This is a genomic window from Streptomyces aurantiogriseus, from assembly GCF_014649375.1.
Lineage (GTDB): Bacteria > Actinomycetota > Actinomycetes > Streptomycetales > Streptomycetaceae > Streptomyces > Streptomyces aurantiogriseus.
Genome location: NZ_BMSX01000009.1, coordinates 230,098 through 287,768 on the forward strand (window position 1 = coordinate 230,098; position 57,671 = coordinate 287,768).

The 57,671-nt window shown below is 71.7% G+C and carries 47 protein-coding genes, 1 tRNA gene and 1 riboswitch; of the genes, 27 read left to right on the top strand and 21 right to left on the bottom strand.

Features of this window, described 5'->3' with window-relative positions:
* Positions 1–125: 125 nt before the first annotated feature.
* Both IE263_RS20770 and IE263_RS20775 read left to right on the top strand, forming a co-directional pair.
* Positions 126–920, top strand: a complete 795-nt coding sequence (locus IE263_RS20770; protein ID WP_189938748.1) for an SDR family oxidoreductase — start codon at positions 126–128, stop codon at positions 918–920.
* Positions 917–1,822 carry an SDR family oxidoreductase gene (locus tag IE263_RS20775; RefSeq protein WP_189938751.1) on the top strand — a complete coding sequence of 302 codons (906 nt, stop codon included), beginning with the start codon at positions 917–919 and terminating at the stop codon, positions 1,820–1,822. Before IE263_RS20770 ends, IE263_RS20775 begins: the two co-directional genes overlap by 4 nt.
* Before the next feature lie 27 nt (positions 1,823–1,849).
* Here IE263_RS20775 and IE263_RS20780 read toward each other — a convergent pair whose 3' ends face one another.
* A complete protein-coding gene (locus IE263_RS20780; protein WP_189938753.1) occupies positions 1,850–2,320 on the bottom strand; it encodes a MarR family winged helix-turn-helix transcriptional regulator in 471 nt (156 codons plus the stop codon).
* A gap of 168 nt (positions 2,321–2,488) precedes the next feature.
* Here IE263_RS20780 and IE263_RS20785 point away from each other — a divergent pair, with 168 nt between their 5' ends.
* Positions 2,489–3,937 (top strand): MFS transporter, encoded by a 1,449-nt coding sequence (locus IE263_RS20785; RefSeq protein ID WP_189938755.1) that lies wholly within the window; start codon positions 2,489–2,491, stop codon positions 3,935–3,937.
* Positions 3,938–4,011: 74 nt separating this feature from the next.
* Here IE263_RS20785 and IE263_RS20790 read toward each other — a convergent pair whose 3' ends face one another.
* Positions 4,012–4,908, bottom strand: coding sequence for a hypothetical protein (locus tag IE263_RS20790; RefSeq protein ID WP_189938757.1), 897 nt, complete (start codon positions 4,906–4,908; stop codon positions 4,012–4,014).
* A gap of 102 nt (positions 4,909–5,010) precedes the next feature.
* Between IE263_RS20790 and IE263_RS20795 the strand changes: the two genes are divergently transcribed.
* The 5 genes from IE263_RS20795 (at position 5,011) to IE263_RS20815 (ending at position 11,675) form a co-directional block, all read left to right on the top strand.
* Positions 5,011–5,352, top strand: a complete 342-nt coding sequence (locus IE263_RS20795; RefSeq protein WP_189938759.1) for a chorismate mutase — start codon at positions 5,011–5,013, stop codon at positions 5,350–5,352.
* A 163-nt stretch (positions 5,353–5,515) separates the two neighbouring features.
* Complete coding sequence (locus tag IE263_RS20800) at positions 5,516–6,061, top strand: response regulator (protein WP_189938761.1); 546 nt, start codon at positions 5,516–5,518, stop codon at positions 6,059–6,061.
* Between the two features lie 100 nt (positions 6,062–6,161).
* On the top strand, positions 6,162–8,681 hold the full coding sequence (pepN, locus tag IE263_RS20805) for an aminopeptidase N (RefSeq protein WP_189938763.1): 2,520 nt from the start codon (positions 6,162–6,164) through the stop codon (positions 8,679–8,681).
* A gap of 220 nt (positions 8,682–8,901) precedes the next feature.
* Positions 8,902–10,260: a pyridoxal phosphate-dependent decarboxylase family protein gene (locus tag IE263_RS20810; protein ID WP_189938765.1), complete on the top strand. Its 1,359-nt coding sequence runs from the start codon at positions 8,902–8,904 to the stop codon at positions 10,258–10,260.
* Entirely contained in the window at positions 10,257–11,675 is a 1,419-nt protein-coding gene (locus IE263_RS20815) for a lysine N(6)-hydroxylase/L-ornithine N(5)-oxygenase family protein (RefSeq protein ID WP_189938767.1), read from the top strand. Before IE263_RS20810 ends, IE263_RS20815 begins: the two co-directional genes overlap by 4 nt.
* Positions 11,676–11,779: 104 nt before the next feature.
* Here the strand turns inward: IE263_RS20815 and IE263_RS20820 are convergent, their stop codons facing one another.
* A complete protein-coding gene (locus IE263_RS20820) occupies positions 11,780–13,585 on the bottom strand; it encodes a bifunctional metallophosphatase/5'-nucleotidase (RefSeq protein ID WP_189938769.1) in 1,806 nt (601 codons plus the stop codon).
* Positions 13,586–13,745: 160 nt separating this feature from the next.
* On the opposite strand from IE263_RS20820, the gene IE263_RS20825 reads away from it, so the two are divergent.
* Both IE263_RS20825 and pyk read left to right on the top strand, forming a co-directional pair.
* Positions 13,746–14,444 (top strand): SIMPL domain-containing protein, encoded by a 699-nt coding sequence (locus IE263_RS20825; protein WP_189938771.1) that lies wholly within the window; start codon positions 13,746–13,748, stop codon positions 14,442–14,444.
* Between the two features lie 156 nt (positions 14,445–14,600).
* Positions 14,601–16,031, top strand: coding sequence for a pyruvate kinase (pyk, locus tag IE263_RS20830; RefSeq protein WP_189938773.1), 1,431 nt, complete (start codon positions 14,601–14,603; stop codon positions 16,029–16,031).
* A 108-nt stretch (positions 16,032–16,139) separates the two neighbouring features.
* Here pyk and IE263_RS20835 read toward each other — a convergent pair.
* Positions 16,140–16,214, bottom strand: a tRNA-Leu gene (locus IE263_RS20835).
* Between the two features lie 99 nt (positions 16,215–16,313).
* On the opposite strand from IE263_RS20835, the gene IE263_RS20840 reads away from it, so the two are divergent.
* Positions 16,314–16,967 carry an ANTAR domain-containing response regulator gene (locus IE263_RS20840; RefSeq protein ID WP_189938775.1) on the top strand — a complete coding sequence of 218 codons (654 nt, stop codon included), beginning with the start codon at positions 16,314–16,316 and terminating at the stop codon, positions 16,965–16,967.
* Between the two features lie 87 nt (positions 16,968–17,054).
* On the opposite strand, the gene IE263_RS20845 is transcribed toward IE263_RS20840, so the two are convergent.
* The 11 genes from IE263_RS20845 to IE263_RS20895 all read right to left on the bottom strand — a co-directional run bounded on the left by IE263_RS20845 (position 17,055) and on the right by IE263_RS20895 (position 29,433).
* The gene (locus IE263_RS20845; RefSeq protein WP_189938777.1) at positions 17,055–17,771 is read right to left on the bottom strand and encodes an ABC transporter ATP-binding protein; all 717 of its coding nucleotides are present in this window, start codon (positions 17,769–17,771) and stop codon (positions 17,055–17,057) included.
* Positions 17,768–18,664: an ABC transporter ATP-binding protein gene (locus tag IE263_RS20850; protein WP_189938778.1), complete on the bottom strand. Its 897-nt coding sequence runs from the start codon at positions 18,662–18,664 to the stop codon at positions 17,768–17,770. The genes IE263_RS20845 and IE263_RS20850 overlap by 4 nt, the downstream gene beginning before the upstream one ends.
* Positions 18,665–18,669: 5 nt before the next feature.
* Positions 18,670–20,493 (bottom strand): branched-chain amino acid ABC transporter permease, encoded by a 1,824-nt coding sequence (locus IE263_RS20855; protein ID WP_189938780.1) that lies wholly within the window; start codon positions 20,491–20,493, stop codon positions 18,670–18,672.
* A 5-nt stretch (positions 20,494–20,498) separates the two neighbouring features.
* Positions 20,499–21,431 carry a branched-chain amino acid ABC transporter permease gene (locus tag IE263_RS20860; protein WP_189938782.1) on the bottom strand — a complete coding sequence of 311 codons (933 nt, stop codon included), beginning with the start codon at positions 21,429–21,431 and terminating at the stop codon, positions 20,499–20,501.
* A 115-nt stretch (positions 21,432–21,546) separates the two neighbouring features.
* Complete coding sequence (locus IE263_RS20865) at positions 21,547–22,776, bottom strand: branched-chain amino acid ABC transporter substrate-binding protein (protein WP_189938784.1); 1,230 nt, start codon at positions 22,774–22,776, stop codon at positions 21,547–21,549.
* A gap of 290 nt (positions 22,777–23,066) precedes the next feature.
* The gene (locus IE263_RS20870) at positions 23,067–23,693 is read right to left on the bottom strand and encodes a Tat pathway signal sequence domain protein (protein WP_189938786.1); all 627 of its coding nucleotides are present in this window, start codon (positions 23,691–23,693) and stop codon (positions 23,067–23,069) included.
* The gene (locus tag IE263_RS20875; RefSeq protein WP_229911080.1) at positions 23,690–24,094 is read right to left on the bottom strand and encodes a hypothetical protein; all 405 of its coding nucleotides are present in this window, start codon (positions 24,092–24,094) and stop codon (positions 23,690–23,692) included. Before IE263_RS20875 ends, IE263_RS20870 begins: the two co-directional genes overlap by 4 nt.
* A gap of 61 nt (positions 24,095–24,155) precedes the next feature.
* Positions 24,156–24,644 carry a hotdog fold thioesterase gene (locus IE263_RS20880; protein WP_189938788.1) on the bottom strand — a complete coding sequence of 163 codons (489 nt, stop codon included), beginning with the start codon at positions 24,642–24,644 and terminating at the stop codon, positions 24,156–24,158.
* Positions 24,645–24,701: 57 nt separating this feature from the next.
* On the bottom strand, positions 24,702–27,005 hold the full coding sequence (locus IE263_RS20885) for an FdhF/YdeP family oxidoreductase (RefSeq protein WP_189938790.1): 2,304 nt from the start codon (positions 27,003–27,005) through the stop codon (positions 24,702–24,704).
* Between the two features lie 500 nt (positions 27,006–27,505).
* Positions 27,506–28,624 (bottom strand): alpha/beta hydrolase, encoded by a 1,119-nt coding sequence (locus IE263_RS20890; RefSeq protein WP_189938791.1) that lies wholly within the window; start codon positions 28,622–28,624, stop codon positions 27,506–27,508.
* Between the two features lie 107 nt (positions 28,625–28,731).
* Positions 28,732–29,433, bottom strand: a complete 702-nt coding sequence (locus IE263_RS20895; protein ID WP_189938794.1) for a class II aldolase/adducin family protein — start codon at positions 29,431–29,433, stop codon at positions 28,732–28,734.
* A 236-nt stretch (positions 29,434–29,669) separates the two neighbouring features.
* Between IE263_RS20895 and IE263_RS20900 the strand changes: the two genes are divergently transcribed.
* The 10 genes from IE263_RS20900 to cobI all read left to right on the top strand — a co-directional run bounded on the left by IE263_RS20900 (position 29,670) and on the right by cobI (position 43,466).
* Positions 29,670–30,419: a lysozyme gene (locus tag IE263_RS20900; RefSeq protein ID WP_189938796.1), complete on the top strand. Its 750-nt coding sequence runs from the start codon at positions 29,670–29,672 to the stop codon at positions 30,417–30,419.
* Between the two features lie 142 nt (positions 30,420–30,561).
* Positions 30,562–31,797 carry an inorganic phosphate transporter gene (locus tag IE263_RS20905; protein WP_189938798.1) on the top strand — a complete coding sequence of 412 codons (1,236 nt, stop codon included), beginning with the start codon at positions 30,562–30,564 and terminating at the stop codon, positions 31,795–31,797.
* A 34-nt stretch (positions 31,798–31,831) separates the two neighbouring features.
* On the top strand, positions 31,832–32,053 hold the full coding sequence (locus IE263_RS20910) for a hypothetical protein (protein ID WP_189938800.1): 222 nt from the start codon (positions 31,832–31,834) through the stop codon (positions 32,051–32,053).
* Between the two features lie 132 nt (positions 32,054–32,185).
* Positions 32,186–32,325, top strand: a riboswitch (cobalamin riboswitch).
* A gap of 101 nt (positions 32,326–32,426) precedes the next feature.
* Positions 32,427–33,374: a cobalamin biosynthesis protein gene (locus IE263_RS20915; protein WP_189938802.1), complete on the top strand. Its 948-nt coding sequence runs from the start codon at positions 32,427–32,429 to the stop codon at positions 33,372–33,374.
* Entirely contained in the window at positions 33,371–34,903 is a 1,533-nt protein-coding gene (locus tag IE263_RS20920; protein WP_189938803.1) for a cobyric acid synthase, read from the top strand. Before IE263_RS20915 ends, IE263_RS20920 begins: the two co-directional genes overlap by 4 nt.
* Positions 34,900–38,556 carry a cobaltochelatase subunit CobN gene (cobN, locus tag IE263_RS20925; RefSeq protein WP_189938805.1) on the top strand — a complete coding sequence of 1,219 codons (3,657 nt, stop codon included), beginning with the start codon at positions 34,900–34,902 and terminating at the stop codon, positions 38,554–38,556. The genes IE263_RS20920 and cobN overlap by 4 nt, the downstream gene beginning before the upstream one ends.
* On the top strand, positions 38,553–40,550 hold the full coding sequence (locus IE263_RS20930) for a putative cobaltochelatase (protein WP_189938807.1): 1,998 nt from the start codon (positions 38,553–38,555) through the stop codon (positions 40,548–40,550). Before cobN ends, IE263_RS20930 begins: the two co-directional genes overlap by 4 nt.
* A complete protein-coding gene (gene cobO / locus IE263_RS20935) occupies positions 40,550–41,158 on the top strand; it encodes a cob(I)yrinic acid a,c-diamide adenosyltransferase (protein ID WP_189938809.1) in 609 nt (202 codons plus the stop codon). Before IE263_RS20930 ends, cobO begins: the two co-directional genes overlap by 1 nt.
* Positions 41,158–42,720 carry a cobyrinic acid a,c-diamide synthase CobB gene (locus tag IE263_RS20940; protein ID WP_189938811.1) on the top strand — a complete coding sequence of 521 codons (1,563 nt, stop codon included), beginning with the start codon at positions 41,158–41,160 and terminating at the stop codon, positions 42,718–42,720. Before cobO ends, IE263_RS20940 begins: the two co-directional genes overlap by 1 nt.
* Complete coding sequence (cobI, locus tag IE263_RS20945; protein WP_189938813.1) at positions 42,717–43,466, top strand: precorrin-2 C(20)-methyltransferase; 750 nt, start codon at positions 42,717–42,719, stop codon at positions 43,464–43,466. The genes IE263_RS20940 and cobI overlap by 4 nt, the downstream gene beginning before the upstream one ends.
* A gap of 11 nt (positions 43,467–43,477) precedes the next feature.
* On the opposite strand, the gene IE263_RS48675 is transcribed toward cobI, so the two are convergent.
* Entirely contained in the window at positions 43,478–44,401 is a 924-nt protein-coding gene (locus tag IE263_RS48675) for a ZIP family metal transporter (protein ID WP_373312030.1), read from the bottom strand.
* A gap of 35 nt (positions 44,402–44,436) precedes the next feature.
* Here IE263_RS48675 and cobM point away from each other — a divergent pair, with 35 nt between their 5' ends.
* From cobM to cobC, 6 genes are read left to right on the top strand one after another with little or no spacing between them, the layout of a single operon-like run.
* On the top strand, positions 44,437–45,255 hold the full coding sequence (gene cobM / locus IE263_RS20960; protein WP_189938815.1) for a precorrin-4 C(11)-methyltransferase: 819 nt from the start codon (positions 44,437–44,439) through the stop codon (positions 45,253–45,255).
* Between the two features lie 5 nt (positions 45,256–45,260).
* Positions 45,261–46,505, top strand: a complete 1,245-nt coding sequence (cbiE, locus tag IE263_RS20965; protein WP_189938982.1) for a precorrin-6y C5,15-methyltransferase (decarboxylating) subunit CbiE — start codon at positions 45,261–45,263, stop codon at positions 46,503–46,505.
* Positions 46,502–48,235 (top strand): precorrin-3B C(17)-methyltransferase, encoded by a 1,734-nt coding sequence (gene cobJ, locus IE263_RS20970; RefSeq protein WP_189938817.1) that lies wholly within the window; start codon positions 46,502–46,504, stop codon positions 48,233–48,235. Before cbiE ends, cobJ begins: the two co-directional genes overlap by 4 nt.
* Positions 48,232–48,834 (top strand): precorrin-8X methylmutase, encoded by a 603-nt coding sequence (locus IE263_RS20975; protein ID WP_189938819.1) that lies wholly within the window; start codon positions 48,232–48,234, stop codon positions 48,832–48,834. The genes cobJ and IE263_RS20975 overlap by 4 nt, the downstream gene beginning before the upstream one ends.
* The gene (locus IE263_RS20980) at positions 48,831–49,763 is read left to right on the top strand and encodes a sirohydrochlorin chelatase (protein WP_189938821.1); all 933 of its coding nucleotides are present in this window, start codon (positions 48,831–48,833) and stop codon (positions 49,761–49,763) included. Before IE263_RS20975 ends, IE263_RS20980 begins: the two co-directional genes overlap by 4 nt.
* Positions 49,753–50,814: an Rv2231c family histidinol phosphate aminotransferase CobC gene (cobC, locus tag IE263_RS20985; RefSeq protein ID WP_189938822.1), complete on the top strand. Its 1,062-nt coding sequence runs from the start codon at positions 49,753–49,755 to the stop codon at positions 50,812–50,814. The genes IE263_RS20980 and cobC overlap by 11 nt, the downstream gene beginning before the upstream one ends.
* A gap of 107 nt (positions 50,815–50,921) precedes the next feature.
* Here cobC and IE263_RS20990 read toward each other — a convergent pair whose 3' ends face one another.
* The 5 genes from IE263_RS20990 to IE263_RS21010 all read right to left on the bottom strand — a co-directional run bounded on the left by IE263_RS20990 (position 50,922) and on the right by IE263_RS21010 (position 57,555).
* Positions 50,922–52,835: a DUF2264 domain-containing protein gene (locus IE263_RS20990; RefSeq protein ID WP_189938824.1), complete on the bottom strand. Its 1,914-nt coding sequence runs from the start codon at positions 52,833–52,835 to the stop codon at positions 50,922–50,924.
* Positions 52,836–52,995: 160 nt separating this feature from the next.
* Positions 52,996–54,045, bottom strand: a complete 1,050-nt coding sequence (locus tag IE263_RS20995; protein ID WP_189938985.1) for a LacI family DNA-binding transcriptional regulator — start codon at positions 54,043–54,045, stop codon at positions 52,996–52,998.
* Between the two features lie 43 nt (positions 54,046–54,088).
* Positions 54,089–55,738 (bottom strand): type 2 periplasmic-binding domain-containing protein, encoded by a 1,650-nt coding sequence (locus tag IE263_RS21000; protein WP_189938832.1) that lies wholly within the window; start codon positions 55,736–55,738, stop codon positions 54,089–54,091.
* A 66-nt stretch (positions 55,739–55,804) separates the two neighbouring features.
* Positions 55,805–56,665: a carbohydrate ABC transporter permease gene (locus tag IE263_RS21005; protein ID WP_189938986.1), complete on the bottom strand. Its 861-nt coding sequence runs from the start codon at positions 56,663–56,665 to the stop codon at positions 55,805–55,807.
* Between the two features lie 35 nt (positions 56,666–56,700).
* Positions 56,701–57,555: an ABC transporter permease gene (locus IE263_RS21010; protein ID WP_189938834.1), complete on the bottom strand. Its 855-nt coding sequence runs from the start codon at positions 57,553–57,555 to the stop codon at positions 56,701–56,703.
* Positions 57,556–57,671 lie beyond the last annotated feature (116 nt).

Below are 57,671 nucleotides of genomic sequence, written 5' to 3' on the forward strand. Positions count from 1 at the left end.
CAGCTACCTTTCCACCAAACATTTGTTAGGTGTGAGGCTTTGAAGCTAGCAGTCGCCGCAGACGAGCGGGAGGCCCTGTGGAAAACCCGGAAGCCGCTCCTGTGGAAAACCGGGAGGCCGCTCCTGTGGAAAGCCGGGGAGCCGCTCCCGGGGGCAACGCGCCGCGCGGCCGGACGGTCGTCGTCACCGGCGGCACCCGAGGCGTCGGCGCCGGCATCGCGCAGGCCTTCGCCGAGGCCGGCGCCGAGGTCGTGATCTGCGCCCGCCGCCCACCCGAAGTCCCCTTGCCGAAGACGGAGTTCATGCCGCTGGACGTACGGGACGCCGACGCCGTACGGCACTTCTTCGCCGCTCTGCCCCGGCTGGACGTCCTCGTCAACAACGCGGGAGGGGCCCCCTACCGCCCCCTCGCCCAGGCCGGGGCCGAACGGCACCTCCGTGTCCTCGAACTGAACCTCCTCGCCCCGCTCACCGCGTCCCTCGCCGCCTACGAGCACCTCAAGCGGGCGAAGGGCTCGATCGTGATGATCGGCAGCGTCAGCGGCAGCCGCCCCTCGCCCGGCACGGCGGCGTACGGAGCGGCCAAGGCGGGGCTGGAGAACCTCGCCCGCTCGATGGCCGTGGAATGGGCGCCGGACGTCCGCGTCAACACCCTCGTCGTCGGCATGGTCCGCACCGAGCAGTCCCACCTCCACTACGGCGACGAGGACGGGATCGCCGCCGTCGCCCGGACCGTCCCGCTCGGCCGCCTGGCCGACCCGGCGGACGTCGGCGCCGCGGCCGTCTTCCTCGCCTCGGACGCCGCCGCCTACATCAGCGGGGCGAGCCTCCATGTCCACGGCGGCGGGGAGCGGCCCGCGTTCCTGGACGCGTCGAACGCGGCAACCGTCGTCAACCGTCAACAGGGAGAAGCGAGATGAGCGGAATCTGCGCGGGCCGGGTCGTTGTCGTCACCGGCGCCGGCCGGGGCCTCGGCCGCGCCCACGCCCTCGCGTTCGCCGCCGAGGGCGCCCGCGTCGTCGTCAACGACCTCGGTGTCGGTCTGGACGGCACCCCGCACCCCGACAGCCCGGCCGCCCGGGTCGCCGCCGAGATCCGCGAGGCGGGCGGCGAGGCCGTCGTACACGCCGCCGACATCGCCACGAGCGAGGGCGCCGCATCCCTCGTCACGACCGCCCTGGAGACGTACGGCCGCCTCGACACCCTCGTCAACAACGCCGGTTTCCTGCGCGACCGCATGCTGGTCAACCTCGACGAGGACGACTGGGACGCCGTCGTACGCGTCCATCTCAAGGGTCACTTCCTCCCCCTGAGGCATGCGGCGGCGCACTGGCGCGCCGAGGCCAAGGCCGGCCGCACGCCCACCGCCCGGATCGTCAACACCAGCAGCGGAGCAGGTCTGTTGGGCTCGGTCGGGCAGGGCAACTACAGCGCCTCGAAGGCCGGGATCGTCGCCCTCACGCTGGTCGCGGCCGCCGAACTCGCCCGCTACGGCGTCCAGGTCAACGCCATCGCCCCCGCCGCCCGCACCCGTATGACCGAACGCACCTTCGCCGACACCATGGCCGCACCCGACACCGGCTTCGACGCGATGGCCCCGGAGAACGTCTCCCCGCTGGTCGTCTGGCTCGGCTCCGCCGCGAGCGAGGGTGTCACGGGCCGCGTCTTCGAGGCGGAGGGCGGCCGGATCACCGTCATGGAGGGCTGGCGCCCGGGGCCCACGGTCGACAGGGGAGCACGGTGGAGCCCGGCGGAGGCGGGGGAGACGGTGACGAAGCTGCTGGCGGAGGCGACGGTTCCGGGGGCGGTCTACGGGGCGTGAGGGTCCCACTGTCCCAGCGGGCCGCGGTCAGTCGGTCAGGCGTGCCGTCGCCTTCCGCTGCTGCTCGGTCATCACCGCGAGGAACCGGTTCACGGTCTCCAGCTCGTCCGTCGTGAACTGCGCGCAGACCTCGACGATGTCCCGGGTCCAGTCCTCGAAGAACCCGGCGAGTTCGGCGAGCTTCGCCTCGTTCGGCTCGACGAGTACACGGCGCTTGTCCGTGGGGTGCTTGACCCGGCGCACGAAACCCTTGGCCTCCAGCCGGTCGACCAGGCCGGTGACGGAGGCCGGGGCCAGGCCCGTCAGCTCCGCCAGGTCCTTCGCGGTGAGCGGGCCCTGCCGCTGGAGGTAGTCGAGGGTCTTCCCCTCCGTGGCGTTCAGGCCCTGCTTCGCGGCGATCGCCGAATGGAACATCACCGTGACGGCACTGTTCTGCCGCCCCACGGTCATGAGGCGCTCGAGCGCGGCGGCCCGTCGGGCGTCGTCGGTCTCTGCCATGTCCGCAGACTAGCAAATATTTCGTTCGGTCGAACTAAAGACTTGCGCCCGCGCGGTCGTCGATGCAACTCTTTCGTTAGGTCGAACGAAATAAATCCGGAGTGGCCCGCACGCCCGGGCAGCCCCACCCCGGCAGCCCTCCACGCCGCAGCCGAACGGGAGACACCCATGTCCACGTCCACCACCGTCACGACCTCGCCGCCCACCGCGGCCGACCCCCATCCGCGCCGCTGGGCCGCCGCCGTCGTCATGATGATCGCGGCGCTCATGGACCTGCTGGACACGACGATCGTGAACGTCGCGATCCCCTCCATCGGCCACGACCTGCACGCCTCCGCGAGCGACCTCCAGTGGACGGTCTCCGCCTACCTGCTCGGTTTCGCGGCCGCCCTGATCGTCTCCGGACACCTCGGCGACCGCCTCGGCCGGCGCACCCTCTTCCTCGTCGGCACCGCGGGCTTCGGTCTGACCAGCCTGGCGTGCGGCATCGCGCAGTCGCCCGGACAGCTGATCGCCGCACGCGCCGCGCAGGGCGTACTGGCAGCGGTGCTGATCCCCCAGGTGATCGGCTCCTTCCGCACCCTCTTCCAGGGCAAGGAGCGCGGCGCGGCCTTCGGGATGTACGGGGCCGTCGCCGGGTTCGCCTCGGCGATCGGGCTGCTGCTCGGCGGGGTGCTCACCGACGCCGACCTGTTCGGCTGGGGCTGGCGCTCGGTGTTCCTGGTGAACGTGCCGGTGGCGCTGGTGACGTTCGTGGCCGGGGCCCTGCTGGTGCCCGCCACGAAGGCACGGTCGGCCGGCCGGCCCGACGCCCTCGGCAGCCTCGTCCTGGCCGCCGGCCTGGTGGCGATCGTGCTGCCGCTGGTCCAGGGCCGGGAGAACGGCTGGCCCGGATGGGGCTGGGTCTGCCTGGCCGCCGGCGTCCTCGCGGTCACCGGTCTCGGCGTGTTCGAGGCACGGCGCCGACGCGCCGGCACGGTACCGCTGCTGCCGGCCCGCGCCTTCCGGCTGCCGGCGTTCTCCGTGGGCGTCCTGGTCCAGCTCCTCTTCTCCGTCGGCATGCAGGGCTTCTTCCTGGTCTTCGCCGTCTGGCTGCAGGCGGGCCAGGGCTACACACCGATGCAGGCCGGCGTGCTGACCGTCGCCTTCTCCGTCGGCGGCTTCCTCACCGCCCCGGCCGCCGACGCACTCGCCGTACGCCACGGCCGGCACGTGCTCGGCGCGGGAGCGCTGCTGATGGCGGGCGGCTTCGCCTGGGTGTGGTCGGCGGTCGCCGACGCGTCCGCCACCCACACCGGGGCGTGGCCGCTGGTGCCCGGCCTGGCGGTGGCCGGCGCCGGCCTCGGCTTCCTCGTCGTACCGCTGGTGAACGTGGTCCTCTCCGCCGTACCCGCCGACCTCGCCGGCGGAGCGTCCGGGATCTTCTCCACCGCCCAGCAGTTCGGCGGCGCCCTCGGGGCGGCGATCGTCGGCACGGTGTTCTTCGGCCACGCCGACGAGGGCCTGACCGAGGCGCTGGACACGGCGATGCCCTGGGTGACGGGCGGATTCCTGCTGTGCGCGGCACTGTGCGCGCTGCTGCCGCGCAGGGCGACCGCCGGTCACTCCGGGGACTGACGACGACGCCGTCGAGGCCGATGAGGGGGCTCCCGGCGCGGGGAGCCCCCTCATCGCCGTACCGCGACCCCGTCCTACGTGTCGCACTCCAGCACCGTCCGGCACAACGCGCACCGCGCCCTCACCCGCCCCCGCACCGGCACCCTGATCCGCTGATGACAGGTCGGACAGGGAAACGTCACCCGCAACGGCCCCCGGGCGTCCGGGACGAAGGCGTACGAGGCGTCCGGGACGGCGGCGAGGGGGCGGTGGTCCTGGGCGTGCCGGCGGTCGCGCGCATAGCGCCGCCGGCCCGCCCAGCCCGCCGACGTCAGCGGCGGCTGCTGCTCGTCCAGCCGCGCCCGCTCCCTGCCCTTCACATACGCCGTGTACGCCTGCGGACTGGTGAACCACACCGACGGATCCTCACCGAAGACCACCGCCCGCTTGGCCAGCACGTACCCGAACTCCTCCGGGGTCAGATACCCCAGCTTCTGTGACGAGTCCGCGTCCTCCCGGAAGGCGTCGAGCAGCAGCCACCCCGCTCCCAGATAGGTCGTGGCCGTGTCCGTCAGGATCTCGTTGGCGCGCGTGCCGGGAAACGACAGGTCCAGCCGGTGCAGGAAGACATGCATGATCTCGTGCGCCAGGGCGGCACCGATGTCCCGCCGGTGCGTACGGAACCGGTCGTTCAGCTCGACGAAGTACTCGGGCCCCGCCGCCAGTTCGACGTTCGCCGCGTGCTCCATCTCCCGGAAACCGACGACCACCCGCGCGTCCGGCAGCCGGAAGTGCCGCACCAGCTCACGCGCCACCCGCTGCGCCCCCAGATGCAGGTCATCGGTGTCGCAGAACGCCACATCGACCGGCGCCACACTGGTCGGGAACTGATGCACGGTGTCGTACGACAACCGCTTGTACAGCGCCGTGACGGCGGCCCGCACCGTCTCCAGATGCGGGTAGCCGTGCTCGACCGGTCCGCCGTTGCCCACGCCCGACCCCCAAGACGCCGTGAACCCGTTTTCCCACTGTACGAGGGCCCCCGACGCTCCCGCACCCGTCCTCGCACCGGCGACACACTAGGGTGAACGCCCATGACCACCAGCACCAACGGAACCGGTGACGTCGACCCCGCCGTCCATGAGGAACTGGCACGGCTGCGCGACAGCATCGACAACATCGACGCGGCCGTCGTCCACATGCTCGCCGAGCGCTTCAAGGCCACGCAGCAGGTCGGCCACCTCAAGGCCCGCCACCAGCTGCCCGCCGCCGACCCGGCCCGCGAGGCCCGCCAGATCGCCCGACTGCGCGCCCTCGCCGAGAGCGCAAAGCTGGACCCGGCCTTCGCTGAAAAGTTCCTCAATTTCATCATCGCCGAGGTGATCCGCCACCACGAGCGCATCGCCGAGGACGCCCTGCACGGCACCCGGGCCTGACCTCGACGGACACCACCGCGCACGGCCGACGGCAGCCCCGCCGACGCCCGGGCGGGCCGCGCCCCGCACCCCCGTCGGCGGGCACTGCGCGTCAGTCACCGGGCACGGCCCGTCAGGGTTCGGACGTAAGCTGGTGGCCCCATCGCGGGAGGGACATCGGGTCATGCCACCGGATGCGAAGATCCTCATCGTCGACGACCACCAGGACACGCTGTACGCGCTGGAAAGCGCCCTGGCCCCGCTGGGCTACCTGCTCGCCCGCGCCACCAGTGGCGACGAGGCCCTCAAGCAGGTACTGCGCGGCCAGGTCGGCCTGCTCCTGCTCGACGTCCGCATGCCCGGCGTCAGCGGACTCGAGGTCGTCCGCTACCTGCGGCGCCTGGAGCAGACCCAGCACATCCCCGTCATCCTGCTCACCGGCTTCGGCCCCGACCACGACCTCACCTCCGCCGCCTTCCACCTCGGCGTCGCCGACCTCGTCATGAAACCCGTCGACCCCTGGGCCCTGCGCACCAAGGTCCGCTACCTCTACGACGCCCACCAGCGCCACCTCGCCCTCGAACACGAGGTGCGCACCCTGCGCGCGCTCGTCAAGGACCACGGCGACACCGGAACCGAGGACACCACTCTGCCTCCGCCCGCCCGCGTCCCCGTCCAACGCGACACCGGCGCCCGCACCTCGGGTCCCACGGCGCCGACGGCCCCGTAGCACAAGCGCCCATCCCCGTACCTCCGGCGTGAGACGGGACAAACGACGCGTACCGCTCCGCCCCTGTGCCCTAACGGCCCCATCAGGCAGCATGGCCTGCATGTCCGTACTGACGCGCGACGAAGCGCAGACCCGTGCCCAGCTCCTCGACGTCCACCGCTACACCATCGAGCTCGACCTGACCACCGGCGACGAGACCTTCGAGTCCCTGACCGTCATCCGGTTCGCCGCGCGCACGGACGCGGACACCTTCGTCGAGCTCAAGCCGGCCGAGCTGCGCTCCGTCACCCTCGACGGCAAGCTCCTCGACCCGGAAAGCCTGGACGACAACCGCCTGCCCCTGAAGAACCTCACCGCGGGCGACCACGAGCTGCGCGTCCACGCGGCCATGCGCTACTCCCGCACCGGCGAGGGCATGCACCGCTTCACCGACCCCTCCGACGGCGAGACCTACGTCTACACCCAGCTGTTCATGGACGACGTCCAGCGCGTCTTCGCCGCCTTCGACCAGCCCGACCTCAAGGCCGTCTTCGACCTCACCGTCACGGCTCCCGAAGGCTGGACCGTCCTCGCCAACGGCGTCACCGAACACCTCGGCGAGGGCCGCTGGCAGGCCGCCCCCACCCCGCTGATCTCCACCTACCTCGTCGCCGTCGCCGCCGGCCCCTGGCACTCCGTCCGTACCGAACACCGCGGCCTGCCCTTCGGCATCCACTGCCGCCGCTCGCTCGGCCCCCACCTGGACGCGGACGCCGACGAGATCCTCGAGATCACCCGCCAGTGCTACGACCGCTACCACGAGAAGTTCGAGGAGCCCTACCCCTTCGACTCCTACGACCAGGCGTTCGTCCCCGAGTTCAACGCCGGCGCCATGGAGAACCCCGGACTGGTCACCTTCCGCGACGAGTTCGTCTACCGCTCCGCCGTCACCGACACCGAACGCCAGACCCGCGCCATGGTCATCGCCCACGAGATGGCCCACATGTGGTTCGGTGACCTCGTCACCCTCAAGTGGTGGGACGACATCTGGCTCAACGAGTCCTTCGCCGAGTACATGGGCTACCAGACCCTCACCGAAGCCACGCGCTTCACCGAGACCTGGGTGGACTTCGGCGTCGCCCGCAAGGCCTGGGGCTACGACGCCGACCAGCGCCCCTCCACCCACCCCGTCGCCCCCGAAGCCGTCGACGACACGGCCTCCGCCCTGCTCAACTTCGACGGCATCTCCTACGCCAAGGGCGCCTCCGCACTACGGCAGTTGGTGACCTGGCTCGGCGAGAAGGACTTCCTCGCCGGCATCAACACCCACTTCTCCCGCCACAAGTTCGCCAACGCCACCCTCGCCGACTTCATCGACTCCCTCGCCGGCGCCACCGAACGCGACGTCCACGCCTGGGCCGACGCCTGGCTGCGCACCACCGGCGTCGACACCCTCACCCCCACCGTCACCACCGACGCCGGCGCCTGCACCCTCACCGTCGAACGCACCGGCAGCCGCCCGCACCGCATCGCCGTCGGCCTCTACGACCGGGACCTCACCGACGAGGGCCGCCTCACCCTGCGCGAACGCCTCGACCTCGACGTCCCGCACACCGCACCGCAGCCCATCGGCAAGCCCCCCGCCCTGATCCTCCTCAACGACGGCGACCTCACCTACGCCAAGGTCCGCTTCGACACCGGATCCTTCGACACCGTCCGCACCGGCCTGTCCCGCCTGCCCGACCCGCTCACCCGGGCCGTCGTCTGGAACGCCCTGCGCGACGCCGTCCGTGACGGCGGCAGCACCCATCGGGGGACGACCCCCGAACCCCCGCTGTCCCCCACCACCTATCTGGAGACCGCGCGCGCCCACCTCCCGCACGAGACCGACCTGGCCATCGTCCAAGGTGTCCTCACCTTCGCCTCCGCCCAGGTCGCCGACCGCTACGTCACCCCCGAGGAACGCCCCGCCGCCCTCACCACCCTCTCCTCCCTGTGCCGCGACCTCATCCGCCGCACCGAGGACGGCGACCACCCCGGCCTGCGCCTGATCGCCGTACGCCACTTCATCGACGTCGCCGCCCACCCCGACACCATCGCCGCCTGGCTCGCCGACGGCACCGTCCCCGGCGGCCCCGAAATCGACCCCGACCTGCGCTGGCGCATCCTCGCCCGCCTCGCCGTCCTCGGTGCCACCGACGAGAGCGCCATCGCCGCCGAACTCGACCGCGACCCCTCCGCCACCGGCCAGGAAGGCGCCGCCCGCTGCCGCGCCGCCCTGCCCGACCCGGAGGCCAAGCGCACCGCCTGGGCCGCCCTGTTCGACACCGACGACCTCTCCAACTACCTCTTCACCGCCACCGCCCAGGGCTTCTGGCAACCCGAACAGGCCGACCTCGTCCGCGAGTACGTGCCCCGCTTCTACAAGGACGCGGTCACCCTCGCCGCCCGCCGAGGCCCCGCCATCGCCGAGGCCGCCGGCCGCTGGGCCTTCCCCGCCCACGCCGTCGACGCCGAGAACCTCGGCCTCGGAGAGGCCTGCCTGCGCGACGGCGAACCGATCCCGGCACTGCGACGCAAGCTCGTGGATCAACTCGACGATCTGGCACGGGCGTTGCGGGTTCAGGGGGCGGAGGCGTAGAGCAGGCTCGGCCGCCGAACGCCGGACGGGTCGATCCAGCCCGTCCGGCAACACCCCGTCGGGGGGAGTTCGCGGACAAGCCCGAAGCCGGGTGCTGAGGGCGGCAGCCAGCAGCAACGCCCACACCCGCCCTCCTACTTTCGGGTCCAAATCCCCCGCTGCCAGGGCAGCTCGCCGCATCCGACGACACACTGGGACTCCCCGCCCCCGGAGGAGCCCCATGAGCCTTCCGCCCCTCGCGTCGGGCCCCGAAGGCCCCGACGCGCTGAGGCCGTTGCTGGACGTGGTCCTCGACGCTCTGCGCACCGGCACCGAGGCCCGCGGCGGCCCCCTCCCCGCGGGCGGCCCGGCCGCGGTCGCCGCTCGCGTACGCGACGCCGTGGGCGACGTCCTCCCCGACGAGGGCGACCCCACCGCCCTGCACACCCTCGTCCGTGCCCTCGCCGAAGGCGCCGCCGACCCCGCACACCCCCTGTGCGCCGCCCACCTGCACTGCCCGCCCCTCGCCGTCGCCACCGCCGCCGACCTCGCCGCGTCCGCCCTCAACCCCTCCCTCGACTCCTGGGACCAGGCCCCCGCCGCCTCCGCACTGGAAGCGCTGGTCACCCGCGCCCTCGCCCGCGAGGCCGGCATGGCCGACGCCCTCGTCACCACCGGCGGCACCGAGTCCAACCACCTCGCCCTTCTCCTCGCCCGCGAGCGGCACGGCACCGGCCTCCGCCTCGTCCTCGGAGCCAACGCCCACCACTCCCTGCCCCGCGCCGCCTGGCTGCTCGGCCTGCCCGACCCCGTCGTCGTCCCCACCCCCGCCGGCACCCTCGACCCGGTCGCACTGGCCCAGGCCCTCACCCACCTCCCCGGCCCCCTGCTGGTCGCGGCGACCGCGGGCACCACCGACGCCGGCCTCATCGACCCCCTCCCCGCCATCGCCGCCCTGTGCGCCGCCCACGGCGCCCGTCTCCACATCGACGCCGCCTACGGAGGCGGCCTCCTCTTCAGCGACCGCCACCGCGACAGGCTCACCGGCCTCGACGCCGCCCACACGGTCACCCTCGACCTGCACAAACTCGGCTGGCAGCCCGTCGCCGCCGGCCTCCTCGCCGTCCGCGACCCCCACGAGCTCGGCGCCCTCCACGAACGCGCCGACTACCTCAACGCCGACGACGACACCGACGCAGGCCTCCCCGACCTCCTCGGCCGCTCCCTGCGCACCACCCGCCGCCCCGACATCCTCAAGATCGCCGTCACCCTCAGAACCCTCGGCCGCACCGGCCTTGCCACCCTCGTCGACCAAGTCTGCGCCCACGCCCACGAGTTCGCCGCGACCATCCGGGACCACCCCGCCTTCGACCTCTATGACACCCCCACCCTCAGCACCGTCCTCTTCCGCCCCAAGGACGCCTCCGACGACGCCGTGGCCGCGATCCGCCGCCACCTGCTCACCGACGGCCGCGCCGTCCTCGGCCGCGCCCACCTCGACGGCCGCCTCTGGTTCAAAACCACGCTCCTCAACCCCCACACCCGACCCGACGACCTGGCCGCCCTCCTGAAACTGGTGGAAGGAAACACCCCCGCATGACCACGCCCCCACCCGCGGAACCCGCCACCCCCCGCGACCTCGTCGGCATCGGCATCGGCCCCTGCAACCTCTCCCTCGCCGCCCTCGCCCACCCCCTCGCCGAACTCGACGCCGTCTTCTACGACCGACGCCCCGCCTTCCACTGGCACCCCGGCCTCCTCATCGACGGCGCCCGCGTCCAGGTCCCCTTCCTCGCCGACCTCGTCACCCTCGCCGACCCCACCAGCGACTGGACCTTCCTCAACCACCTCAAGACCCGCGACCGCCTCTACCCCTTCTACTTCGCCGAACGCTTCCACATCCACCGCGCCGAATACGACGCCTACTGCCGCTGGGTCGCCGAAAGCCTCCCCGGCCTCCGCTTCCGCCACCGGGTCGACGCCGTCCGCTGGAACCCCGAACACGCCGTCTTCGAAGTCGACTTCACCCAGCTCGACACCGACGGAGAACCCCACGTCCTCGGCCGCACCCACACCAGGAACGTCGTCCTCGGCATCGGCACCGAACCCCACGTCCCCGCCCCCCTGCGCCCCCTGGCCAACGCACCCGGCGTCCCCGTCGTCCACGCCTCCGACTACCTCGACCACCGCGCCACCCTCCTCGCCGCCGACCACATCACCGTCGTCGGATCAGGACAGTCCGGCGCCGAAGTCTTCCTCGACCTCCTCCGAGCCCGCCCCGCCGGCCGCGAACGCCTCCACTGGATCGGCCGCACCGAGGCCTTCGCCCCCATGGAGTACTCCAAGCTCGGCCTCGAACACTTCACCCCCGACTACACCCGCTACTTCCACGCCCTCCCCGAACCCGTGCGGGACCGCCTCAACACCGCCCAATGGCAACTCCACAAGGGCATCGACGCCGCCACCCTCGCCGCCATCCACGACGAGCTCTACCGCCGCACCCTCCACGGCGGCTGGCCCGACGCCGTCCTCACCCCCGGCGTCCGCGTCCGCACCGCCGGCCGCATCGCCACCAGCAAGATCGAACTCCACCTCGAACACCTCCAGCAGAACACCCGCACCCGCCTCACCACCGACGCCGTCGTCCTCGCCACCGGCCACCGCGAACGCCCCCTCGACCGCCTCCTCGCCGGCCTCGCCCCCCACCTCCGCCGCGACAACGCCCAACGCCCCCGCGTCGACGACCACTTCCGCCTCGTCCTCGACCCCGCCATCACCGCCACCGGCAGCAACATCTACGTCCAGAACGCCGAACGCCACACCCACGGCGTCGGCGCCCCCGACCTCGGCCTCGCCGCCTGGCGCAGCGCCACCATCCTCAACACCCTGACCGGCAAGGACACCTACCGCCTCCCCCACCGCACCGCCTTCACCACCTTCGGCCTCGAACCCCGGCCCCGCATCCCCCCGGCCCGAAAACCACAGACCCTCACCCCCCTCGTCGAAGGCCGTTAGAAACAGGCAGGAACAGGCAAGAACCGGCAGTAACCGGCAGGAACCGGCGGAAAGACGAAGGGGCGGCGGAAGATCCTCTCCCGCCGCCCCTCACGCACACGTCCCTAGAAGACAGGCGTACCGTTCCGCGTCAGCTTCCAGTCCACCGTCGCGAACTCAGCCGGGTCGATCGACCCCTTCGCCTTCACCCAGGCGATCATCGTGTTGCGGATCTCGTCCGAGTTCGACCACAGCAGCTTCGCCGCGGCGACGTACGGGAAGTTGCCGCCGCCGTTCGCCCGGTAGTTGTTCACCGCGAACACGAACTGCTGGTCGTCCGCGAGCGGAGCCCCCTCGAACCGTACGTTCGCGATCCTCGACCCGGCCGGCCGGGCGATGTCGATCTCGTACGTCAGACCGCTGACCACGTCGTAGTTGTAGTCCGGCGTGCCGTTCGCGTTCGTCAGCTTCGCCGGGTCGATCGCCGCGTCCGCCGCCGTCTGCACGAAGTAGTTCGCCGAGTACTCCAGGTACGCCTTGATCTGAGCACCCGTCATCAGACGGGCCTCCAGCGTGTTCTCGAAGACGTACAGACCCGCCACGTCCCGGATGGTGACCTCTCCCGCCGGGATGACCGCGCTGCGCGAGAAGGCCGCGGCCTGCGACAGCACCGGCAGCGCCGCGTACTCCGTGCCCGCCAGCGCCTGCTTCACCGTGTCCGCCTGGATGTGGTTGATCAGGTCGATGATCGGTACATCCTTGTACGGCGCCTCCACCGAGGTCATCTCGGCGGCGTTCGTGCCGATGACCTGGTTGACGTACGCCACGACCTTCTCGTGCTCATCACCGAGCAGCTTCACGATCTTCGGGTCCTCCTCCACGGTGTTGGAGTTGAGGACCTGCGCACCCACCTTCTCGACCGTCCAGCGGCCCTTGTCCCACACCAGCTCGAAGTCGAACAGGGTCAGCCGCTGCCCCCACTTCAGCGGCTCGGAGAGCACCACCTGCTTGCCCGTCTCCTTGTTGGTGACGAAGTACTCCGGGATCTCCGTGTGCGCGTGACCCACCAGGATCGCGTCGATGCCCGGCACCTGCTCGGCCACCAGCCCGGCCGCGTTCTCGATGTACGGCAGCTGGTCACCGTACGACGACGTACCCGACGAACCGCTGTGGGCCGACACGATGACGACGTCCGCGCCCATCGACCGCAGCTTCGGCACCCACTTCGCGGCCTGCTCCTCCAGGCCCGGGAACGTCATCTTCCCCTGCACGTTCGCCTTGTCCCAGATCGCGATGCCCGGATTGGTCAGCCCCAGCACCGCCACCTTCACATCACGGCCGAACGGCGTACGCAGCCGGTGCATGCTGAACGGCGGGAAGGCCGGCCGCAGCGTCTTCGCGTCCAGCGCGTTGGCGCCCAGCAGCGGGAAGCAGCACTGCTCCTCGAACTTGCGCAGCACCGGAATGCCGTAGTTGAACTCGTGGTTGCCGAGCGCCGCCGCGTCATAGCCGATCGCGTTCATGGCCTGCGCCATCGGGTGCACCGGACCGCCCTTGGCGGTGATCGGGTCCACCTTGGCGTAGTAGTACGACAGCTGCGTGCCCTGGATCGTGTCGCCCGCGTCGATCAGCAGGGTGTTGCGGCGGCCCTTCTCCTCGCGGATCTGGTTCACCAGGGTGGAGATCTTCGCCAGACCGACGTCGTTGTGCGCCTTGTCGTCGAACTCCTTGTCCGTGAAGTAGTCCCAGTTGAAGACGTTGCCGTGCAGGTCGGTCGTGCCCATCACGGTGAACGCGTACCGCTTCGCCGGCTTCGCGGGCTTCTTCGCGTCCGCCGCCTGCGCCGCCGGAGCCGCAGCCGTGCCCGCGATGGCCACCCCCGCCCCGGTCACGGCGGACTTCTTCAGGAACTTCCGGCGGTTCAACGGCATGTCTTGCTCCTCGGGAACGGTCAACGACGCGCGTAGATAACGCGCGTAGATTCTGCCCCGGACATGTCGTACGACAACAGGCCTCTGAGGTTTCGATCTGATGACCTCACCTGTGCGACTCCCGGCCCATAACCAGGTAAGGCCTGCCAGAGTGGGGCGTATGACCACCCCGACCGCAGGCCCTTACGGCACCCCCGACGCCCCCCTCCTCGCCGTCCGCGGCGAGACCACCCTCGAAGTCGACCCCGAGATCGCCCGCCTCGGCATCACCGTCACCGCCCGCGGCCGCGACCGCCGCACCACCCTCGACGACCTCACCCGCCGCAACGCCACCGTCCTCGACCTCGTCAAGTCCTACGGCGACGCGGTGGAGAACCTCTCGACCGGCGCCGTCTCCATCACCCCCGAACTCACCCACCGCGGCCGCGGCGAACACGTCCGCACCTACCACGGCAACGTCCATCTCACCGCCGACCTCACCGACTTCACCGCCCTCGGCGAACTCACCACCCGTCTCGCCGACCTCGACCTCACCCGCGTCGACGGCCCCTGGTGGGAACTCCGCCCCGACTCACCCGTCCACCGCCAGGCCCGCCGGCAAGCCGTACGCGCGGCAGTCCAACGCGCCCACGAGTACGCCGAGGCCCTCGGCGCCACCGTCGCCGCCCTCCTCGAACTCACCGACACCGGCACCCAGGGCCCCCGCCCCCGCGCCGCCTTCGACCGCCGGGCCGTGCGCATGTCCGTGGCCGCCGCGGAAACCGAAGCCGCCCCCGAAGCCCTCGACCTCGAACCCCGACGACTGCGCGTCCAGGCCGAAGTGAGCGCAGTGTTCACGATGGTTCCGCCCCGCCTGTGAATTTCACCCGTTCGGGGAATTCCTCCGACTCCCGACGTGCTCATCGGAGCACCTGCCCGCACAATTCAACCCTTGTCAATAAGCCTTCACGTAAAGGTTGTTGGGTCGTCATGTGCGACCAATTCCCTACCCGGCGGTAAGTCATAGGCTCGACCCATGCGCCGAGCAAAGATCGTCTGCACCCTGGGCCCCGCCACCCACTCCTACGACCAGATCAAAGCCCTGGTCGACGCAGGAATGGACGTCGCCCGCTTCAACCTCAGCCACGGCACCTACGCCGAACACGAGGAGCGCTACCAGCACGTTCGTAAGGCCTCCGACGAAACCGGCCACAGCGTCGGCATTCTCGCCGACCTTCAAGGCCCGAAGATCCGCCTCGGCCGCTTCGCGGAAGGTCCCGTACTCCTTGAACGCGGGGACGTTTTCACCATCACGGTGGAGGAGGGGGTGGAAGGCGACCGCCATATCTGCGGAACCACTTACTCCGGTCTGGCGGCGGACGTCACCCCGGGGGAGCGCATCCTCGTGGACGACGGCAAGGTGTGCCTGGAGGTCACGTCCGTCGACGGCCCCCGCGTCCACACGCGCGTCGTCGAGGGCGGTGTGATCTCCGACCACAAGGGCCTGAACCTGCCAGGAGTGGCGGTCTCCGTCCCGGCACTCTCCAAGAAGGACGAGGACGACCTGCGCTGGGCGCTGCGCACCGGCTTCGACGTCATCGCCCTCTCCTTCGTCCGCACCGGCAAGGACATCGCCGACGTCCACCGCATCATGGACGAGGAGGGCCGCAGGCTGCCGGTCATCGCCAAGGTGGAGAAACCCCAGGCGGTGGAGCACATCGACGACATCGTGGCCGCGTTCGACGGCCTCATGGTGGCCCGCGGCGACCTCGGCGTCGAGATGCCGTTGGAGCAGGTCCCGATCGTCCAGAAGCGAGCGATCAAGCTGGCCAGGCGCAACGCCAAGCCGGTCATCGTCGCGACACAGATGCTGGACTCGATGATCGAGAACTCACGCCCGACGCGCGCGGAGGCGAGCGATGTGGCGAACGCCGTGATCGACGGCACGGACGCGGTGATGCTCTCCGGCGAGACAAGCGTCGGCAAATACGCGGTGGAAACCGTCCGCACCATGGCGAAGATCGTGGCAGCGGCCGAGGAAGACATCCTGGCCAAGGGCCTCCCCCCACTGACCGAACGCAACAAGCCCCGCACCCAGGGCGGCGCCGTCGCCCGAGCGGCGGCGGAGATGGGCGACTTCCTGGGCGCCAAGTTCCTGGTCGCCTTCACCCAGTCGGGCGACACAGCCCGCCGCCTGTCCCGCTACCGCTCCCCGATCCCCCTGCTCGCCTTCACCCCCGAGCCGGCGACCCGCTCCCAGCTGAACCTGACCTGGGGCGTCGAGACGTTCCTGGGCCCGCACGTCGGTTCGACGGACGCGATGGTGGACCAGGTGGACGAGCTGCTGCTGAAGTACGGGCGCTGCGAGAAGGGGGACGTGGTGGTGATCACGGCCGGATCGCCTCCGGGGGTTTCCGGGTCCACGAACCTGGTGCGGGTGCATCACATCGGGGTGGATGACAAGTAGGAACGGCCTCGGGCGACACACAGCAAAAAGCGGATGTTCACTGGATCGGAACATCCGCTTCTTGATGGAGACCTGCGAAACCTGGCGACCTTGGAAACCAAGGAAAAGTGCCCCGGGTCGGACTCGAACCGACACTGTACGGGTTTTGAATCCGTTGCCTGCTGCCAATTGGGCTACCGGGGCTCGCAGAATCAAAGGTTTCCCCTGACCCTCCGCGCACCCACCTTACCGCAGCTGGGTAGGCTCTTGTCAGCAGTACCCCTGCCCTGACAAGGAGCCCCCGTGACCGCCCCCGAGTCGCCCCAGCCCGTAGACGCGCCCGACGACACGTCGCACGTGCCTCCGCTGACGACCCGTGTCGTCATCGCCGAGGACGAGGCCCTGATCCGGCTCGACCTCAAAGAGATGCTGGAGGAGGAGGGCTACACCGTCGTCGGTGAGGCCGGTGACGGCGAGCAGGCGATCGAGCTCGCCCGTGAGCACCAGCCGGACCTGGTGATCCTCGATGTGAAGATGCCGAAGCTGGACGGTATCTCCGCCGCCGAGAAGATCGCGGAGGAGCGGATCGCGCCGGTGCTGATGCTCACCGCCTTCTCGCAGCGTGACCTGGTGGAGCGGGCGAGGGACGCGGGTGCGATGGCGTACCTTGTGAAGCCGTTCAGCAAGAGTGATGTCGTGCCGGCGATCGAGATGGCCGTCTCGCGGTTCACGGAGTTGAAGGAGCTGGAGAAGGAGGTCGCGGACCTCACCCAGCGGCTGGAGACGCGGAAGCTCGTCGATCGGGCCAAGTCGATCCTGCAGACCGAGTACGGGTTGACCGAGCCCGCCGCGTTCCGGTGGATCCAGAAGACGTCGATGGACCGGCGGATGTCGATGCAGCAGGTCGCGGAGGCGGTCATCCAGGACGCGGAGGAGAAGAAGACGTCCAAGGGCTGAGAACGCCGGCCCGGCACCGCGAACGACGGCGAGGCCCGCACCCCCGGAGAAGTGGGGTGCGGGCCTCGCCGTATACGGATTCCGGACTCAGTCCTCGCCGAGGTACGCCTTGCGGACGGACTCGTCGTGGAGGAGGTCCTGGCCGGTGCCCGATAGGACGATCTTGCCGATTTCCATCACGTGGCCGTGGTCGGCCAGGGAGAGCGCCGCCTGGGCGTTCTGTTCGACGAGGAGGATCGTCGTGCCCTGGGATTTCAGTTCGGCGATGGTGGCCATGATCTTCTGCATCATGATCGGCGAGAGGCCCATGGAGGGTTCGTCGAGCATGAGTAGCTTCGGCTGGGACATCAGGGCGCGGCCCATGGCCAGCATCTGCTGCTCACCGCCCGACAGGGTGCCTGCGGCCTGCTTACGGCGCTCTCCCAGGATGGGGAAGAGGTCGTAGGCGCGTTGGATGTCCTTCTCGATGCCTGGCTTGTCGTTGCGGAGGAAGGCTCCCAGCCGCAGGTTGTCCTCGATTGTCATGCGGGGGAAGATGTGCCGTCCCTCGGGGGAGTGGGCGAGTCCCAGCGAGACGATGTTGTGGGCGGGGATCTTCTTCAGCGACTTGCCGTTGAACTTGATCTGTCCGCCGACCGGCTTGAGCAGACCTGAGAGGGTGCGCAGGGTGGTGGTCTTGCCGGCTCCGTTGGTGCCGATGAGGGTGACGACCTCGCCGGCGTCGACCTTGAAGGAGATGCCCTTGACGGCTTCGATCTTGCCGTAGGCGACTCGGAGGTCTTCGACTTCGAGCAGTGCGGTCATCGGTCGTTCTCCTTGCCGGGCGCGGCGTCCGTCGTGGCCTCGGCCTTGGCTTCGGCGGCCTCGACCTCGGCGACTTCCTCTTCGCCGGGGGCGTTCTCGAAGGGCTCGCCGAGGTAGGCGGCGATGACGCGTTCGTCGCCCTGGACGGTGGCGCTGTCGCCTTCGATGAGCTTCTGGCCTTGGACCAGCACGGCGACGCGGTCGCACAGGTTGAAGATGAAGCGCATGTCGTGCTCGATGACGAGGACGGCGATGCCCTTGTCGCGGATGGCGAAGACCAGTTCCTCGGTGGCCCGGGTCTCCTGGGGGTTCATGCCGGCTGTCGGCTCGTCGAGGAGCAGCAGGCCGGGCTCGCTCGCGAGTGCTCGTGCGATTTCGAGCTTGCGCTGTTCGCCGTAGGGGAGGTTGCGGGCGAGGTGATCGGCCTTCTTTTCCAGGCCGACGAACTCGAGGAGTTCCATGGCGCGTTCGCGGGAGGCGGCTTCGGCCTTGTGGAAGCCGGGGCCGCGCAGGACGGCCGACCAGAAGCCTTCCTTGGTGCGGGTGTGGCGGCCGACGAGGACGTTTTCCAGGACCGTCATGTTGGCGAACAGGCGGATGTTCTGGAAGGTGCGGGCGATGCCGGCGGCGGTGACCTTGAAGGACTTGGGTGGCAGGACGGTGCCTTTGTAGCGGACCTCTCCCTCGGTGGGGATGTAGAGGCCGGTGAGGCAGTTGAAGAAGGTCGTCTTGCCGGCGCCGTTGGGGCCGATGAGGCCGACGATTTCTCCGCTGTTGACGGTGAGGTTGACGTCGCGTACGGCGGTGAGGCCGCCGAAGCGCATGGTCACGCCGCGGGCGTCGAGGACCGTCTGGCCGACGGTGGTGTCCTTGGTGGTGGTGTCGGTGGTCATCGTGGTCAGGCCCCTGCCTTGCTGAGGACTGTGGGCGCTTCGGCCTCTTCGTGGAATTCGAGCTGGCGGCGCCGGTTGGGGATCATGCCCTCGGGTCGGAAGCGCATCAGCAGGATGAGTGCGAGGCCGAAGGCGAAGAGCTGGTAGTCGCCGAGGAACTGGAGTTTGTTGGGGATCAGGTACAGCAGGGCCGCGCCGATGAGCGGGCCGCTGATGGTGCCCATGCCGCCGAGAACGACCGCGGCGAGGAGGAAGGCGGAGTTGGGCGGGATGGCTCCGGCGAACAGGTACTGCTCGGGCGTGACCGTGTAGGTGACGTGTGCCTGGACGGTTCCGGCGAGGCCGGCAAGGGAGGCGCCGACGGCGAAGGCGATGAGTTTGACGCGGAAGCCGTTGATGCCCATGGCGAGGGCGGCGGTTTCGTCCTCGCGGATGGCGACCCAGGCGCGGCCGATGCGGGAGTCGCCGCTGCGTCGGAAGACGAGGACGACGACCGCGGTGATGAGCAGCATCAGGAAGAAGTAGTTGGCGAAGCGGCCGATGGTGAAGCCGGCGATGGTGTGCTCGAGGCCGAAGTCGAAACCGAGGATATTGAGGTTCGGGATCGAGGAGATGCCGTTGGAGCCATTGGTGAGGTCCGGGCCGGAGGTGCCGTCCAGGTTGTTGGCGGTGATGCGGAAGATCTCTCCGAAGCCGAGGGTCACGATGGCGAGGTAGTCGCCGCGCAGCCGCAGGGTCGGGGCGCCGATGAGGACGCCGAAGACGAGCGAGGCGAGGGCGCCGACGAGGACGGCGGCCCAGAACGGGAAGTGCACGTCGAACGGCGAGTTGGGGGAGCCGGAGACGAGGGCGGCGGCGTAGGCGCCGACGCCGAGGAAGGCGACGTAGCCGAGGTCGAGGAGGCCGGCGAGGCCGACGACGATGTTCAGGCCGAGGGCGACCGTGGCGAAGATCAGGATGTAGACGCCGATGGTCGCGTACTGGTCGTCGGTCTGGGTGAAGGGGAACATCGCGGCCGCGACGAAGGCGCCGCAGATGGTGATGTTCTGGTGCCGGGCGGTGATCTGGGAGGCCTGGGCGACGAGGCCGGCCTTGTTGAGGGCGGCGAAGCCGAGGCCGGCCATGATCAGGAAGCCGATGAACAGCTCGTCGTACTCGGTGCCGATGCCGTAGGTGAAGACGGTGAGGCCGAGTGCGAGGACGGCGACGATGATCAGGATTTCGGCGTATGAGGGGAGTGTGCCGACGCGGCGCGGGGTGCCGGAGGCGAGGGCCGCTTTGAGGCTCTCGCGCTTGTGGCGGACTTGGTACTTGAACAGTTCCCAGCCGGTGTCGTCGGGGTCGATGGGGTCGGGCTCGGGTCGTTCGAAGGGGAGGGCGAGGGCGCCGAGGAGGGCGGTCAGGCTGGCGATGGCGACGATGAAGCCGCCGGGCTCGAGGTTGACGAGGCCGCCGAGGTCGGTGCTGATCGCGATGACGGTGTACCAGGTGGTGGTGAAGGTGGCGAGTGCGGCGACCTTGATGGCCGCGTCGGCGCCGGCGGGTACGAGCCAGCCGAGGCCCTTCACGTTGTAGGACGCCAGGCAGAACAGGGTGGTGAGGGCGCCGCCGATGAGGACGAGGACCTGCAGGCCGCCGGGGTAGCCGTAGACGGTGAGGTCGCCGGGGAAGGCGGAGGTCCAGGTCCAGGCGAGGAAGGTGGAGATGATCGTGAGGACGCTTCCGCCGAGGGCGAGCGCGCGGCCGGCCTTCTCCGGGATGCCGATCAGGCCGGTGGGGGCGCCGGTGGCGGGCGTGGGGGTTTCGGGTGCGGTGGTCTGTGTGGTCATCGGTGTCACGCCCTGTCCGCGACGCGTTCGCCGAGCAGGCCCTGTGGCCTGAACAGCAGTACGAGGATGAGGAGTACAAAGGCCCAGACGTCGGCCCAGGACTGGCTGCCGAACTTGTCCATGCCGGGGATGTCGGCGATGTAGGCGGTGGCCAGGGTCTCGGCGATGCCGAGGACGACGCCGCCGATCATGGCTCCGTAGATGTTGCCGATGCCGCCGAGGACGGCCGCGGTGAAGGCCTTGAGACCGAGGATGAAGCCCATGCGGAAGTCGATCTGACCGTACTTCAGGCCGTATGCCACACCGCCGACGGCGGCGAAGATGGCGCCGAGGGCGAAGGCGACCACGATGATGCGGTCGGTGTTGATGCCCATCAGCTTCGCGGTGTCCGGGTCCTGTGCGGTGGCCTGCATGCCGCGGCCGGTGCGGGTCTTCATGACGAAGTAGGCGAGGAAGGCCATGCTGATGGGGGCTGCGATCAGCAGGAAGATGTCACCGGTCTGGATGGTGACGTTGCCGATCTCGAAGGGGCCGCCCGGGATTTCGGGGAAGGTGCGGGCGGACTTGGCCTCGGGGTACCAGGCCCACACCGCCTGCTGCAGGGCGAGGGAGAGGCCGATGGCGGTGATGAGGGGGGCGAGGCGTGGGGCGTTGCGGAGGGGGCGGTAGGCGAATCGTTCCGCTCCCACGGCGATGGTGGTGGCGACCAGGGCGGCGCCGATGAGCATCAGCGGCAGGGCGATCCACATGGATGTGCCGTCGGGCAGTACGTACACGTAGATCGTCAGAGCGCCGAACGCTCCGGTCATGAAGATCTCGCCGTGGGCGAAGTTGATGAGCTGGACGATGCCATAGACCATTGTGTAGCCGATGGCGACCAGCCCGTACATGGATCCCAGTAGCAGGCCGTTGACCAGCTGCTGCGGCAGTTCGTTCACCGCATGTCCTCCGAGACGGTTCGGATAGTTCGACGGATGTGGCCGGATGTGAGTGCGCGCGGGGCGCCAGTGGAACAGCGCCCCGCGCGGCTCTTGAGTGGTGCGGGTGTGTGCGTCAGCCGGTGTAGGTGCCGGACTTGACGGCCGCCCAGGCACCGTTCTTCACGGCGTAGACGGTGAGCTGCTTGTTCGTGGCGTCGCCGTACTCGTCGAAGGAGACCTTGCCGGTCACACCGTCGAAGGAGACGTTCTGCATGGCCTCGGTGACCTTGGCACGGGCGTCGTCGGGAAGCTTGCCGTCGTTGTCCTCGACGACCTTCTTGACGGCCTCGATGATGGCCCAGGTGGAGTCGTAGGAGTAACCGCCGTAGGCCGAGTACTCCTCCTTGTAGCCGCCGGCCTTGTAGTCGGCCACGAAGTCCTTGGCGGAGGGGAGCTCCTCGACCGGGGCACCGACGGAGGTGGCGAGGTCGCCGGTGGCACCGGCGCCGGCGAGGCTGAGGAAGTTGTCGTCCTTGATGCCGTCACCGCCGACCAGCGGGATGTTGGCGCCGGCGGCCTTGATCTGCTTGCTGAGCGGGCCGGCCTGCGGGTACTCGCCGCCGTAGTAGACGACGTCGGCGCCGGACTTCTTCACCTTGGTGGCGACCGCGGAGAAGTCCTTGGTGTCGGGGTTGATGTGCTCGGTGCCGGCGACCGTGCCGCCGAGCTTCTTGAACTCCTCGGTGAAGGTGGCGGCCAGGCCGGCGCCGTAGGTCTTCTTGTCGTCGATGACGAAGACCTTCTTCTTCTTGGCGTCGTTGAAGACGTACTGCGCGGCGAACGGGCCCTGGATGGCGTCCGTGGTCGCGGTGCGGAAGTACGACTTGTACTGACGGACCTTCTTGGTCTGCCAGTCCGGGCCCTGCGTCAGGCTGGGGCCGGTGTTCGCCGGGGAGACCTCGACGAGCTTGGCGTCGTCGAAGACCTTCTGCATCGACTCGGCGACGGAGGAGTTCAGCGGGCCGACCACGCCGAGGACGTCCTTGTTGGCGACGAACTTGGTGGCGTTCTGCTGGCCGGCCGAGGGCTGGCCCTGGTCGTCGAGCGCTTCGATCTTGAAGGTGATGCCGTCGACGGCCTTTTCCTTGTTGGCGGTCTTGACGGCGAGGTCGGCCGAGTTCTTGATGCCCAGGCCCATGGCGGACAGGTCGCCGGTCAGCGGAGCGTCGACGCCGATGACTACGGTGGTGCCGCCGCCCTCGGAGTCGGAGCCGCCGTCGTCGCCGCGCGAGCCGCAGGCGGTGAGGGTGAGTGCTCCCGCCGCCAGCGCGGCGGTGATGGCGATGAACGAACGTTGACGCACGATCCAGTCCTTTCCCTGGCACGGCCCTCCCCCCTGGAAGAGGCCGAGTCGAACGCGGGGTCGGCAAGGGGTTTTCCGACCGCGCGGTGACTGGCCGTGACTCTAAACGGGTTAAGGGAACGTGGAGGAGGCTCTGACCAAGGCTGTGACGCTCTTGTTATGACACGAGGTAATGCAGAGCGGTACTGAGGGGGTGGAACAGCGGAATTCAGGCCGATTCGCCCTGTCCGCATAGTGAGAATCTGCAGGATGGGCGCGCAACTGTTCAGGCGTCTCGGGCGTTTTGGTGATTACTCGGAATCGTTGCTACAGGCGACTTGTAGGGCGTGGGAGAGGTCCTGGGCGTAGCGCGGGCCGAGGATGAAGCTGTGGTCTTGTATTGCACGTTTATTACGCAGCGTTACGTCCAGGAAAGGGAGTCCGGCGTTTTCCGGCACGGTTCCGCATGCGGTCACCTGCATCGTGATGACGATCTTGCGGGCGGAACCGGCCTCGGTGCGGAACGGGGTCCCGGGGGCCGAGGTCAGGGAAAGTCCGGCATACGGCTGTGTCAGGTGGGTCGTTGTGACCGGCGGGCCGGACTCCACGCTCAGGAGCACCTCGAAGGCGAAGGTCTGCGGGTGGGTGCCGGGTGGCACGGTGAGCGGGCCGACGTAGCTGATGTTCACGACCTGGGACGGGAACGGTGGCGCGAGGGAGGCCGCTCGGCGGTCGTGGGGGCGGGTGGCGTAGAGGTAGCCGCCGCCCGCCAGCAGGGCGGCGGCCGTCAGGACCGCGAGGACGGCGCGGCGGTGGGCGTCGTAGAAGCGGAGCGGGCGGCTGCGCGGACGCCCGCGGGTGGAGGCGGAGGCGGCGGCGTCGGCGGGATCCCATGTGCGCGTGCCCTCGCCCGGCTCGACCGGGCCGATGCCGCTCACTGCCAGGGACCCTTGCCCGGGCCGCCGGAGCGGTACCACTCCACGCAGCCCGCCCGCGCCTCGCGGTCGATCAACTCGTCCGCCGCTTCGGCTCCTCGACGCTTCTGCTCGGTCCGGGCGGCGTCCACGACGGACCGCAGGATCTCGTACTGCCCGTTGGACAGCCCCATCGACTGATAGTCCCCGTATGTGTCGCTGTTCAGCACCTCACGCGACCAGTGGGCGACGATCCGGGTGCACAGGTCCTCGGGAGGTGTCGCGCTCGCCGATGGGGTGCCGCTCGCCGTGCCCTTCGCCTCCGCGTGGCCGGGGCCGCCGCAGCCGGTCGCCAACGTGCCCATCAGGAACGCCAGTCCGAGCATCTGTAGCGCCCCCGGCCGGAGGGGTTCTCCCGTTGTCATGCCCCGACGCTAGGCCGCCGGGAGGTGCGGAGCAACGGCTCCGCGCAGCCGCCTTCGTAGGTCAGCCCGCCGCGCGCAGGCGCGCCTCGTCGCTCGGGTTCACGTCCCGCAGCAGACACGTCAGCCGCGCCGTGCACACCCGCCGCCCCGCCTCGTCGCTGATCACGATCTCGTACGTCGCCGTGGTCCGGCCCCGGTGCAGGGGCGAGGCCACGCCGGTGACCAGGCCGGAGCGCACACCGCGGTGGTGGGTGCAGTTGAGGTCGACACCGACGGCGATCTTGGAGCTGCCGGCGTGCAGCATCGAGCCGACCGAGCCGAGGGTCTCCGCGAGCACCGCGGAGGCGCCGCCGTGCAGCAGCCCGTAGGGCTGGGTGTTGCCCTCCACCGGCATCGTGCCCACGACCCGGTCCGCGGAGGCCTCCACGATCTGCACGCCCATACGGGTGCCCAGGTGTCCGGCGGAGAACAGGGCCGGCAGGTCGACGCCGAGCGCCGCGTACTCGTCGATGACCTCTTGCGGGAACTTCACATGCTGCTGCTCGCCCATGGGGCCCTGCTCCGTTCGTCGTGACCGGTACGGCTGCCGTACTGGCTGAGCAAACGCTCAGTCGGTCGCCGATTGTTCCAGACGGACGACGACGGACTTGCTGGCCGGGGTGTTGCTGGTGTCCGCGGTGGAGTCCAACGGCACCAGGACGTTGGTCTCCGGGTAGTACGCGGCCGCACACCCGCGCGACGTCGGATAGAGCACGACCCGGAAACCGGGCGCCCGCCGCTCCACCCCGTCCTTCCACTCGCTGACCAGGTCGACGTACGACCCGTCGGCGAGATGAAGGTTCCGGGCGTCCTCGGGGTTGACGAGGACGACCCGGCGGCCGTTCCTGATGCCCCGGTAGCGGTCGTCCAGGCCGTAGATGGTGGTGTTGTACTGGTCGTGCGAGCGCAGCGTCTGCAGCAGGAGGCGGCCCGCGGGCAGCTCCGGGTACTCGACCGGCGCGGCGGTGAAGTTGGCCTTGCCGGTCGCCGTGGGGAAGCGGCGCTCGTCGCGCGGGGCGTGCGGCAGGGTGAAGCCACCGGGGCGGGCCACGCGCGCGTTGAAGTCCTCGAAGCCCGGGATCACCCGCGCGATGCGGTCCCGGATCGTCGCGTAGTCCTTCTCGAACTCCTCCCACGGCACCACGCTGTCCTCGCCCAGGACACGGCGTGCGAGGCGGCAGACGATGGCCGGCTCGGAGAGCAGGTGCGCGCTCGCGGGCTCCAGGCGGCCGCGGGAGGCGTGCACCATGCTCATGGAATCCTCGACGGTCACGAACTGCTCGCCACCGCCCTGCAGATCACGCTCGGTGCGGCCGAGGGTCGGCAGGATCAGGGCACGCGCGCCCGTGACGACGTGCGAGCGGTTGAGCTTCGTCGACACGTGCACCGTCAGCCGGGCGCGCCGCATGGCCGCCTCGGTGACCTCCGTGTCGGGAGACGCGGAGACGAAGTTGCCGCCCATGGCGAAGAAGACCTTCGCCTCGCCGTCGCGCAGGGCACGGATGGCGCGTACGACGTCGAAGCCGTGCTCGCGCGGGGGCGCGAAGCCGAACTCCTTCTCCAAGGCGTCCAGGAACGCCGGGGCGGGGCGCTCGAAGATGCCCATGGTGCGGTCGCCCTGCACGTTCGAGTGGCCGCGGACCGGGCACACGCCCGCGCCCGGGCGGCCGATGTTGCCGCGCAGCAGGAGGAAGTTGACGACCTCGCGGATGGTCGGCACGGAGTGCTTGTGCTGGGTCAGGCCCATCGCCCAGCAGACGATGGTGCGCTCGGAGGCGAGGACCATCCGCAGGGCCTGCTCGATCTCCGCGCGCGTGAGACCCGTCGCGGTGAGCGTCTCGTCCCAGTCGGCGGCGCGGGCGGCCTCGGCGAACTCCTCGAAGCCATGGGTGTGTTCGCGGATGAACGCCTCGTCGACGGCGCCCGAGCCCGCGCCGGAGGCGCTGTCGTGCTCAGCGAGGATCAGCTTGTTGAGGAGACGGAAGAGGGCCTGGTCGCCGCCGATGCGGATCTGCAGGAACAGATCGGTGAGAGCGGCGCCCGCGGTCAGGCCCTTGGGGGTCTGCGGGTTCTTGAAGCGCTCCAGGCCGGCCTCGGGCAGCGGGTTGACGCTGATGACCTTCGCGCCGTTCGCCTTCGCCTTCTCCAGGGCGGAGAGCATGCGCGGATGGTTCGTGCCCGGGTTCTGGCCGGCCACGATGATCAGGTCGGCCCGGTAGAGGTCCTCCAGCAGGACGCTGCCCTTGCCGATGCCGATCGTCTCCGACAGGGCCGAGCCCGAGGACTCGTGGCACATGTTGGAGCAGTCCGGCAGGTTGTTCGTGCCGAACTCGCGCGCAAAGAGCTGGTAGAGGAACGCGGCCTCGTTGCTCGTACGGCCCGAGGTGTAGAAGACGGCCTCGTCGGGGGAGGCGAGGGCGGTCATCTCCTCGGCGACGATGTCGAAGGCGCGCTCCCAGGAGACCGGCTCGTAGTGCTCTCCCCCTTCGGGGAGATACATGGGGTGGGTGAGCCGCCCCTGCTGGCCGAGCCAGTAGCCGCTGCGGGTCGCCAGGTCGGCGACGGAGTGCGCGGCGAAGAACTCGGGGGTGACCCGGCGCAGGGTCGCCTCCTCGGCCACCGCCTTCGCGCCGTTCTCACAGAACTCCGCCGCGTGCCGGTGGTCCGGCTCCGGCCAGGCGCAGCCCGGGCAGTCGAAGCCGTCCTTCTGGTTCACCCGCAGCAGCGTCAGCGCGGTGCGCTTCACACCCATCTGCTGCTGGGCCATCCGCAAGGAGTGCCCGATGGCAGGCAGGCCCGCCGCCGCGTGCTTCGGCTCGGCGACCTGTGGCGCGTCCTGGACCGGGTCGGCCTTGGGTGGCTTCGTGGCCATCGCGGGGCTCCTTCGCTGGCGCGGGTGACCTGTTCGTCCGATCCTCGCACGCTGCACCGACAGTGGGGGCGGTCGGGCCTGCGGAGTTCTGCTCGGGAGCATTGCTTGCGGCTGGGGTGCCTGCGGGCGGTGCGTGTGTGTGGGGGGCGGGGTCGTGGCGGTGCGGGTCGCGCCTGCGGTGCGTGGGTGGGTCGGGGTCGTGGTGGTGCGGCGAGCCCGTCGCGTGTTGGGCGTACGGCTGCCTGCTGCCACAGTCCGAGTTGGCTGTGACGAGCTGAGCGACGGGCTCCAGCCGCACCACCACGACCCACTCCCGCCGTCATGCGGGTGCGGGTGCGTGGGGGCTTGGGTTCCGTTCCCCAGGGGGCGCCGCGCTGCCACGGGCGCTCTCGTGCGGGGGCGGGGCGAGGACGGTGCGGGCTCGTTCTCTCCGGCTGCGCGGCATCGCTACGGTCCACTCCGGGGGGATGACGAGGGCGGGAACCGTCGTGGCGGGTGGGTCACATCAGGGGGGTCAGGAAGCGGCGCAGGGCTTCCTCGTAGGCGTCTGGGTCGGCGTTCCACATGGCGTTGTGGGGGGCCTGGGGGACGGGGTGGAAGGTGATCAGGTCGGGGCGGGCGGCGGCCAGGCGGCGGGTGGGTGTCCAGGGGGCGACCGTGTCGTCGGGGCCGTGGAAGATCAGGGTGGGGACTCGGACGTCGGTGGTTTCGTCGGGGCGCTCGGTGTTCAGGCCCGTGCGGCCCTGGGCGGCGCGGACGGCCAGGGGCAGCAGTGCACCCGGGGTGTGGCGGGCGGCGGCGAGGGCGCGCAGCGTCGCCTGCCAGTCGAGGACCGGGGAGTCCAGCACCAGACCGGCGACCAGGTGGCGCAGGCCCGAGCGGGCGGCGGCACGCACGGCCATGGCGGCGCCGGTGGACCAGCCCAGCAGGACGAGCCGTTCGGCGCCCTGGCGGACGGCGTACCGCATCGCCGCGTCCACGTCACGCCACTCGGTCTCGCCGAGGTGGTTGAGGCCGTCAGGGGGGCGGGGTGCGCCGAGGTCGCCGCGGTAGGCGAGGGCGAGCACCGGGAAGCGGCGGCCGTGCAGGAAGCCGATGAGGTTCAGGGCGTGTTCCCGGGTGGTGCCCAGGCCGTGCACCGCGATCACCCAGGTGCGGCGGGCGCCGGGGACGAACCAGGCGGGCAGGGAGCCGAGCTCGCCGGGGACGTCGACGTCGGCGTGGTCGAGGCCGAGCGCGCTGCTCGGGTTGCCGACGTGCAGGTTCGGGGTGAGCCACACCGCGTCGCCGTGGCTCAGCGTGCCGTGGGTGACGCGTTCCAGGCGGCGTACCACGGTGTCGGCGGAGTGCGGGACGGTGGCCAGGACGGGGCCGACGACCGCGTGGGAGCCGTCGCCCGCGAGGCCGTAGGTGCCGGGGCGCAGGGCGGCGAGGTCGCGGGTGAGGACGACCTGGCCGGCGGCCGTGCCGTGCACCGTGAGCCGGGGTTCGGTGGGCAGGGGCCGACCGGGAGGCACCTTGAGCGCGGCGTCGCTGGCGAACCGGCCGGCGGCGACACTGGCGGCGCCGGCGGCCAGGGCTGCGGTGACGGCGGCGGCCGTCGCGGTGACAGTGCGCACCTGTCCAGTGTCCTGGCCGATTGACCTGACGGCCAGTGGTGGGGCGGGGAGGGGAAGAGGGGTGACGGGTGCGGGGGCCGTCGGGGGTCACTGCCCGGGTCCCGGCCTCACTTCCGCTGCCCGTACCCCCGGAACCGCTCCGCCGCCTCCGCCAGCTGCTCCTCGGTCAGGAGGGTCGGTGTCCGGCCGGGTACCGAGGACGCCGTCAGCCACAGCCGGCACATCCACTCCAGTTGGGCGGTGCGGTCGTAGGCCTGGTCGAGGGTGGTGCCGTAGGTGAGAGTGCCGTGGTTCTGGAGGAGGCAGCCGGTGCGGTCGGTGAGGGCGTCGAGCATGTTCTCGGCCAACTCCTCGGTGCCGTACGTCGCATAGGGGGCAACCCGGACGGGGCCACCGAGGGCGCCCGCCATGTAGTGGACGGACGGGAGTTCGGTCACGAGGGTGGAGACGGCCGTGGCGTGCACGGCGTGGGTGTGGACGACGGCGCGGGCGTCGGTGGTGCGGTAGACGGCGAGGTGCATGGGCAGTTCGCTCGTCGGGATCAGCGTGCCGAGCACCTGCCGGCCGGCGAGGTCGACGCCGGTGATGTCGCCCGGGGTGAGGCGGTCGTAGGGCACGCCCGACGGTGTGACCAGCACGGTGTCGCCGACACGCACGGAGACGTTGCCGGAGGTGCCGACGACCAGTCCGTCGGCGACGGTGCGGCGGGCCGTGGCGACGAGTGCCTCCCAGGCCCGCGCCTCCTCCTCACCGCGTATGCCGTCCAGGCCGTCACGGGTGTCCCGCTGGTCGTGTCGCTGCTCAGCCATACCGCGATCCTGCCAGGAAGGCCGCGTGCCGTCGCCGGGCACGGGCGCCTCGCCGCCGGGGCCTGGGCACTGTAGGCCGGAGGCCGAACCTCCGGAAGTTCCCATATCCCCACATAACACGCCGTCAAGGTGATTGGCCGGAGATCGACCGGCATGGGTGGATCTTCTTCTAGCCTCTGGGGGTTGTCGCGCACGCCGCCGTTCCAGGGGAACGCACGTCGCCATTCGGGGGAAACATGGTCCGCGCCCACGCATCGTCCCGTCGTCGTGCCCGCGCGGTCGCGGCCTGCGGGGCGGCGCTCGCCGCGGCGGGGGCCGCGCTCGCCGGGTGGCCCGCCGCGGCGGCGGAGCGACCGAGGGGGCACGATGTCTCGTCCCACCAGAAGAACGTCGACTGGGCGCGGGCGAAGGCCGAGGGCGCCGGGTTCGTCTACGTCAAGGCGACGGAGTCCACCGCCTACCGCAACCCGTACTTCCGCCAGCAGTACGACGGCGCCCACGCCGTCGGCCTGATCCGCGGCGCGTACCACTTCGCGCTGCCGGACAAGGGCTCGGGCACGGCGCAGGCCGCGCACTTCGTGCGCAACGGCGGCGCCTGGAGCGCGGACGGGCGGACGCTGCCGCCCGCGCTGGACGTCGAGTACAACCCCTACGACCGCACGCAGAAGTGCTACGGCCTGAGCAAGGCGGAGATGGTCGCCTGGATCAAGGCGTTCAGCGACGAGGTGCACCGGCTCACCGGCCGGCGCCCGGTGATCTACACGACCACCCACTGGTGGAACGCCTGCACGGGCGGCAGCAGCGCCTTCGCCGCGGACCACCCGCTGTGGATCGCCCGCTACGGCTCGCCGGACGCGGGGACGCTGCCGGCCGGATGGTCCTCATGGACCTTCTGGCAGTACGACAACGGGGGCAGCCTGCCGGGTGACCAGAATCTCTTCAACGGCTCCGCGGACGGCCTGCTGAGGTTCGCCCAGGGCTCCTGACCATGCGACACCTGGGCCGCCCCGGCCGATCGGAACGCCACTCTCATTTTTGGACACCGCGACGCCCGCCCCAGTTCACCTTCCGTTCACTCAGGTTACCTACGTTCGTCCGGCCAATGACTTCGAACGAATGCCTGGGTAAATGGAAAGCTTCTCGCTGATCCTCGCGATTGTGGTCGTAACCGCACTCGCGTTCGATTTCACGAACGGTTTTCACGACACCGCCAACGCGATGGCCACGACCATCTCGACCGGTGCGCTCAAGCCCAAGGTCGCGGTGGCCATGTCCGCCGTACTGAACCTCGTGGGCGCCTTCCTCTCCGTGGAGGTCGCCAACACGATCTCCAAGGGTCTCGTCGACGAGACCGGCATACGTCCCGAGGTCATCTTCGCCGCCCTGGTCGGCGCGATCCTCTGGAACCTGCTGACCTGGCTGGTCGGACTCCCCTCCAGCTCCTCGCACGCCCTCATGGGCGGTCTGATCGGCGCCACCATCGCCTCGGCGGGCGTCGGCGCGGTGCACGGCGACGTGCTCGTCACCAAGGTGCTGATCCCGGCGATCGCCGCTCCGCTGGTCGCGGGCATCGCCGCGATGCTCGCCACCCGGCTGTCGTACACGCTCGGCAAGAAGGCCGACGGCAAGGCCGCCGAGAAGGGCTACCGCGCGGGCCAGATCGCCTCGGCGGGCCTGGTCTCCCTCGCGCACGGCACGAACGACGCCCAGAAGACGATGGGCATCATCACCCTCGCCCTGGTCGCCGGCGGCGCCGTCGCGCCCGACTCCGACCCGCCCATGTGGGTCATCCTCTCCGCGGGCATCGCCATCGCGCTCGGCACCTACCTCGGCGGCTGGCGCATCATCCGCACCATGGGCAAGGGCCTGACCGACCTCCAGCCGCAGCAGGGCTTCGCCGCCCAGACCAGCGCGGCGACCGTCATCCTCGCCTCCTCCCACCTCGGCTTCTCCCTCTCCACCACGCACTCCGTCTCCGGCGCGGTGATGGGCGCGGGCCTCGGCCGCAAGGGCGGCGTCGTCCGCTGGTCGACCGCCACCCGCATGTTCGTCGCCTGGGGTCTGACGCTGCCGGCGGCTGCCCTGGTCGGCGCGGTGGCCGAGTACGTGACGGGCTTCGGCACCTGGGGCACGGCACTGGTGGCCGTCTTCCTGGTCACCTCCAGCGCCGCGATCTGGAAGATCTCCCGCCGTGAGGTCGTCGACCACACGAACGTCAACGAGACCGAGGAGCCGGCCGGCGTGGTGACCACGGCGATCGCCGCGGTGGCCGTGCCCCCGGCGGGCACCGTCGCCGAGGACCTGACGGCCACGATCCCGGCCCCCGCCGGCGAGTCCGCCCCGTCGGCCGCCACCCCCGTCTGAGCCCCGCGCACGCGGTTACGAAGGAATCAGCAGCATGAAAATCGACTGGGCAGCTCTGGGCTCCGTCTTCGGGGTCAGCCTCGTGGTCACCGTGGCCCTCGTGGGCCTGTTCACCCTCGGCATCGTCGGCCTCTCCCGCCACGAGCGGGCGGCCGAGCAGGGCGGCTCCGCCGCCCTCGCGGTGACCGGCGCCTACGCGTGCTTCGCGGCGTGCGCGGCTGCGGTGGCGTACGGGATCTCTCTGATCGTCGCCTGAGCCTCGGCACCGACAGCACCTGGGGTGCGGGACGGATCACCGTCCCGCACCCCAGGTTTTTGTGATGCCTGTGCCCCCTTGTGTGTGGGCCTCAGCACACTCTCCCTGCGCAGGTCAACAGCAAGTTGACGGCCCTTCGGGGCCCGTGGTGGACTGCCGGAGCCATGTACGGCGGCAGAAGAGGAAGCCGGTGTGAGTCCGGCGCGGTCCCGCCACTGTCACCGGGGTAGACACCCCCGGGAGCCAGGAACTCTCGTCGCCGGTCTCGTCGAACCAGGGCGTGGACACCCTGAGTGAGGACATATCGCCATGCTCGGCTGCCGTTCGAGGTACAGCACCCGGTCGTTGCCCGACTCCGCGGCCGGCTGAGCCGATGGGTGCCGATCGCGTTCACGCGTACGGCGCCGCCGCCGGCCTCCTGGGGGACCTGCTCCTCGGCGATCCGCGCCGAGGGCATCCGGTCGCCGTGTTCGGGCGGGCCGCGGCCGGCGTGGAGCGGGTGCTGTGGCGGGACCACCGCGGGTGGGGCGCGCTGCACACCGTCGTGTGCGCCGGGGGTGCCGTCGCGCTCGGGGCCGTCGCCTCGCGTGCCGTACGACGCTCCCCCGCCGCCTCCGTCGCCCTCACCGCCGCCTCCACCTGGGCCGTCGTCGGCGGGACCTCCCTCGTGCGGGAGGCCCGGGCCATCGGGCGGGCCCTCGAGGCGGGGGACGTCGAGGCCGCGCGGGCGCGGCTGCCGCATCTGTGCGGGCGGGACCCGCAGGCCCTGGACGCCGACGGGATCGCCCGGGCCGTGGTCGAGTCCGTCGCCGAGAACACCTCCGACGCGGTGGTCGGGGCGCTCGTGTGGGGAGGCCTCGCCGGCGTGCCGGGACTGTTCGGGTTCCGGGCCGTCAACACCCTGGACGCGATGGTCGGGCACCGGTCGCCGAGACATCTGCGGTACGGGTGGGCCTCCGCGCGGCTCGACGACCTCGCCGGGTGGCCGGGGGCGCGACTGACCGCCGTACTCGCCGCCGTCGCGGGAGACGATCCGCGGGGGGCCGTACGGGCGTGGCGGGACGACGCCCGCAAGCATCCCAGCCCCAACGCCGGGCCCGTGGAGGCCTCCTTCGCGGGCGCGCTCGGTGTGCGGCTGGGCGGGACGCTCTCCTACGGCGGCCGGGTCGAGCACCGGCCCGTGCTCAACGGGGCGGCGGGGCGGCCCGTCGTCCCCCACGACATCGAACGCGCCGCACGGCTCTCCCGCCGCGTCGGCCTGCTCGCGCTCGGCGTCACCGTCGCCGCGCGCCTCGTCGCGAAGAAGGGGCGTACGTCATGAGCGGGGGTCTCCTCGTCGCCGGCACCACCTCCGACGCCGGCAAAAGTGTCGTGACGGCCGGGATCTGCCGGTGGCTGGTGCGGCAGGGGGTCAAGGTCGCGCCCTTCAAGGCGCAGAACATGTCCCTGAACTCGTTCGTCACGCGGGAGGGGGCCGAGATCGGGCGGGCCCAGGCCATGCAGGCGCAGGCCTGTCGGGTGGAGCCCACCGCGCTGATGAACCCCGTACTGCTGAAGCCGGGTGGTGAGCAGAGCAGTCAGGTCGTGCTGCTCGGCAAGCCGGTGGGTGAGCTGAGTGCCCGGGGCTATCACGGTGGGCGGCAGCAGAAGCTGCTCGGGACCGTGCTGGACTGTCTGGCCGAGTTGCGGGGCACGTATGACGCGGTGATCTGTGAGGGGGCCGGTTCTCCCGCCGAGATCAATCTTCGGCGGACGGACATCGTGAACATGGGGATCGCCCGGAACGCCCGGCTCCCCGTGCTCGTCGTGGGCGACATCGACCGGGGCGGGGTCTTCGCCTCGTTCTTCGGGACGGTCGCCCTGCTCTCCCCCGAGGACCAGGAGCTGGTCGCCGGGTTCCTCGTCAACAAGTTCCGGGGCGATGTCTCGCTGCTGGAGCCGGGGCTCGACATGCTGCACGGGCTCACCGGGCGGCGGACGTACGGCGTCCTGCCGTTCCGGCACGGGCTCGGGATCGACGAGGAGGACGGGCTGCGGGTGTCCCTGCGGGGCACCGTCCGGGAGTCCGTCGTCGCACCGCCCGTCGGTGCGGACGTGCTGCGCGTCGCCGTCTGTGCTGTCCCCCTCATGTCCAACTTCACCGATGTGGACGCGCTCGCCGCCGAACCCGGCGTCGTGGTGCGGTTCGTGGACCGGCCGGAGGAGCTGGCGGACGCCGACCTCGTGGTGATCCCGGGGACGCGGGGGACCGTACGGGCGCTGGAGTGGCTGCGGGAGCGGGGGCTGGCGGAGGCCGTCGTCCGGCGGGCCGCCGAGCACAGGCCCGTGCTCGGCATCTGCGGCGGCTTCCAGATCCTCGGCGAGCACATCGAGGACGAGGTCGAGAGCCGGCGGGGTCATGTCGAGGGGCTGGGAGTCCTGCCCGTCCGCGTGCGGTTCGCGCGGGAGAAGACCCTCACCCGGCCGGTGGGGGAAGCCCTCGGTGAGCACGTCGAGGGGTACGAGATCCATCACGGGGTCGCCGACGTCCACGGAGGAGACGCGTTCCTCTCCGATGACGAGGGACACCGCCTCGACGGCTGCCGGGTCGGGCAGACCTGGGGCACGCACTGGCACGGCTCGCTGGAGTCGGACGGTTTCCGGCGGGCCTTCCTGCGCGAGGTGGCGGCCGCCGCGGGCCGCCGGTTCGTACCGGCCGCCGACACCTCGTTCGCCGCGCTGCGCGAGGAGCAGCTCGACCGGCTCGGCGACCTGATCGAACAGCACGCGGACACGGACGCGCTCTGGCGGCTCATCGAGTCGGGCGCGCCGCAAGGACTGCCTTTCATTCCACCGGGAGCGCCCGCATGAGCACAGTGTTGTTGTTGTCGACCGCCGACACGGACCTGCTGGCGGCTCGGGCCGCCTCCGGTGCCTCCTACCGGATCGGCAATCCGACGCGGGTGGACGTCGCGGAGGAGCTGCCCGGTCTCGTCGAGGGCGCCGACATCGCCGTCGTCCGGCTGCTGGGCGGCAAGCGGGCCTGGGAGGACGGGCTGGCCAAGCTGAAGGCGGCGGGCATCCCGACCGTGCTGCTGGGCGGCGAGGCCGTTCCCGACGCGGAGTTGATGGCCGAGTCGTCGGTGCCGGCCGGTGTCGTGGCCGAGGCGCTCAAGTACCTCGTCGAGGGCGGGCCGGCCAACCTCACCGAGCTCGCCCGGTTCCTCTCCGACACCGTGCTGCTGACCGGCGAGGGCTTCGTCGAGCCGCGGAAGATGCCGGAGTACGGCGTCCACGGGAACCGCGTGCACCAGGAGGACCGGCCGACCGTCGGCGTGCTCTTCTACCGGGCCCATGAGCTGAGCGGCAACACCGCCTTCGTGGACACGCTGTGCGACGCGATCGAGGCGCAGGGGGCCAACGCCCTGCCCGTGTACTGCGGTTCGCTGCGCGGGGCGGAGGCGGGGCTGTACGAGATCCTCGGACGGACCGACGCCCTCGTCGCCACCGTCCTCGCGGCCGGCGGCACGCACGCCTCGCAGGCCTCGGCGGGCGGCGACGAGGAGGCCTGGGACATCGGGGCGCTCGCCGACCTCGACGTGCCGGTGCTGCAGGGGCTCTGCCTGACCTCGTCGCGGGCCGCCTGGGACGAGTCCGACGCCGCCCTGTCCCCCATGGACGCGGCGATGCAGGTCGCGATCCCCGAGTTCGACGGGCGGCTGATCACGGTTCCCTTCTCCTTCAAGGAGCAGGGCCCGGACGACGTCCCGGTGTACGTCGCCGACCCCGAGCGGGCCGGGCGCGTCGCCGGAATCGCCGTACGGCACGCCCGGTTGAGGCACAAGCCGAACGCCGAGAAGAAGCTCGCGCTCATCTTCACCGCGTACCCGACCAAGCACTCGCGGGTCGGCAACGCGGTCGGACTCGACACGCCCGCCTCGGCGGTGCGCGTCCTGGACGCGCTCAAGCAGGCCGGTTACGGCCTCACCGAGTACCCCGACAACGGCGACGAGCTGATCCACCGGCTGATCGAGGCCGGCGGGCACGACGTGGAGTGGCTGACCGAGGAGCAGCTCGCCGCCGCGCCCGCGCGGGTGCCGCTCGCCGACTACCGGGCGTGGTTCGAGAAGCTCGACCCGGAGCTGAGGGACGCCATGCTGGAGACGTGGGGCGAACCACCGGGCTCGCTGTACGTGGACGGCGACGAGATCGTGCTCGCCTCCCTCCGGTTCGGGAACGTCGTCGTGATGATCCAGCCGCCGCGCGGCTTCGGCGAGAACCCGATCGCGATCTACCACGACCCCGACATGCCGCCGTCGCACCACTACATGGCCGCCTACCGCTGGCTGGAGAACAGTTTCGGCGCCGACGCGATCGTGCACATGGGCAAGCACGGCACGATGGAGTGGCTGCCGGGCAAGGGACTGGGGCTCAGCGGCGGGTGCGCGCCGGACGCGGTGCTGGGTGACCTGCCCCTGGTGTACCCCTTCATCGTCAACGACCCGGGCGAGGGCACCCAGGCCAAGCGGCGCGGGCACGCCACCGTCGTCGACCACCTGGTGCCGCCGATGGCGCGCGCGGACACCTACGGCGACCTGGCCAAGCTGGAGCAGCTGCTCGACGAGTACGCGCTCGTCTCCGACCTGGACCCGGCCAAGGCCCCGGCCGTGCGCGCGCAGATCTGGACGCTGGTCAAGGCGGCCGAGCTCCACCACGACCTGCATGTCGACGAGCAGCCGGACGACGACGAGTTCGACGAGTTCGTCATGCACATCGACGGCTATCTGTGCGAGATCAAGGACGTGCAGATCCGGGACGGGCTGCACATCCTGGGTGGCGGGCCGGTCGGTGAGCCGCGGGTGAACCTGGTGCTCGCCGTGCTGCGCGCCTCGCAGGTGTGGGGCGGGCAGGCCCATGCCCTGCCGGGGCTGCGAGCCTCGCTGGCGGAGCACTTCGGGCTGGTGGAGAAGGAGTTGCTCGCCGAGCCGGGGGCTCCGGTGAAGGTGCCGGTCGAGCTGACGGATCTGGTGGACGGGCCGTCGCGTACGGCCGCCGACGCGATCGACCTGCTGGAGCAGTTGTGCCGGCGGATCGCGGAGGGGATGGAGGCGCGGGACTGGGCGGTCGCGGAGAGCGCCGCGCTCGTCCGCGAGGTCCTCCGTGCCGAACTCCCCGCCGCCGTGGGCGTGCTGGAGTTCGCCTGCACCGAGGTCGTGCCGCGGCTGGCCCGGACCACCGACGAGATCGGCCACATCCTGAAGGCGCTCGACGGCGGGTACGTCCCGGCGGGTCCGTCCGGTTCGCCGACGCGCGGGCTCGTCAACGTCCTGCCGACCGGCCGCAACTTCTACTCCGTCGACCCCAAGGCCATTCCGTCCAGGCTGAGCTGGGAGGTCGGGCAGTCGCTCGCCGACTCGCTCGTCCAGCGGTATCTGCAGGACACCGGCGAGTATCCGAAGTCCGTCGGCCTGACGGTGTGGGGTACGTCCGCGATGCGGACGCAGGGCGACGACATCGCCGAGATCCTCGCGCTGCTGGGCTGCCGCCCGGTGTGGGACGACGCCTCGCGCCGGGTGACCGGCTTCGAGGTGGTCTCCCTGGAGGAGCTGGGCCGGCCCCGCATCGACGTCACGGTCCGGATCTCCGGCTTCTTCCGGGACGCTTTCCCGCACGTCGTCGGGCTGATCGACGACGCGGTGCGGGCGGTGGCCGAGCTGGACGAGCCCGCCGAGTCCAACTTCGTCCGGGCCCACGTGGACGAGGACACCGCCGAGCACGGCGACCGGCGGCGCGCGACCGCCCGTGTCTTCGGGTCCAAGCCGGGGGCGTACGGCGCCGGTCTGCTGCCCCTGATCGACGCGCGGAACTGGCGCAGCGACGCCGATCTGGCCGAGGTGTACGCCGTCTGGGGCGGATACGCCTACGGACGCGGGCTCGACGGGCGGGCCGCACGCGGGGACATGGAGACCGCGTTCAAGCGGATCGCCGTCGCCGCGAAGAACGTCGACACGCGTGAGCACGACCTCGTCGACGCCGACGACTACTTCCAGTACCACGGCGGCATGGTCGCCATGGTGCGGCATCTGACGGGCGCCAGCCCCGAGGCGTATGTGGGTGACTCCGCCGTGCCGGACCAGGTGAGGACCCGCACGCTGGGCGAGGAGACGCACCGTGTGTTCCGTGCCCGGGTCGTCAACCCGCGCTGGATGGCGGCCATGCGGCGGCACGGCTACAAGGGCGCCTTCGAGATGGCGGCGACCGTCGACTACCTCTTCGGCTACGACGCCACGGCCGGGGTCGTGGACGACTGGATGTACGAGAAGCTCAGCGCGGAGTACGTCTTCGACGCGGAGAACCGGGACTTCATGAAGAAGTCCAACCCCTGGGCCCTGCGGGGTATCACCGAGCGGCTCCTCGAGGCCGCCGACCGCGGGCTGTGGGCCGAGCCGGACGCCGACACGCTCGAGCGGCTGCGCGCCACCTACCTGGAGCTGGAAGGCGACTTGGAGGGCGACGAGAAGTGAGTACTCCGTTCCCGTTCACGGCCGTCGTCGGCCAGGACGACCTGCGGCTCGCGCTGCTGCTGAACGCCGTGTCGCCGGCGGTCGGCGGGGTGCTGGTGCGCGGGGAGAAGGGCACTGCCAAGTCGACGGCGGTGCGGGCGCTCTCGGCGCTGCTGCCGGAGGTCGACGTCGTCGCCGGGTGCCGCTTCTCCTGCGACCCGGCGGCCCCGGACCCGAGCTGCCCCGACGGGCCGCACGAGGCGGGGAACGGCGTTCAGCGCCCGGCCCGCATGGTCGAACTCCCCGTCGGCGCCTCCGAGGACCGGCTGGTGGGCGCGCTGGACATCGAGCGGGCGCTCGCCGAGGGCGTGAAGGCCTTCGAGCCCGGCCTGCTCGCCGACGCGCACCGCGGGATCCTGTACGTCGACGAAGTCAACCTGCTGCACGACCACCTCGTCGACCTGCTGCTGGACGCGGCGGCGATGGGCGCGTCGTACGTCGAACGCGAGGGTGTCTCCGTCCGGCATGCCGCGCGTTTCCTGCTCGTCGGGACCATGAACCCCGAAGAGGGCGAGCTGCGGCCGCAGCTGCTCGACCGGTTCGGGCTGACCGTCGAGGTCGCGGCCTCGCGGGAGCCCGACCAGCGGGTGGAGGTCGTCCGGCGACGGCTCGCCTACGACGACGATCCGGCCGGCTTCGCCGCGCGGTGGGCGGACGAGGAGGCCGCCGTACGGGCGCGGATCGTGGCGGCACGGGAGCTGTTGCCGTCGGTGCGGCTGGGCGACGGGGCGCTCCGGCAGATCGCGGCGACCTGTGCGGCGTTCGAGGTGGACGGCATGCGGGCCGACATCGTGATGGCGCGGACGGCGACCGCGCTGGCGGCCTGGGCCGGGCGGACCGAGGTGCTCGCGGAGGATGTGCGGCAGGCCGCGCTGCTGGCGTTGCCGCATCGGCGGCGGCGGAATCCCTTTGACGCACCGGGGCTCGACGAGGACAAGCTCGACGAGACGCTGGAGGAGTTCTCCGGCGACGACGATCCCGACCCCGATCCCGACGACGACGGACCGGGTGGCGGTGGGCAGCCGCCTTCCGACGCCGGCGGGCCGCAGGGCGGTGACGACGCCGGCGCCCGTCCCGAGGCCGGTGACGGCGGCGCGCCGCAGGCCTCCGGCGCCGGGGAGCAGTCCGCCGTACGGGCTTCCGAGCCGTTCCGTACGAAGGTGCTGAGCGTGCCCGGGATCGGGGAGGGTGCCGCCGGGCGGCGGTCACGGGCGCGGACCGAGCACGGGCGGACGACGGGGGCGCGACGGCCCCGGGGGACGCTGACCAAGCTGCACCTGGCGGCGACCGTGCAGGCGGCCGCGCCGCATCAGCGGGCTCGGGGGCGGTCCGGGCCGGGGCTCGTGGTGCGGCGGGACGATCTGCGGCAGGCCACGCGGGAGGGGCGCGAGGGGAATCTCGTGCTGTTCGTCGTGGACGCCTCCGGGTCGATGGCGGCCCGGCAGCGGATGAGTGCCGTGAAGGGGGCTGTGCTGTCGTTGCTGCTGGACGCCTATCAGCGGCGGGACAAGGTCGGGCTGGTGACGTTCCGGGGCGCCGGCGCCGACGTGGCGTTGCCGCCCACGTCGTCCGTGGACGCGGCTGCCGCTCGGCTCGAGTCGCTGCCCACCGGGGGGCGGACTCCGCTGGCCGCCGGGCTCCTCAAGGCGCATGACGTGCTGCGGGTCGAGCGGCTGCGGGATCCCGCGCGGCGCGCGCTGGTCGTGGTCGTGACCGACGGGCGGGCCACCGGAGGCCCGGAACCGGTCGTCCTCGCCGGGCGGGCCGCTCGGCTGTTCGCGGCCGAGGGGATCGCCTCCGTGGTCGTGGACTGCGAGTCGGGGCCCGTGCGGTTGGGGCTCGCCGGGCAGCTCGCGGGTGAGCTCGGTGGCACGGCTGTGACGTTGAACGAGTTGCGGGCCGACTCGATCGCCGGGCTCGTCAAGGAAGTTCAGGGAAACAGGAGGGCCGCGTAATGCCTCAGGGACAGCCCAGTGTCGTGCCGGACGACGGTCTGACGACTCGTCAGCGGCGTAATCGGCCGCTTGTCGTCGTGCACACCGGGATCGGCAAGGGCAAGTCGACCGCCGCCTTCGGGCTCGCGCTGCGCGCCTGGAACCAGGGGTGGCCCATCGGGGTGTTCCAGTTCGTCAAGTCGGCCAAGTGGAAGGTCGGCGAGGAGCGGGCGCTGCGGGTGCTCGGGGACTCCGGTGAGGGCGGGACCGTCGCCTGGCACAAGATGGGCGAGGGCTGGTCCTGGGTGCAGCGGGACCTGCAGGGGGACAACCTCAGCAACGAGGAGAAGGCCCGCGAGGGCTGGGAGCAGGTCAAGCGGGATCTCGCCGCCGAGACGTACCAGTTGTACGTGCTCGACGAGTTCGCGTACCCGATGCACTGGGGGTGGGTGGACACCGATGAGGTGATCTCCGTGCTGCGGGACCGGCCGGGCACGCAGCACGTCGTGATCACCGGGCGGAACGCGCCCGAGAAGCTCGTCGACTTCGCCGACCTCGTGACCGACATGTCCAAGGTCAAGCACCCGATGGACGTGGGCCAGAAGGGGCAGAGGGGCATCGAGTGGTGATGTCCTCGTCCTCCGTCCCTCGGCTGGTCGTTGCCGCGCCCTCCTCGGGCAGCGGCAAGACCACCGTTGCCACGGGGTTGATGGCCGCGTTCGCCGCGCGGGGGCTTGCCGTGTCTCCGCACAAGGTGGGGCCCGACTACATCGACCCCGGGTATCACGCGCTCGCGAGCGGGCGGGTGGGGCGGAACCTCGACGCGTATCTGTGTGGGCCGGAGCTGGTCGCTCCGTTGTTCCTGCACGGGGCGCTCGGGTGCGATGTCGCCGTCGTCGAGGGCGTCATGGGGATGTACGACGGGGCCGCCGGGGAGGGGGAACTGGCGTCCACCGCCCATGTGGCGAAGCTGCTGCGGGCGCCGGTCGTGCTCGTTGTGGACGCGTCGTCGCAGTCGCGGTCCGTCGCCGCGCTGGTGCACGGGTTCGCCTCGTGGGATCCGGAGGTGCGGGTCGGGGGCGTGATTCTCAACAAGGTCGCTTCGGACCGGCATGAGGAGCTGCTGCGGGAGGCGTTGGACTCGGCCGGGGTGCCGGTGTTGGGGGTGCTGCGGCGGGCTCGGCAGGTGGATACGCCTTCTCGGCATCTGGGGTTGGTGCCTGTTGCCGAGCGGCGGTCGGAGGCTGTTGAGGCTGTTGCCTCCATGGCCGCGCAGGTGCGCGAGGGGTGCGATCTCGAGGCGTTGTTGGGGCTGGCGCGGAGTGCGGGTGCGTTGTCGTGTGCGGCTTGGGATGCGGCTGAGGCTCTGGCTTCTTCGCCCCCTCCGCCCCTCGCCTTTCCCGTCCCTGGGGGCTGCCGCCCCCAGACCCCCGCTTCGGCCCTGAACGGGCCTCGTCCTCAAACGCCGGACGGGCTGGTTTCACGTGCCGCCGTCCAGAACTCGCCGGAGGGGCCGGGTTCGCGTGGCGCCGTCCAGAACTCGCCGGACGGGCCGGGTTCGCGTGCCGTCGCCCAGACGTCGTCGGACCGGCTGGTTGTTGCTGTTGCCGGTGGGGCGGCCTTCACGTTCTCCTATGCGGAACACAGTGAACTGCTCGCCGCCGCCGGTGCCGAAGTCGTCCCCTTCGATCCCCTTCGGGACGAGCAACTGCCCGAGGGGACACGGGGGTTGGTCATCGGCGGCGGATTCCCCGAGGTGTACGCCTCCGAGTTGTCCGCCAACGAGCCGCTACGCAAGGCCGTTGCCGAGCTCGCCCTCGGTGGGGCGCCGGTCGCCGCCGAGTGTGCGGGGCTGCTCTATCTGTGCCGGGAGCTCGACGGGCAGCCCATGTGCGAGGTGCTCGACGCCGGCGCGCGTATGGACGAGCGGCTCACCCTCGGGTACCGGGACGCCGTGGCCGTGAGCGACAGTGTGCTCGCCGTCGCGGGGACGCGGATGCGGGGGCATGAGTTTCATCGGACCGTCGTGGAGCCGGGGGCGGGGGCGGCTCCCGCCTGGGGTGTGCGTGCTCCGCAGCGGCGGGTCGAGGGTTTTGTACAGCGCGGTGTGCACGCGAGTTATCTGCACACGCACTGGGCGGCCGAGCCCGGTGTGGCCCGTCGGTTCGTGGAGAGGTGCCGGACGTCATGAGCAGCAGGCTGGTCGGAGTCGGGGTGGGGCCCGGGGATCCGGAGCTGGTGACCGTCAAGGGCGTCAACGCGCTGCGTGCGGCCGATGTCGTCGTCGTACCCGTCATGGCTGCACCTGATGGAAAAGACGGCGGTGAGCGTGGGCGGGCCGAGGCCACCGTGCTGCACTACGTGCCCGAGGAGAAGGTCGTCCGGGTCGTGTTCGCGTTGAACGAGCGGAGCGACCGGGGCCGGCGTGAGGCCGCCTGGGACGCCGCCGGGGAGCGTGTCGCCGAGCTGCTCGGGCGGTACCGGGCCGTCGCCTTCGCCACGATCGGTGATCCGAACGTGTACTCCACCTTCACCTATCTCGCCCAGACCATCGTCGAGCTGGTGCCGGGGGTCGTCGTCGAGACCGTGCCCGGGATCACTGCCATGCAGGATCTGGCGGCGCGGTCGGGTGCCGTGCTGACGGAGGGGACCGAGCCGTTGACGCTGGTGCCCGTGACCGCCGGTTCCGCCGTGCTGAAGGACGCGCTGGCCGGGCCGGGGACCGTCGTCGCCTACAAGTTCGGGCGGCAGGCCGCCGAGGTCGGCGAGGCCTTGCGGGAGACCGGGCGGGTCGGGGACGCCGTGTGGGGGTCGGCGCTGGGGCTGCCGGAGGAGTCCATTCGGCCCGCGGGCGAACTCGACGGTGAGCCCCTCCCCTATCTCTCCACGCTCATCGCGCCCGCACGGCGTGACGGCGGGCGGGGCGGCAAGCTGTGAGACCGTCCCCGTCAGACCGCCAGGCCCACCACCAGCCAGATGAACGCCGCGCCCGCGACCGTGCACAGCAGGGTCGAGCGGGCCGGGTGCGTGTGGTGGGCCTCAGGGAGGATCTCGGCTGCCGCCAGGTACAGCAGCGCGCCGCCGAAGAAGCCCAGGTAGCCGCCGAGCAGGTGCTCCGGGATGGTGACGAAGGCCGTCGAGGCGGCGCCGGCGACCGGGGCCACCGCGTCCGCGAACAGCATGGTCAGGGCTCTGCGGCGGGCGTTCCCGTACAGGCTGGTGATCGTGTACGTGTTGAAGCCGTCCGCGAAGTCGTGGGCGATGACGGCCAGCGCGACGGCCGCGCCCATGCCGCCGCCGACCTGGAAGGCCGCGCCGATCGCCACGCCGTCCATCGCGCTGTGGACGACCATCGCCGCGGCCGCCGTCAGGCCCACCTCGGGGGTGCGGCCGTCGCGCAGCCTCTGGGGCGCGACGGTGTCGAGCGGCCGCCCGCGCGGAGGCCCGAAGGGCTGAGCGCGGGCGGCCACTCGACACCGGCTGAGGCGCCCCGGAGGCGGAGCCATGTCAACGGGTTCCTCGGCGCCGTGCGCGGCCATGGGGGTCCCCCCGCTCGAGCGTCGAGAGTGGGGGAGGTGAGCCAGCAGGCGTTCCACCAGATGGGCCAGCAGGAAGCCCGCCACGAAGAGGAGGAGCGCCGCCGGGACGCCGAAGATCTCCGTGCCGGCCGCCTCCAGTGCCTCGGGCAGCAGGTCCAGGCCGACCACGCCCAGCATCAGGCCGCCGGCCAGGCCCAGTACCAGATGGCGGCGGTCGGTCACGCGCTGTGCCGTCCAGCCGCCGGCCAACGTCATCAGGAACGCGCCGAGCGCGACGAACACCGCCATGTGCCCTTCGTAGCGGATCGAGCCCCGGCCGCGCACCTCCGGCATCCGCACCCCATCCCGTCATGAGAGGACCCGAACCCATGGCCGACGCCCCCACCGGCAAGGTGACCTTCGTCGGTGCCGGCCCCGGCGCCGCCGACCTGCTGACGTTCCGTGCCGCGCGCGCCATCGCCGAGGCCGACGTCGTGATCTGGGCCGCGAGTCTGGTCCAGGCGGAGGTCCTGGAACACGCCCGCGAGGGCGCGGAGATCCTCGACTCGGCGACCATGTCCCTGGAGGACGTCGTCGCCGTGTACGGGCGGGCCCGGGACGAGGGGCTCCGCGTCGCCCGGATCCACTCCGGCGACCCCGCGCTGTGGGGCGGTACACAGGAGCAGCTCGACCGGTGTGCCGAGATCGGGATCGCCACCGAGATCGTGCCCGGTGTCTCCTCCTTCTCCGCCGTCGCCGCGCTCGCCGGGCGGGAGCTGACGATTCCCGAGGTGGCGCAGTCCGTGATCCTCACCCGCCTCGGCGGCGGCAAGACGCCGATGCCGCCCGGGGAGGAGGTGCGGGAGTTCGCCCGGCACGGCACGACCATGGCGATCTTCCTGTCGGCGGCCCGCAGCGGCCAGCTCGTCCGGGAGTTGCTGGAGGGCGGCTATCCGACCACCACCCCGGTCGTCATCGCCTACCAGGCGACCTGGCCGGAGGAACTGGTCGTGCGGTGCACGATCGGCACGCTGGAGGAGACCGTCAAGGAGCACAGGCTCTGGAAGCACACCCTGTTCCTGGTCGGCCCGGCCCTCGACGCGCACGGCACCCGCTCGCACCTGTACCACCCCGGCCACTTCCACGGCTACCGCAAGGCCGACCCGGAGGCCCGCAGGGCCCTGCGTGAGCGGGGTGCGGGTACGTGAGTCGCCTGATCACGGTCGTCGGCACGGGGACGGGGGCGCCGGTTCCGGCGGACGCGGTGGCGGGTGCGGAGCTCGTCGTCGGCGGGCGGCGGCACCTGGACGCCGTACCGCTGCCCGAGGGTGCCGAGCGGATCGTGCTCGGTCCGCTGGCGCCCGCCCTCGACGCCATCGGGGAGTACGTCGCCAAGGAGCGGCGGGTGGTCGTGCTGGCGTCCGGGGATCCGGGGTTCTTCGGGATCGTGCGGGCGCTCGCCGAGCGGTTCGGTTCCGCACGGCTCGATGTCCGGCCGGGGGTGTCGTCCGTCGCCGCCGCCTTCGCCCGGCTCGGGCTGACCTGGGACGACGCCGTCGTCGTCAGCGCGCACGGGCGGGATCCCCGGACGGCCGTCCAGGTGTGCCGGGCGCATCCCAAGGTGGCCGTGCTGACCGGGCCCGGCGCCGGGCCCGCCGAGCTGGGCGCGGCGCTCGCCCGGACCGTACCCGGGCGGGTGCTCGTGGTCGCGTCCGCGCTGGGTGATCCCGAGCGCGAGCACGTGGAGCGGGTCAGCCCGGCGGAGGCCGCCGGCCGTGCCTGGGGTACGGCGGTGAGTGTCGTGCTGTGCCTGGACGAGACACGGGCGCTCGGCCCCGTACGCACGCTGGCCGGAGCCGGTGCCCGTCCCGCCGGATGGGCGCTGGACGAGGGGGGCTTCGCCCACCGCGACTCGATGATCACCAAGTTCGAGGTGCGGGCGCTGGCGCTGGCCCGGCTCGGCCCGCGGGTGGGCGACCTGGTCTGGGACATCGGGTCCGGGTCCGGTTCCGTGGCTGTCGAGTGCGCGCGGCTGGGGGCCGCCGTGAGCGCGGTCGAGAAGGCCGCGGACGGGGTCGGGCGGATCCGTGCCAACGCCGCCGCGCACGGCGTCGACGTGCATGTGGTGCACGGGGAGGCGCCGGACGCCCTGGGCGGACTCGACGATCCCGACGCCGTGTTCGTCGGGGGCGGCGGGCGTGAACTCGCCGGCATCGTCGGGGTGTGCGCGCGGCGGGCCCGGCGGACCGTGGTCGTGGCCATGGCCGCGCTGGAGAGGGTTCCGGCGGCGCGGACGGCGCTCGCCGACGCCGGGTTCGATGTCGACGGGGTGCTGTTGCAGTCCTCGCGGCTGGCGCCACTGCCGGGGGACGTGACCCGGCTCGCGGCGACCAATCCGGTTTTCCTGCTGTGGGGCGTCAGGTCTCCAGTACGTACTGATGAAGGAGTGGCTCAGTGATCGGCCTCATTTCCGCCACCGCGGCGGGGGCGGCGGCGCGCGACCGGTTGGCCGCGGCGTGGCCGGAGCGGACGCGTGTGTACGAGGGTCCCGTCGGGGACGCCGTGCGGCGGGCGTTCGCGGAGTGCGAGCAGCTCGTGTGCTTCCTGGCGACGGGGGCTGTCGTACGGCTCGTCGCACCGCTGTTGGGTGACAAGGCGTCCGACCCGGGGGTCGTGTGCGTCGACGAGGCCGGGCGGTTCGCGGTCTCGCTGGTCGGCGGACACGGGGGCGGCGCCAATGAACTCGCCCGCGAGGTGGGCGGGTTGCTCGGGGCGGAGCCCGTGGTGACCACGGCGACGGACGCCGTCGGGATCCCCGGCCTGGACACCCTCGGGCTGCCCGTGGAGGGTGATGTCGCCGGGGTGACGCGGGCCCTGCTGGACGGGGAGCCGGTCGCGCTCGACGCGGAGGTGGCCTGGCCGTTGCCGCCGGTGCCGTTCGCGGACGGCGGGACCGGGGCGTACACCGTGCGGCTGACGGACCGGGCGGTCGCGCCCGGCACCCAGGAGGTGCTGCTGCGCCCGCCGTCCCTGGTGGTGGGGGTGGGTGCCTCCAGAGGGGCTCCGGTCGAGGAGGTCCTCGAGGTGATCGAGGGGGCCCTGCGGGACGCGGGGCTGTCGGCGGCCAGTGTCGCCGAGCTGGCCACCGTCGACGCCAAGGCCGACGAGCCGGGGATCGTCGAAGCGGCGCGGCGCCTGGGCGTGCCCGTGGTGACGCACTCGGCCGAGGAGCTGGCCGCCGTCGAGGTGCCGAACCCCTCCGACGCTCCCCTCGCCGCCGTCGGCACGCCGTCCGTCGCGGAGGCGGCGGCGCTGGTACGCGGGGGCGAACTCCTCGTGCCCAAGCGGAAGTCGGAGCGCGCCGACGGGCGGCCCGCCATGGCGACCTGTGCCGTCGTACGGCGTCCTGGGCGGGGGCGGCTCGCGGTCGTCGGGCTCGGGCCGGGTGCCCGCGATCTGCTCACTCCGCGGGCAAAGGCGGAACTGGAGCGTGCCTCGGTGCTCGTCGGGCTCGACCAGTACGTCGCCCAGATCCGCGACCTGCTGCGGCCCGGCACCCGGATCCTGGAGTCGGGGCTCGGGGCCGAGGAGGAGCGGGCGCGGACGGCCGTGGCGGAGGCCCGCAGGGGCCGGGCCGTCGCGCTGATCGGCAGCGGGGACGCGGGCGTGTACGCCATGGCCTCCCCCGCGCTCGCCGAGGCGTCCGACGACATCGACGTGGTCGGGGTGCCGGGGGTGACCGCCGCGCTGGCCGCCGCCGCGCTCCTGGGCGCGCCGCTGGGCCACGACCACGTGTCGATCAGCCTGTCCGACCTGCACACGCCGTGGGAGGTCATCGAGCGGCGGGTGCGGGCGGCGGCCGAGGCCGACCTCGTCGTGACCTTCTACAACCCGCGCAGCCGGGGCCGCGACTGGCAGCTGCCGAAGGCGCTCGCGATCCTCGCCGGGCACCGGGAGCCGACGACGCCGGTGGGGGTCGTACGCAACGCCTCGCGGCCGGACGGCACGGCGCGGGTGACGACTCTCGCGGAGCTCGACCCGGCGACGGTGGACATGATGACGGTCGTGACCGTGGGCAACACCGCGAGCCGGACCGTCGCGGGGCGCATGGTGACGCCGCGCGGCTACCGCTGGCAGGACGCCGCGTCGATGAGCGGCTCCGCCGCGGGGCAGGAGGACACCCAGTGAACCGTGTGGTCCACCCGATCGAGCAGGAGTCCTTCCGACGGCTGCGCGCCCGTCTGGACACCTCGCACTTCCCGCCGCTGACCCGGGCGGTCGTGGAGCGGGTCATCCACTCCGCGGCCGACCTGGAGTACGCGAGCGACCTCGTCATGGACGAGGGGCCGTTGGAGAAGGCGCACGCCGCCCTTCACGCCGGGGCGCCCGTCGTCGTGGACGTGGAGATGGTCGCGGCCGGGATCACCCGGCGGGAGACCGTGTGCCGGCTCAAGGACGCCGAGGCCGGTGGGGGCCTGACCCGTTCGGCGCACGCCGTGCGTCTGGCGTACGAGCAGGTCGGGCCCGGCGCGCTGTGGGTGATCGGCTGTGCGCCGACCGCCCTGGAGGAGCTGCTGACGCTCGACGCCTCACCCGCGCTCGTCATCGGGCTGCCCGTCGGCTTCGTCGGGGCGGCCGAGTCCAAGGCCGCGTTGCGCGAGAGCGGGCTGCCCGCGGTGAGCAACGTGTCCGAGAAGGGCGGGTCGGCGGTCGCCGCCGCCGCGCTCAACGCCCTGCTGTACCACCCCGTTCCACCATCCGACGCACAGTCCGAGGAGACATCGTGACCACCCCGCCGCCCGCCCTGCTCATCGCCGGCCATGGCACCCGCGACGATGCCGGAGCCGAGGCGTTCCGCGACTTCGTACGGGAGTTGGGGCGCCGCCACCCCGAGTTGCCCGTCGCGGGCGGCTTCATCGAGCTGTCCCCGCCGCCGCTGGGCGAGGCCGTCACCGAGCTGGTGGAGCGGGGCGTACGGCGGTTCGCCGCCGTACCGCTGATGCTGGTGTCCGCCGGGCACGCCAAGGGGGACATCCCGGCGGCGCTGTCCCGCGAGAAGGAACGGCACCCGGGGATCTCGTACACGTACGGCCGTCCGCTGGGCCCGCACCCGGCGCTGCTGAGCGTGCTGGAGCGGCGGCTGGACGAGGCGCTGGGCGGCACGTCCCGTACGCCGCAGGACCGGGCCGATGTGACCGTGCTGCTGGTCGGGCGCGGTTCGACGGACCCGGACGCCAACGCCGAGGTGTACAAGGCGGCCCGGCTGCTGTGGGAGGGGCGCGGGTACGCGGGCGTGGAGACGGCGTTCGTGTCGCTGGCGGCGCCCGATGTGCCGAGCGGGCTCGACCGGTGCGTGCGGCTGGGTGCGCGGCGGATCGTCGTGCTGCCGTACTTCCTCTTCACCGGGATCCTGCCGGACCGGGTGCGGCAGCAGACCGAGGGCTGGGCGGCCGCGCACCCGGAGGTCGAGGTGCGGTCGGCGGACGTCATCGGGCCGGAGCCGGAGCTGCTGGACCTGGTGATGGAGCGGTACGAGGAGGCCGTCAAGGGCGATCTGCGGATGAACTGCGACTCGTGCGTGTACCGGATCGCGCTGCCGGGGTTCGAGGACAAGGTGGGCCTGCCGCAGCAGCCGCACTTCCACCCGGACGACGACGGTCACCATCACCACGGGCACCATCACCACGGAGGGCACGCGCACTCCCATGCACACTGACGGACACGATCTGCGGCACCACGGGGACTCCGAGGTGCGGGACGACGGTGCGGCGCTGGTGGACCTCGCGGTGAACGTCCGCGCGGACACCCCGCCGGAGTGGCTGCGCGAGACCGTCGCCGCGTCCCTGAGCGGTCTCGCCGCCTACCCCGACGGGCGGGCGGCGCGGGCCGCGGTGGCGGCGCGGCACGGTCTGCCGGCCGAGCGGGTGCTGCTGACTGCGGGCGCGGCGGAGGCGTTCGTGCTGCTGGCTCGCGCCCTGAAGGTCCGCCGGCCCGTGATCGTGCACCCGCAGTTCACGGAGCCGGAGGCGGCGCTGCGGGACGCCGGGCACACGGTCGACCGGGTGCTGCTGCGGGAGGAGGACGGCTTCCGGCTCGACCCGGCGGCCGTTCCCGAGGACGCCGACCTGGTGGTGATCGGCAACCCGACGAATCCGACGTCGGTGCTGCACCCGGCCGCCACCATCGCCGAACTCGCCCGTCCGGGGCGGACGTTGGTGGTCGACGAGGCCTTCATGGACGCGGTGCCGGGCGAGCGGGAGGCGCTGGCCGGCCGGACGGACGTGCCCGGCCTCGTCGTCCTGCGCAGCCTCACCAAGACGTGGGGGCTGGCCGGGCTGCGCATCGGCTACGTCCTGGCCTCCCCGGAGACGATCGGCGAACTGGAGCGGGCCCAGCCGCTGTGGCCGGTGTCCACGCCGGCGCTGGCCGCGGCGGAGGCGTGTGTGTCCCCCCGGGCTCTGGCGGAGGCGGCCCACGCGGCCCACCGCATCGCCGCGGACCGGGGCCACCTCGTCGCCGGGCTCGCGCAGTTCGCGGCGGACGGCGTCCGGGTGGCGGAGCCCGCCGAGGGCCCCTTCGTCCTGGTACGGCTGCCCCGGGCCGCAGCCGTCCGCCGCCACCTGCGCGACCTGGGCTTCGCGGTGCGCCGCGGGGACACCTTCCCGGGCCTGGACGAGGAGTGGCTACGGCTCGCGGTGCGGGACCGGGGGACGGTGAACGGGTTCCTGCGGGCGCTGGCCCGGGCCATCGCACTGGCGTCGCGCTGAGCCGGAGCGGAATCAGGGCGGCGACACGGTGAACGGGCCCCGCCGGGCCCCCGACCCGGCAAACCGACCCGGCCACCGCACCGGCGCCGCGCCGAGGCGGAGCCGGGTCAGGGCGGCGGCACGGTCTCCGTCGTGCCGTCCGGGAAGCGGATCTCCACCGTTCCGTCGGCCGCGACCCCGGCGCTCGCGCCGGTCCACCCGGTGTGCGGGTCCGCGCTGAGCAGCACGAGCGTCACCAGGAGGCGTGCGCCTTCCGGGCGTTGGAGGACCGGCGTCGCCGAGTGGTGCCCCACGGCGTTGACCCCGACGGCCGCCACGACCCTTCCCTCGGCGTCGCCCCAGCCGTACAGGCCGACGAGCGCGCTGGTCAGGCCGTCCGCACGGCGGGCCACGGCCAGCGCCGGGCCGGTCTCCCCCACCGGCGGCGCGGTGTCGTCGGCGACGGCCCAGCCGCCCTCGCGCACCGGTGTGCCGGGGGGCGCGTCGAGCCGGTGCACCCGTACCTCCCACGGCCCGTGCACCACGCTCACCGTCTCGATGCGGTGCCCCGCGCCGGTGTCGCCCGGCACCAGCGCCCGGTGCCAGGAGGCGGCCCGGCGGCCCTCGGCGCCGAGGGGGTGGATACGGCCGCGCGGGGACGGGGTGCCGTCGGGGGCGAGCAGGGCGATGTGGTTGTCGGGGCCCGTCGTCGCTTCCGGGGTCTCGGGGGCGGTGGCGGTGGAGTAGGCGAGGCGGGCGTAGTGCGGGCTGTCGTCGGCTGCCGCGGGCGGGGGCGGCAGGCGGTCGCTGCCGTGGTTGACGAGCCGGACGATCCCGTCGGCTGCGGTGGAGTGCAGCAGCCAGCCCGGTGCGGGCAGGGACAGGCGGACGTCGGCCGTGTCCACGGGTGCGGTCTCCTCGCGTGCCGTCCACACGGGGTGGTCGTCGGGCAGCAGCAGGCCGAGGAACGCCTTGCTCGCCCAGTAGGGGGAAGCGGGCCCGGAGTAGCGCTGGGTGACGGGGAGGAAGGGCCGGTACCAGCCGAGGGTGAGCAGGCCGTGCTCGTCGGGTGCGCCCCGCTCGGCGAAGTGCTTCAGGGCGCCCGAGGCGAGGCGGCGGGTGCGGCCCGGGGGCAGCGGAGTGGCGTCGGCGAGGGCACCCGCCCACAGCGGTGCGGTGGTCGCGAAGCGGTAGGTGAGGGAGCGGCCCTGGTGGACCGGGGCGCCGTCGGAGCCGAAGAAGTGCTGGTGGACGGCGAGGAACTCGCGCAGACGGGCTCGGTGGCGGAGCACGGTGCCGGGGTCGGCGCGCTCTCCCGCGATACGCGCCCACAGCACCGGATACAGGTGCAGCGCCCACGCGTTGTAGTAGTCGAACTTCCTGCCGTCGCCGTCGGTGTACCAGCCGCCGCCCCGGTACCAGTCGTCGAGCCGGGCGAGTCCGGCGTCGATCTCGGCGCGGCGGTGCGGGGCGCCGACGGAGGCGAGGAACTCCTCGGTGATGACCTGGAACAGCCGCCAGTTGGAGTCGTTGACGTCGGCGCCGACGAAGCCGCCCAGCCAGTCGGCGACCCGTTCGCGTACCCGGTCGTCGAGGTGGTCCCACAGCCAGGGGCGGGACTCGTGCAGGGCGATCGCGACAGAGGCCGCCTCGACCATCGGCTGGGCCCGGTCGGTGATGGGCGGCCAGTGTTCGTCGCCGTGCGGGTCGGTGCCGGCGGCGAGTCCGGTGGCGTACCGCTCGATGAGCGACGGGCCGGCACGGCCGTTCGAGCCGGCGATGCGGAAGGCGGCGAGCAGGAAGGAGCGCGCGAAGCCCTCCAGGCCGTCCGACCAGGGGCCGGAGTGGCCGGCGCGGCCGGGGAGCCGGTACTGGGCGAACCTCGGGGAGGCGTAGGGCAGCAGTCCGTCGAGGAGGCGGTCGGCGACCGCCTCCCAGTGGGCACGGGTCCACCCCGTGAGAGGCGAGACCAGCGGGTCGAGCGGGGGGAGGTCGGGAAGGTTCGTCGGATCATCGGGCAGCGACACATGCGGCGCGGTCATACAGGGCGAAATCTCCGTGTTGGTCAGACGAGGGGCAGGTGCAACGAGCCCCAGAGGGGCGCGGGGCCGTGTCGGTGTGCTGCTCCGCCGCGATGGGGGTCCCTCCCGCTCGAGCGGAGCCGGGAGTGGGGGAGCGACCAGCCACCACGCGCCCGCAGTGTCATGACGGCGCACCCGGCGGAGCGACACTGCGGCGTACGACGATGTGGGTGCCCAGCAGATGGTGGCTCCCGGCGGCCTGCTCGGGGTCGCGCAGGGCGATGCGTACGGCGGCACGGCCGAGTTCCTCGGCGGGAGTGCGGACGGTGGTCAGCGGCGGGTCGAAGTCCTCGGCGAGGGGGATGTCGTTGTAGCCGACGACAGAGATGTCCTCGGGCACCCGCAGTCCCGCGTCGGCGACAGCCCTCAGCACACCGGCCGCGACCATGTCGTCCCCGGCCACCACCGCCGTGAAGTCCCTGGGCCCCTTGAGGAGTTCGGCCATGGCCCGCAGTCCGGCCGCGCGGCCCAGCCCGCAGTCGACGACATACGCGGCCTCGGGCGGCAGCCCGTGTTCGGCGAGCGCGGCGCGGTAACCGGCGACGCGTGCGTCCAGGGCCGTGTTGCCGGGGAGCGCGCCGAGGAACACGATCCGGCGGTGCCCGGCCGACAGCAGATGCGCGGTGACGGCCCGTGCCCCGGCCTCGTTGTCGAACTCGACGACGAGTGCCGGTATGTCGGGGCCCGGCGCCGGCCGTCCGCACAGCACCAGCCGGGCGCCGGACGCGTCCAGGGCCTGCGCGTAGTGGGCGACGCGCGAGCGGTACGCGTCGTCCTCCACGACCCCGCCGACCAGGATCACCAGGCGTGCCCCCTCCTCCCGCATGAGCTGCACGAACTCCATCTCGCGCTGCGGATCCCCGCCGGTCGCGCCGACCACGCACAGCCAGCCCCGGTCGGCGGCCTCCGCCTCGACGCCCTCGGCGACCTGGGCGTAGAAGGGGCTGGTGACCTGGCGGACGACGACGGCGGCCATCTTGCGTCCGCCGCCGACGAGGGCGCGGGCATGCGCGTTGGCGACGTAGTCGAGGTCGCGGGCCGCGCGCAGGACGCGGGCCCGCGTGGCGGCGGGCACCGGGTGGTTGCCGCTCAACGCGCGGGAGGCGGTGGCCATCGACACGCCGGCCCGCTCGGCGACCTCGCGGATCGTGACCCGCCCCTTGGACACCATGTCGTTCCCCATCCCCCGCGTCTGTCGCTGCACCGGCGGTCGCTCACCTGTTGGCCGCGAAGTCCTTCGCGAACTCCTCGGCCATTCTGTCGCCGCCCCGGGCCCGCCACTTCTTCACCGCCGCGTCCCATTCGGACAGCGGCAGCCGGCCGGCGACGATCCCGGTGACGGTGTCGTCGAGGAGCGCCCTGAGGGTGGTGCCCTGGGCGTTCTTGGTCCGGGACTGCAGGCCGTAGGAGGCGTTGCGGATGGCGCGCGGGACCGTCTTCTGCTGCCAGGCGTGCAGGGCCCGTACGGCCTCGGGCATGCCGGGCACGAACAGGACCTGGGGGCCTTCGGCGAGGTACTTCAGCGGCAGGTTGGTGTTGTTCTCGACCTCGCCCAGCTCGGTGGGCTGCGGTGAGCCGTCCTTGCCGCGGGTGAAGTGGGTGCCCTCGACGCCGTAGTGGACGAGTTCCCACTCCTCGCTGCCGAAGGGGGCGGCCAGGTAGTCGAGGACGCGCAGGAGCAGCTCGATGCGCTCCTTCTTCGCCTTCTTCAGCACCGTGTAGCCGAAGGAGCGGCGGGCGGCGACGATGCCGCCGGGCTCGCCGTCGACGCTGTACGGCAGCGCCGCCGCGGGGGTCAGCTTGCCGCGGGACTCCCGGAACTTGGGCAGGTATGCGCCGAATCCGTCCTGCATGGAGCCGACCGTGCCGTTGTAGTAGAGCGTGGTCAGGTCGATCTGGGAGATGGACGTGGCGTCGGGGTGGTAGCAGCCGCTCTTGCGCAGTTCGGCCTGGAAGGCGATCGACGCCTTGTAGCGCTCGTCGGCGCAGCCCGGGCGGAAGGCGCCGGCCTCGGTGACGGCCCACTCCTGGGGCGCGTTGTGGGCGGCGGAGTGCACGGCGTTGCCGAAGAGGGAGTTGGCGGCGGCGCCGAGCGCATACGTACGGCCGCCGGTCGCCCGTTTCGCGACGGCGGCGAAGTCCGTGGAGGTCCAGCCCTCCTTCATGCCCGCGTCGGTGAACAGGCCCTGGTTGAGCCACAGGGTGGAGCCGGGCAGCGGGCGTTCCAGGGGGATGCCGTGGATGCGGCCGCCGATGCGGCCCATGTCGCGCCAGGCGTGGGTGGGGATGTTCGCGAGGTTGGGGTAGTCGGCGATCGCCGCGCCGGAGAGGTACGGCGTGAGGTCCTCGGCGCGTCGTTGGACGAACTCGGCCTCGCGGGGCAGCACGAATCCGGAGAAGAGGTTGATGATGTCCGGGAGGGCGTCGGGGTCGGCGGCCATGACGGTCGCCATCTTCTTCTGGTAGTCGGCCTGGGCGACGATCGTGTACTCGATCTTCACGCCGAGGGCCTTCTCGACGGCCGCCCAGAAGCGGTTGGCGGAGGCGGGCTTCGGAGGAGTGCCGAAGGAGACCGACATGACCTTGATGGTGGAGCCGTCGCCCGGGGTGCGGGAGACGGACTTCACCAGGTCGGCGGGGTAGGCGGTGTAGCCGGCCTGGACGCCGGCGTCGGTGGGGGCGAGGTCCGGCTGGGGGCCCTTGGCGGGTGTGTGGGCGGGCCAGGCGGCGAGTTTCTTGCCGGCGTTGGAGACGTCGCCACCGCCGGACTCGGTGGAGCAGGCGGTCAGCAGACCGGGGACGGAGACGGCGGCGCCGCCGACGGCCATGGAGCGCAGCAGGGTACGTCGGGACATGCGGGGCATGAGCGGATGACCTTTCGTAGCGCGGCTCTTGACGGGTGGCAGCCGGCGTCGCGGCCGGCTGGTGTCTCAGCTCTTGACGGCGCCGGTGAGCACGCCCTTGGTGAAGTACCTCTGCAGGAACGGGTAGACGAGCAGGATCGGCACGGTGGCGATCACCAGCACCGCCATCTGCACGGTCTGCGGTGCGGTGACCGTGCCCTCGCCGGTGGTGGCGTCGGTGAGGCCGGAGCCGGCCACCACGTAGGTGCGCAGGACCTGCTGCAGGGGCCAGTGGTCGCTCTCCAGGTAGAGCGAGGCGTAGAACCAGGAGTTCCAGTACGCCACCGCGTAGAACAGGCCGACCACGGCGAGCGCGGCCTTGGACAGGGGCAGGACGACCGAGACCAGCACCCGCCAGTCCCCGGCCCCGTCGAGGCGCGCCGCCTCGTACAGCTCCTCGGGGATGCCCTGGAAGAAGCCGCGCAGGACGACGAGGTTGAAGACGTTCACGAGGACGGGCAGGACCAGCGAGGCGTAGCTGTCCAGCAGGCCCAGCTCCTTGACCAGCAGGAAGCTCGGGATCATGCCGGGCGGGAAGAGGAAGGTGAACAGAACGAGGAGCAGGACGGGCTTGCCGCCGAAGACGCCGGGGCGGGAGAGGGCGTAGGCGAGGGTCACGGTGCAGGCGAGGCTGAGCAGGGTGCCGACGACGGTGACGCCCGCGCTGACGCCGAGGGCGTGGGTGACGATGCCGCCGTCGAAGATGTCCCGGTACGCCTTGAGCGTCGGCTCGGTCGGCCAGAGCACCCAGCCGCCGTTGTCGACGACCTCGTCGGTGGAGGCCAGCGAGGTCGAGACGATGACGAGGAAGGGCACGCAGACCAGCAGGACGACGGTCGCGAGGGCGATGACCTTCCCGGCCTGCGTGAGGGGCTTCGGCTTCTCCATCCAGCCGGGCCGGACGGGGGTGCGGGCGTGGCTGCTCACTTGTAGACCCCCTGTTCGCCGAGGCGGTGGGCGACCTTGTTGGCGGCGTAGACGAGGAGGGCGCCGACGACGCCCTTGAACAGGCCCGCGGCGGCCGCGAAGCCGTAGTCGCCGCCGACGATGCCCTGGTAGTAGACGAAGGTGTCGATGATCTCGGCGGCCTGAGGACCGACCGCGTCGCGTTGGAGCAGCATCTGTTCGAAGCCGACGGAGAGGATGTCGCCGAGCCGCATGATCAGCAGCAGGACGATCACGGGGCGGATGGCGGGCAGGGTGACGTGCCAGAAGCGCCGCCAGGGGCCTGCTCCGTCGAGGGCGGCGGCCTCGTACTGCTGCTCGTCGACCTGGGCCAGCGCGGCGAGGAAGATGATCGTGCCCCAGCCGGCGTCCTTCCAGATCACCTGCGCGACGACGAGCGGCCGGAAGGCGTCGGGGTTGCCGATGAGGTCGACGGTGTGCAGGCCCATGCCGTCCAGCGAGGAGTTGAGCAGCCCGGTGTCGCCGAGCACCTGCTGGAAGAGGGCGACGACGATCACCCACGAGATGAAGTGCGGCAGGTACGCCACCGACTGCACGAAGCGCCGCACCGAGCTCCAGGTGAGGCTGTGCAGCAGCAGGGCGAGGCCGAGCGGGACCGGGAAGTAGAAGACGAGCTGGAGGACCGCGATCCAGAGGGTGTTGAGGACCGCCGCCCAGAACTCCCCGTCCTCGAACATGCGCTGGAAGTTGCCCAGGCCGACCCAGGGGCTGCCCCAGAGACCGTCGAAGGGCACGTACTCCTTGAACGCGATGACGTTGCCGGCCAGTGCGCCGTAGTGGAACAGCAGGAAGTAGGCGAGCCCGGGCAGCATGAGCAGCAGGAGGACGGAGCTTTGAAAGCGTTTTCGCGTTGGACGTGCGCCGCCCGACCGGTGCCGAGCACTGCCGACCCCCTTTTCACCTGTGCGTTCCCGTAGGGCAACGGCCA

Coding starts and splice junctions, on each gene's coding strand:
- IE263_RS20775 (WP_189938751.1), top strand. CDS start 917: ATGAGCGGAATCTGCGCGGGCCGGGTCGTTGTCGTCACCGGCGCCGGC.
- IE263_RS20780 (WP_189938753.1), bottom strand. CDS start 2,320: ATGGCAGAGACCGACGACGCCCGACGGGCCGCCGCGCTCGAGCGCCTC.
- IE263_RS20785 (WP_189938755.1), top strand. CDS start 2,489: ATGTCCACGTCCACCACCGTCACGACCTCGCCGCCCACCGCGGCCGAC.
- IE263_RS20795 (WP_189938759.1), top strand. CDS start 5,011: ATGACCACCAGCACCAACGGAACCGGTGACGTCGACCCCGCCGTCCAT.
- IE263_RS20800 (WP_189938761.1), top strand. CDS start 5,516: ATGCCACCGGATGCGAAGATCCTCATCGTCGACGACCACCAGGACACG.
- pepN (WP_189938763.1), top strand. CDS start 6,162: ATGTCCGTACTGACGCGCGACGAAGCGCAGACCCGTGCCCAGCTCCTC.
- IE263_RS20810 (WP_189938765.1), top strand. CDS start 8,902: ATGAGCCTTCCGCCCCTCGCGTCGGGCCCCGAAGGCCCCGACGCGCTG.
- IE263_RS20815 (WP_189938767.1), top strand. CDS start 10,257: ATGACCACGCCCCCACCCGCGGAACCCGCCACCCCCCGCGACCTCGTC.
- IE263_RS20820 (WP_189938769.1), bottom strand. CDS start 13,585: ATGCCGTTGAACCGCCGGAAGTTCCTGAAGAAGTCCGCCGTGACCGGG.
- IE263_RS20825 (WP_189938771.1), top strand. CDS start 13,746: ATGACCACCCCGACCGCAGGCCCTTACGGCACCCCCGACGCCCCCCTC.
- pyk (WP_189938773.1), top strand. CDS start 14,601: ATGCGCCGAGCAAAGATCGTCTGCACCCTGGGCCCCGCCACCCACTCC.
- IE263_RS20845 (WP_189938777.1), bottom strand. CDS start 17,771: ATGACCGCACTGCTCGAAGTCGAAGACCTCCGAGTCGCCTACGGCAAG.
- IE263_RS20850 (WP_189938778.1), bottom strand. CDS start 18,664: ATGACCACCGACACCACCACCAAGGACACCACCGTCGGCCAGACGGTC.
- IE263_RS20855 (WP_189938780.1), bottom strand. CDS start 20,493: ATGACCACACAGACCACCGCACCCGAAACCCCCACGCCCGCCACCGGC.
- IE263_RS20875 (WP_229911080.1), bottom strand. CDS start 24,094: ATGACAACGGGAGAACCCCTCCGGCCGGGGGCGCTACAGATGCTCGGA.
- IE263_RS20880 (WP_189938788.1), bottom strand. CDS start 24,644: ATGGGCGAGCAGCAGCATGTGAAGTTCCCGCAAGAGGTCATCGACGAG.
- IE263_RS20885 (WP_189938790.1), bottom strand. CDS start 27,005: ATGGCCACGAAGCCACCCAAGGCCGACCCGGTCCAGGACGCGCCACAG.
- IE263_RS20895 (WP_189938794.1), bottom strand. CDS start 29,433: ATGGCTGAGCAGCGACACGACCAGCGGGACACCCGTGACGGCCTGGAC.
- IE263_RS20900 (WP_189938796.1), top strand. CDS start 29,670: ATGGTCCGCGCCCACGCATCGTCCCGTCGTCGTGCCCGCGCGGTCGCG.
- IE263_RS20905 (WP_189938798.1), top strand. CDS start 30,562: ATGGAAAGCTTCTCGCTGATCCTCGCGATTGTGGTCGTAACCGCACTC.
- IE263_RS20910 (WP_189938800.1), top strand. CDS start 31,832: ATGAAAATCGACTGGGCAGCTCTGGGCTCCGTCTTCGGGGTCAGCCTC.
- IE263_RS20915 (WP_189938802.1), top strand. CDS start 32,427: ATGGGTGCCGATCGCGTTCACGCGTACGGCGCCGCCGCCGGCCTCCTG.
- IE263_RS20920 (WP_189938803.1), top strand. CDS start 33,371: ATGAGCGGGGGTCTCCTCGTCGCCGGCACCACCTCCGACGCCGGCAAA.
- cobN (WP_189938805.1), top strand. CDS start 34,900: ATGAGCACAGTGTTGTTGTTGTCGACCGCCGACACGGACCTGCTGGCG.
- cobO (WP_189938809.1), top strand. CDS start 40,550: ATGCCTCAGGGACAGCCCAGTGTCGTGCCGGACGACGGTCTGACGACT.
- IE263_RS20940 (WP_189938811.1), top strand. CDS start 41,158: ATGTCCTCGTCCTCCGTCCCTCGGCTGGTCGTTGCCGCGCCCTCCTCG.
- cobI (WP_189938813.1), top strand. CDS start 42,717: ATGAGCAGCAGGCTGGTCGGAGTCGGGGTGGGGCCCGGGGATCCGGAG.
- IE263_RS48675 (WP_373312030.1), bottom strand. CDS start 44,401: ATGCCGGAGGTGCGCGGCCGGGGCTCGATCCGCTACGAAGGGCACATG.
- cobM (WP_189938815.1), top strand. CDS start 44,437: ATGGCCGACGCCCCCACCGGCAAGGTGACCTTCGTCGGTGCCGGCCCC.
- cobC (WP_189938822.1), top strand. CDS start 49,753: ATGCACACTGACGGACACGATCTGCGGCACCACGGGGACTCCGAGGTG.
- IE263_RS20990 (WP_189938824.1), bottom strand. CDS start 52,835: ATGACCGCGCCGCATGTGTCGCTGCCCGATGATCCGACGAACCTTCCC.
- IE263_RS20995 (WP_189938985.1), bottom strand. CDS start 54,045: ATGGTGTCCAAGGGGCGGGTCACGATCCGCGAGGTCGCCGAGCGGGCC.
- IE263_RS21000 (WP_189938832.1), bottom strand. CDS start 55,738: ATGCCCCGCATGTCCCGACGTACCCTGCTGCGCTCCATGGCCGTCGGC.
- IE263_RS21005 (WP_189938986.1), bottom strand. CDS start 56,665: ATGGAGAAGCCGAAGCCCCTCACGCAGGCCGGGAAGGTCATCGCCCTC.
- IE263_RS21010 (WP_189938834.1), bottom strand. CDS start 57,555: ATGCTGCCCGGGCTCGCCTACTTCCTGCTGTTCCACTACGGCGCACTG.